The sequence below is a fragment of the Paenibacillus antarcticus genome, assembly GCF_001637225.1.
In the GTDB taxonomy this organism is placed as follows: Bacteria; Bacillota; Bacilli; order Paenibacillales; family Paenibacillaceae; genus Paenibacillus_AQ; species Paenibacillus_AQ antarcticus.
The window spans coordinates 1-57671 of record NZ_LVJI01000020.1; the positions used below are offsets into that span (position 1 = coordinate 1).

A 57671-nucleotide genomic window follows, 5' to 3' on the forward strand; every position below is an offset into this window, starting at 1 on the left:
GGTTGGAGGTGGAAGTGCAGCAATGCATGGAGCTGACCAATACTAATCGGTCGAGGGCTTATCCTAATATTTTGGAATTTAGGTTCCAGAAGCAAATGCAAGTTTTGAACTGCAAATTCATTCGTATCTAGTTTTCAGGGATTAAACCTTGAATTAAGCTGCATGTCCTTTATAAGGACTGATATTTTCTAGCAGCGATTTCGAGAAGCGTAAGCTTCGAAAAATCATGTTTGGTGGCGATAGCGGAGGGGTTCCACACGTACCCATCCCGAACACGACCGTTAAGCCCTCTAGCGCCGATGGTACTTGGACCGCAGGGTCCTGGGAGAGTAGGACGTCGCCAAGCATACAAGAAATATCGTTGATTTATATCAATGGTAATTCATTTTATGATTATTATCTATTGAAATAGGAAGCTATTTCGAAATATAGATTTGATTTAAACTTCAAGAAATAAATATTTAATGCAACATAAAGCTGTTACCGTTTGGTGGCGATAGCGGAGGGGTTCCACACGTACCCATCCCGAACACGACCGTTAAGCCCTCCAGCGCCGATGGTACTTGGACCGCAGGGTCCTGGGAGAGTAGGACGTCGCCAAGCACACACAAGAAATACCGTTGAGTTCGATTGACGGTATTTCTTTTTTTGGTTTTTTTAAATCTATTATTGCGAAAATTAAATATGATCTTGTAGAATCATCTGACAATACTAGGTTAGTATTATAGTATTGGTAGTTTAAAATTAATGAGCCTTTGTAGAAGTAATTTGATAAAGTTTGTGGAATGCTAAAGTAATTATATAGAAATAGGAGAGAAGTAGATACATGGGAAATACTTGGACAGTGGAGCATCTAATTTACTCAAATGAAATTGATCATAATGCAACTTGTCGATTATCTAATCTGTTAAGTCTGATGCAACGTGCTGCGGACGGCGATGTGGAGCATATGGGTGGGACGCGCGATCAAATGGTTGCCCACAACATGGGGTGGATGCTGACAACAATTGATTTAGTATGCGAACGGTTGCCCAGATTTAATGAAATGATAACCATAACGACATGGAATAAAGGAACGAAGGGTCCGTTGTGGTTAAGAGATTTCAGGATATTTGATGAGAATAATCAGGAAATTGCTAAAGCATGCACATTGTGGGCACTTGTTAATACGAATAAACGTAAAGTTCTGAGACCCTCAGCCTATCCTTTTGAAATAAATCCTTATTCTGAAGACTCGGTTGGACCTGTACCTGATAAAATGAATATTTCAGATGAAGTGGAGTTATATGATTCATACACGATGACGGCACGTTATAGTGGGATTGATAGTAATGGTCATTTAAATAATGCTCGTTATGCGGATTTGTGCATGGATGCTTTGACAGTAGAGGAGTTAGAGAAGGCATCTATTCATGGCTTTCATATTACGTATCATCATGAAGTCCAAAGGGGTGAAGTTATTCATATCCTACGTTCGAAAGTAAGGGATGGGGTAATCTATTTCAGAGGGCAGTCAGTAGAAGGAGCACGATATTACGATGCGTGTCTACGAATGAAGGAATAGAGAATAACTAGACCATTTCGTGTAAATGATATTGGAGAGGTGATATTATGCCAGATCAAAAACCGTTGAAATCCAATCTCCAACGCAATAAAGCAAGTATTAAAGAGAAATCAACCAGCCTTAGCCCGGATAAAGCAAAGGAATATCCAGCGAGTCTAAATGGAATTCCGAAGTCCGAGTCGTAATCGTGTAAATTTAGTTAACGCAGTCATTGAGTTAGTAAGTGAATATTCTTGGGAAAGGTCTAATACGAATTCGTATTAGACCTTTTGACTTTTTAGTCAGGGGTATCATCAATGTTATAATAATGAAGGATTGTCTAGCCAAGTACAAGAGGGCAGGACAACAAGACAGATGAAATAAGAAAGAGGCGGATTATGAAATCTTTAATATTAGCAGAAAAGCCTTCCGTTGCACGGGAAATCGCGCGAGTGATGGGGAGTAAAGAAAAACATAAAGGTTATTTCGAAGGACCTCAATATATTGTGACTTGGGCACTGGGACATCTTGTTGGATTGGCGGAGCCGGAGGATTATGATCGTAAATTTGCAGCTTGGAATTTGGAGGACCTTCCTATTCTGCCGGAATCGATGAATTTGAAAGTGCTGAGGGAGACAAGTCAACAATTTAAAGTCGTTCAGCAGCAAGCAAGACGACAGGATATTAGCAACTTAATTGTTGCAACGGATGCAGCGCGTGAAGGTGAATTGTTAGCACGTTGGATATTGAACATGATCAAGTGGAATAAGCCATTTCAGAGATTGTGGATTTCTTCACAGACGGACAAAGCGATCAAGGAAGGTTTCGCGACACTGAAGCCAGGAAGTCAGTTCGATCGATTGTATGAATCTGCCCGCTGTCGAGCTGAAGCTGACTGGATGATTGGATTGAATATTACAAGAGCATTAACTTGTAAATTCGGAGCTCAGTTATCAGCAGGGAGAGTCCAGACACCATCACTTGGAATGATTATGGATCGCGAGAAGGAAATAATTCATTTCCGTTCAGAGGAATATGACACATTGACTGCTGATCTAGGTAACTTCACAGCTACATGGAGAGCTACCAACGGAGACGCACGAATGTTTGATCGTAATCAAGCTGTAGTGTTACAGAAGAAGTTCCAAGGGAAGGCCGGCATTGTTGAAAAGGTTAATAAATCAGAAAAAGTAGAACCACATCCACTTGCGTACGATCTGACTGAACTTCAGCGTGATGCTAACAAACGTTATGGATTCTCAGCAAAACAAACCTCAAATGTGCTGCAACGTCTCTATGAACAATATAAATTAGTCACGTATCCACGAACAGATAGCCGTTATTTAACATCGGACATGATAGATACTTTCAAGGAACGCTTAGAAAGCGTAGCAGTGGGTCCTTATGCAACATTTGCCCGTCCTTTGTTACGCAGAAATCTAAACATCACTAAACGAATCGTAGATGATAGTAAAGTAAGTGATCACCACGCTATTATTCCTACTGAAGAGACAGTTCTTCTGAACCTACTTAATTCTGAGGAAAGAAAGCTTTATGATCTTATTGTTCGTCGATTTATAAGTCTCTTCTATCCACCTGCTCGTTATGATGATGTTGCTGTTACAGTGAAAATAGAGAATGAGAGCCTTCATACGAAAGGGACGACAGTAAAGGATATCGGTTGGCGTGAAGTGTACGGTGGCGATGTGGCCGATGATGCAGATGAGGATGAACCATCAGATCAACGAGATACAAGGTCTGTATTGCCAGAATTACATGTTGGAGAATCGGTGGAAGTACAACGTTGCACGGTTCGCCCTGGTCGTACGTTACCGCCGAAGCGATATACTGAAGCATTACTACTCTCACAAATGGAGAAGCATGGACTTGGAACACCAGCTACCCGCGCAGATATTATTGAGAAGTTAGTGTCATCAGACACGATTGAACGTAAGGGGAATATACTTCATCCGACAGGCAAAGGTAAGCAGTTGATAGAATTGGTGTCCCCACAGCTACGTACGCCAGAACTAACGGCTAAATGGGAATCGGAGTTAGAGAAGATTGCTCGTGGTGAAGGAAGTCCAGAATTATTTTTACAAGGAATCCGTAGTATGTCTAAGGAACTTGTGGCAGGTGTCAAAGGAAGTTCGGTTGAATACAAACCTCATAATGTGTCTAATAGTCATTGCCCAGAATGTAATACTCGGCTACTAGAGAAGAAGAATAAACGAGGTACATTGTTGACTTGTCCAAAAGAAGATTGTGGTTATCGTCGTTCGGATGATAAGAGAGTCTCAAACCGTCGTTGTCCGCAATGTCATAAGAAGATGGATATGAAGGAAGGTAAGGCTGGACTATACGTGCAGTGCCTGACATGTGGAATTACGGAGACGCTTAATCAAGACAAGAAACATATCAATAAACGCGAAGAACGAAAATTGGTAGAGAAGTATACACAGCAAGAAACCACGGGTTCGAATCTAGGGGACTTACTTAAAGCTGCACTGGAGAAAAAGAACAAAGGTTGATGTGTATAGCGATGAGATCCAGGAGATGGATTGTTTCCTGTACGTGGTAGTTCTATAATAGAAGAGTAAGTCTATCATTTTCGAATAAAAGGAGGACATGTAACAGATGATTACTGCACTATGGATTTGGTTTATTATAATTAACATGGTGGGTTATCTGGTCATGTCTGAAGACAAGAGACGAGCTCAGAAGAGGCGTGATCGAGTACCGGAAAAAACATTGTTTCTATTAGCTGCGATCGGTGGAGCATTAGGTGTTATTATTGCGATGTATCGCAAGCGACATAAGACAAGACATTTAAGCTTCCGGATAGGAATTCCTATGCTTCTCTTTATGAACGCCGTGTTGTACGGGTATTTTATCAGATAAGTCATTCAGAAAGAGGTGTAGCTCATGTTATATTCTAATATTTTAGTAGCATTTGATGGTTCCGAAGCTTCCAACAAAGCGTTAGATCACGCTATTTCTATGTTACAAGTAACACCCAATGCAAAGATTTCGGTTATTCATGTATTCGGTTTTCCACGAGTATATTTTGGAGAAGCGTATGCACCGATTTCGACTTCAGTCACCAAAGAATATTATGATCTGGCCGAACAAACGGTAGAGATAGCTAAGCAGCGCCTTGAGGTTGCTGGTGTAACAGGAACTGTGGAATTGATTCAGGGCGCTCCTGCTGAAATTATTCTTGATTATTCGAAAAAGAACAATTCAGATGTCATTATCATTGGTAGTCGTGGTCTTGGTGGCATTCGTGAATTTGTACTTGGCAGTGTTAGCCATAATGTTGTTCAACATGCTCGTATCCCAGTACTCGTTGTGAAATAAGACGATATTACTCAAAGCCAGTGCATCTGTAGTATTAGGATGTACTGGCTTTATTTAGTTGATTTTATGGCAAAAAGCGAACAATAAATTTACGTTGTTTATAAATGTTCGTGTTTGAGTTGACATAGGGTGATAGAGATTGTTAAACTAAGCAAGTGAAATAAGAAATAATAACAATAATATATAACTCATTTAATGATCTCGTATAAATCTGGGAATAGGGCCCGGAAGTCTCTACCTGAACACCGTAAATGTTCGGACTACGGGGGAATACTATCGAAACGCTATGAGATATTCTGAGGTTTCGATTACCATTGTCGGGAAATGCTCCCTTAAGGAGAAGGAAATGACAACGGGGTGGAGTGTTCCTTCCTATGTCCGGTGTCCCGAAAATAGCAGTATTTTCTTGGGGTTCCGGACTTTTTGGTCTTCATATATTCTTTGGTGCTGTTATTAATTTATATATTTATATATATCAATGAATCGCGAAGAAAGTGGGTTGAAGCATGTTGCCAGTAGTCGCTGTAATTATGGGTAGCAAGTCAGATTGGGAGACAATGCAGTATACTTGTCAGATGTTAGATGATCTACAAATTCCATACGAGAAGAAGGTAGTCTCGGCTCATCGTACACCTGATCTAATGTTCACTTTTGCAGAAGAAGCTGCAGGGCGAGGGATTCGGGTTATTATTGCTGGAGCAGGAGGAGCAGCGCATCTACCAGGTATGGTAGCGGCGAAGACAATCCTTCCAGTTATCGGTGTTCCGGTTCAATCGAAGGCATTAAATGGTCTGGATTCCTTACTCTCCATTGTGCAAATGCCAGGGGGGGTACCTGTGGCGACAGTAGCTATTGGCAAAGCAGGAGCAACCAATGCAGGATTGCTCGCAGCCCAAATGATCGGAGCCTTTGATCCGGAAGTTCAACAACGTGTTCAGAACCGTAGGGATGCCATTCGTGATGAAGTGTTAGAAAGTAGTGATGATCTATGAGTCATAAGTCTTCTGAAGGTGAGACTGATCAAGTAGCAAGGACGTTGCTACCAGGAAGTACGATTGGTATTCTAGGTGGAGGGCAATTAGGAAGAATGATCTCACTTGCAGGTACAGCAATGGGATATCAATTCGTAACGCTAGATCCAACAATACAATCACCTAGCAGTCCTGTTGCTCGACAAATTGTAGCAGAATATGACGATGTAGATGCAGCTCGTGAAATGGCAACAATCTCTGATGTCATCACTTACGAGTTCGAGAATATTGACGCTGGTGTGGCTGCGATACTTGTCAAGGAATCCTATGTTCCCCAAGGAAGCAAACTGCTATATACGACGCAACATCGTTTACGTGAGAAGGCAGCTATTGAAGCGGCAGGCGTTCCTGTTGCACCCTATCGTGTGATCGAAGGATTAGCTAGTCTAGAACAAGCCCTGGCAGAACTGGGTTATCCATCTGTATTGAAGACGGCTACAGGTGGATATGATGGGAAAGGTCAAGTTGTCATTCGGAGTGAGGATCAAATAGCGAATGCTTACACTGAACTAGAAGCATCTGGAAGAGAACTTGTGCTTGAGCAATTCATTCCGTTCGCTTGTGAAATATCAGTAATAGCTGCACGCAATCCGAATGGTGAAGTGAAGAGCTTCCCGATATCGGAAAATATTCACCAAAACAATATACTACATCTATCTATTGTACCTGCAAGGATAGAAGCCCATATCCAGAGAGAAGCGAGAAGGCTTGCAGAAACACTTGCAGCGAAGATGGAAGTTGTGGGACTACTGGCTGTAGAAATGTTCGTTACAGAGAATGGTCAGTTGTATGTGAATGAATTAGCTCCAAGACCACATAATTCAGGACACTATACGATGGAAGCTTGTACAACTTCACAGTTCGAGCAGCACGTACGCGCGATCTGTAACCTATCACTGGGAGATACAACATTATTGAGTCCTGTAGTTATGGTTAATGTACTCGGTCAACATCTGGATGCAGTTATACAGAGAACCGGGGAACAAGATGAGGAAGTAACAGAGTTAGGGATTATACCTAAACTTCATTTATATGGTAAGACTGATAGTAAGCATAATCGCAAAATGGGTCATATCAACTTACTTTGCAAAGATGTGGAAGATGGGCTGGATTGGGTAGAACATACGAATATTTGGAGGCAATAAAAAGATGATTGAACGTTATAGTAGACCAGAAATGCGTGCCATATGGACAGAAGAGAACAAATTTAATTCGTGGTTAGAAGTAGAACTTTGTGCTTGTGAAGCATGGGCAGAACTCGGTGTTATTCCGAAAGAAGATACCGTATTAATTCGTCAGAATGCAAAATTTGATATCGCTCGAATTAGTGAAATTGAACTAGAAACACGCCATGATGTCATCGCATTTACGCGTTCCGTGTCTGAAAGCCTTGGGGAAGAACGTAAGTGGGTGCACTACGGACTAACTTCTACTGATGTTGTTGATACAGCACTTGGATATGTATTGCTTCAAGCCAATGAGATTCTAGAGAAGGATATTCTTAATTTCATAGAGATTCTGAAAAATAAAGCTATAGCTTACAAAGATACTGCAATGATGGGCCGTACGCATGGTGTACATGCAGAGCCAACGACATTCGGACTCAAAATGGCATTATGGTATGAAGAAATGAAACGTAACTTAGAGCGTTTCCGTCATGCAGCAAATGGCGTTCAGTTCGGTAAAATGTCAGGAGCTGTCGGAACTTACGCGAACATTGATCCTTTTGTTGAAGAGTTTGTATGTAATAAGTTAGGTACGACAGCAGCACCCATCTCGACTCAAACATTGCAACGTGATCGTCATGCGGAGTATATGGCAACATTGGCTTTGGTTGCTACGTCATTGGATAAATTCGCTACGGAAATTCGTGCGTTACAAAAGAGTGAAGTACGTGAGGTAGAAGAAGCTTTCGCAAAAGGCCAAAAGGGTTCCTCTGCAATGCCTCATAAACGTAATCCAATTGGTTGTGAGAATATTTCAGGACTATCGCGTGTCATCCGTGGGCACATGGTGACTGCATATGAAGACGTAACCCTTTGGCATGAGCGTGATATTTCACATTCCTCAGTAGAACGCATCATTCTTCCAGATGCGACAATGTTACTTAACTACATGTTGAACCGTCTAGGAAATATTATTAAGAATTTGACGGTCTTCCCTGAGAATATGAAGCGTAACATGGCTTGTACCTTTGGCGTGCCATTCTCTGGCCGTGTCTTGACGAAGTTGATTGATAAAGGCTTGAGCCGTGAACAGGCGTATGATACTGTTCAACCTCGCGCGATGCAGGCTTGGGAAGAGAAACGTCAGTTCCGCGACATTATCGAGTCAACGCCTGAGATTACAGAAGTGCTAAGCGCTGATGAGATCGATGATGCCTTTAACCCGAGCTGGCATTTGAAGCATGTAGATACGATTTTCACTAAATTAGGTCTAGTCTAACAATATAGATAGAGTATCATACCGTGAGGGAGGACAAGGACATGACATCAACAGCTGTTTCTACTGCTGTGGAACTTGTTAACGCACCCCTGTTGTATAAGGGGAAAGTGCGAGAGCTTTATGATTTGGGGGAACATGTCCTCATTGTGGTGACAGATCGTATTTCTGCCTTCGATTATGTATTGGATCCTCCTGTACCTGACAAAGGGAATGTACTTAACCAGTTAAGCGCATTCTGGTTCGAACAGACAGCTGACCTGATGATGAATCATGTGGTTCATACGGATGTTGACCAGCTGGGGGAACTAATCAAGGATAAGGAATTGCTACGAAATCGGATTATGGTCGCTCGTAAGGCAGAGCGAATTGATATTGAATGCGTCGTACGTGGATATATTACGGGCGGTGGTTGGCGTCAATATCAGGAATCTGGTGAAGTGAATGGCATTAAGCTCTCCGAAGGTATGCGGAAGAACGAAGCGTTTGATACGCCTATCTTTACCCCCGCAGCGAAGAATGATGTTGGTCATGACGAAGATATTTCATTTGATACGATGAAACAAATGGTAGGCGAAGACATTGCACTTGAATTACAAGAACGAAGCTTGAAATTATATAGCTTTGCTCGTGATTATTGTGATAAGAGAGGCATCATTCTAGCAGATTGTAAGTTCGAATTCGGTATTTTGGATGGCCAAGTGATTCTCATTGATGAAATATTTACACCGGACTCTTCCCGTTTCTGGGCGAAAGAAAAGTATGAGCTAGATATTGAGATTGATAGTATGGACAAAGAGCCGGTTCGCTCTTACTTGGCTTCCTCGTCTTGGGATAAGAATAGTAAACCTGAGCCACTTCCACAAGAAGTCGTTGAGGAGACAACAAGAAGGTATCTGGACATTTATCGTCGATTAACGGAAGTGTAATTAATTATTAGCCATTCTGAGGAGGAACTTTGAATCATGATTAAAGCAACGGTTTATGTAACTGTCAAAAAAGGCGTATTGGATCCGCAAGGGGTCGCTGTTCAGGGAGCACTTCATTCGATTGGCTTCCAAGAAGTTGAGAGCCTACGAATCGGTAAATATATGGAACTCACGTTAGATACGAATGACCGCGCTGAGGCGGAAGAACGTTTGAAGGCCATGTGCGAGAAGCTACTAGCTAATACGGTAGTCGAGGATTACCGTTACGAATTGGAGGGCTAATGCCATGAAATTTGCTGTCTTAGTATTTCCAGGTTCCAATTGTGATATTGACTGTTATAAAGCGGTAGAAGAGATTGGTGAGTCTGTGGATTATGTATGGCACACAGCTACGGATCTTTCTGCTTATGATTGTATTCTAGTTCCAGGTGGCTTCTCTTATGGCGACTACTTACGTTGCGGTGCGATTTCACGGTTTGCACCCGTCATGGCTGAGGTTGCTAAGGCTGCTGAACAAGGGAAATTCATTTTAGGTATATGTAATGGTTTTCAGATTCTAACGGAAGCGGGCTTGTTACCTGGCGCACTTCGTCGTAACGAGTCGATGAAATTCCGTTGTCATGATACGGTTCTTAAGGTCGTTAATAATGAAACGCCGTTCACACGTGAATATGCTAAGAATGAAGAAGTCATCATTCCAATCGCTCATGGTGAGGGGAATTATTACTGTGATGAAGAGACGCTTGAAGCGTTGAGATTAAATAATCAGATTGTCTTCACATATGGCGATAACCCTAACGGTTCAATTGCTGATATTGCAGGTATTTGTAACGAACGTGGAAATGTCATCGGAATGATGCCCCATCCAGAGCGTGCAGTAAATACACTATTTGGTTCTGAAGATGGTAAACGCATGTTTACATCTATATTAAAGTCTTGGAGGGATTCACATGACACAGCAAGTATCAGCTAAAGAACCGACTGCGGAGCAAATTGCAGAGCAACATATATATCAGCAGATGGGTGTATCGGAGAGCGAATATGAGTTGATCTGTGAATTTATGGGTCGTAAACCTAACTATACGGAAATCGGTGTATTCAGCGTAATGTGGTCTGAGCACTGTGCATATAAGAATTCAAAGCCTTTGTTACGACGGTTCCCAACGACTGGTCCACGTGTTCTCATGGGTCCTGGTGAAGGCGCTGGTATCGTAGACATTGGTGACAACCAAGCTGTTGTATTCAAAATCGAAAGTCACAATCACCCTTCAGCTGTGGAACCTTTCCAAGGAGCAGCTACAGGTGTAGGTGGAATTATTCGCGATATCTTCTCGATGGGTGCAAGACCGATCGCTACATTGAACTCCCTTCGATTCGGAAAGCTTGAAAGTGATCGTGTGAAATATTTGTTCGAACATGTGGTATCTGGTATTGCTGGATACGGTAACTGTATTGGTATTCCAACCGTGGGTGGCGAAGTCGTATTTGATGAGAGCTACGAAGGTAATCCACTAGTCAATGCGATGTGTGTTGGATTGATCGATCATGACAAAATCCAACGTGGTGTAGCGAAGGGTGTAGGTAATCCAGTGTTTTATGTTGGACCACCAACGGGTCGCGATGGTATCCACGGAGCTACGTTTGCCTCCATCGAACTAAGTGAAGAATCAGAAGCGAATCGTACGGCTGTTCAAGTTGGTGACCCATTCATGGAGAAGCTAGTAATGGAGTCATGTCTGGAACTAATCGATAGCGGTATCGTGTTAGGTATTCAGGATATGGGTGCTGCAGGTTTGACATGTTCAAGTGCTGAGATGGCAAGTAAAGCGGGTAACGGACTAGAACTATACTTGGATCAAGTGCCACAACGTGAGGAAGGTATGACTCCTTACGAAATGATGTTATCTGAATCACAAGAACGTATGTTGTTCGTTGTTGAACCGAAAGATGAAGCACAGGCTCAAGAAATATTTGATCGTTGGGGGGTTATCTGCGCCAAAGTAGGTAAGGTAACTGACGATGGACGTTTGAAGCTGTTACATCGCGGGGAAGTTGTGGGAGATATGCCGGTAACTGCGCTAGTTGACGAATGCCCAGTATATGATAAACCATCTTCAGTTCCTGCTTATTATGTAAATAACGAAAGAATAGATACCCTTCGTTATGACGAAGTGACGGATCTTGGTGGCGCATTGAAACAGATTCTAGGTTCTCCAACTGTGGCGAGCAAAGCATGGGTATATGATCAATACGATTATATGGTTCGTACTAGTACGGCTGTTCGTCCAGGTTCTGATGCTGCAGTCGTAACCGTAAACGGAACGCGTAAGGGTCTAGCGATGACAACAGACTGTAACGGTCGATATGTTTATCTTGATCCCGAAGTGGGAGGTAAGATCGCAGTCAGTGAAGCGGCAAGAAACATTGTGTGTACTGGAGCAGAGCCACTCGCAATTACGGATAACCTGAACTTTGGTAACCCGGAGAAACCAGAAATTTTCTGGCAAATGGAGCAGGCTGTTGATGGTATGGCGGAGGCTTGTCGTGAATTAAATACACCGGTCATTGGTGGGAATGTTAGTCTGTATAACGAAAACGCAGGCGGGTCCATCTATCCAACACCAGTGGTTGGTATGGTAGGTCTAGTTCATGATATCGATCATATTACGACACAAGCTTTCAAGAATGAAGGAGATACGATCCTATTGCTTGGTGATACCAAGGCAGAACTTGGTGGTAGTGAATTCCAGACGATTCTACATGGTGTAGCTGAAGGTCGTCCGCCAGCACTTGATCTCCAAGTGGAGAAAAAACTACTGGCATCCGTACTTGGTGCGATTCAAAGTGGACTTGTTCAGTCAGCACATGATCTATCCGAAGGTGGTCTTTCTGTAGCTGTTGCTGAGTCATGTATAAGTGGTGGTGTTGGTGCTCAAGTTCACATCGAAACGGATCTTCGTTCGGATTTCGCATTGTTCAGTGAGAGTCAATCCCGTATCTTGTTATCTGCAACTCCTGAAAAGGCTGAACAGTTGAAGAATTACATCGAAGGACATGGTGTTCCTGTCGTAAATATCGGTACTGTTGGAGGAAGCAACCTTGTCCTTGATATCAATGGAAAGAATGCTCTGAATGAGTCCGTGGAAGCCTTGAAGCAGGTTTGGAAGGATGCGATTCCGTGTCTCATGAAATAACATCTGCAAAGTTTGCGTCCGATAAATCCTTGTCTCATCCACTTTGGAGCGGAGACTTTTATAATGAAGGTACGGGTAAGGACGATATATTTGATACGTTAAAAGAGGAATGTGGGGTATTCGGAGTGTATGGTCACTCCGATGCTGCATCACTCTCTTATTATGGACTACATTCTTTACAACATCGCGGAGAAGAAAGTTGCGGGATGTGTGTAGCGAATGGTAAGGAATTTAACTATCACCGCGGAATGGGACTAGTGAAAGAAGTATTCGATAAGGACACAATGGCATCATTGGTAGGTAACATGTCTATTGGACATGTACGTTATTCTACCAGTGGAGATAGCCGACTAGCGAATGCGCAGCCACTTATATTCAAATATCGTGATGGTGATTTAGCGATTGCGACCAATGGAAATATAGTTAATGCACCGCAAATTCGACATGAATTAGAACAGAGCGGTTCTATATTCCAGACGACTAGTGATACAGAAGTTGTTGCCCATTTGATTGCTCGTTCTTCTAAGGGTGTAGTGGAAGCAGCAAAAGATGCATTAGCACGTATCGTTGGAGGGTACGCTTTCCTGATTATGACGAATGATAAGTTACTTGTAGCTTCTGACCCTCATGGACTTCGTCCTATTACGATGGGGAAATTAGGCGACTCGTATATATTTTCTTCAGAATCATGTGCACTTGAGACGGTTGGAGCTGAACTATTACGCGATATTCAACCAGGTGAACTATTGATCCTAGATAAGGATGGGCTTAAGGAAGATCGCTACACTGAACCACAGCGTAAAGCTTTATGTGCGATGGAGTACATTTACTTTGCTCGTCCGGATAGTGACCTGAATGGTTCGAATTTGCACGCTTCGCGTAAAAGAATGGGTAGTCGGATGGCTTTGGAATCGTTCGTTGATGCAGATATCGTAACTGGCGTTCCGGATTCAAGTATCTCGGCTGCGATTGGTTATGCAGAACAGACAGGAATTCCTTATGAGCTTGGTCTGATTAAGAACAAATATACAGGCCGTACCTTCATCCAACCAAGTCAAGAATTGCGTGAAAAAGGTGTCAAAATGAAGCTCAGTGCTGTTCGTGGTGTTGTTGAAGGTCAACGTGTTGTGATGATAGACGATTCAATCGTTCGAGGTACAACGTGCCTACGTATCGTGAACTTGTTGCGTGAAGCGGGTGCCACTGAGGTGCACGTTCGGATTACTTCACCACCTTTCAAGAATCCATGTTACTACGGAATTGATACACCTGATCGTAAAGAGCTAATTGCTGCTAATAAAACAGTAGAAGAAATTTGTCGTGAGATCAATGCAGATTCACTGGCTTTTCTAAGTCCAGAGGGACTCATTAGCGCGGTAGGTGGAGACAATGCAAATGATCCGAGCGGTGGATTATGCCTCGCTTGTTTCAATAATGATTATCCGACAACGCTTGATTTCGATGGTGAAGAAAAAGCAGGATGTGGTTGTTAATATCGATCTGCTCAAGATAATTCATGTAAATGCTGTTATAAATAAGGCTCGCCAATTATGGAAGGAGTGTTCTTACAAGTGTCTGAAGCTTATAAAAGTGCTGGTGTAGATATCGCTGCAGGAAACGAAGCGGTAGAACGTATGAAAAAGCATGTGAAGCGGACGTTACGTCCAGAAGTAATGACGGATCTAGGGGGATTCGGTGCTTTGTTCGCAATGGACAAAAGTAAATACGATGAGCCCGTACTAGTATCTGGTACGGATGGTGTTGGGACAAAGCTGAAGCTTGCATTCGCAATGGATCGTCACGATACGATTGGGATTGATGCTGTAGCGATGTGTGTCAATGATATCATCGTACAAGGAGCAGAACCACTATTCTTCCTCGATTATCTTGCATGCGATAAAGTACGACCAGAGAAGATTGAAGCGATCGTAGCTGGAATTGCAGAAGGATGTCATCAAGCAGGTTGTGCGTTAACGGGTGGAGAGACTGCTGAAATGCCTGGTATGTATTCCGAAGGCGAATATGACATTGCTGGATTTACGGTAGGAATTGTCGATAAGAAGAACATCATTAATGGTTCAACTATCGCTCCTGGGGACACGGTGATTGGGCTTGCTTCCAGTGGTGTACACAGTAACGGATTCTCCTTAGTTCGTAAACTTCTTCTTGAACAATCAGGATATGATCTGCAGGATGAAATCGCTGAATTAGGTGGCAAATTGGGAGATACATTATTGATCCCAACGAAGATTTATGTGAAGTCCTTATTGGCTCTAATTGAGAAGGTGAAAGTCAAAGGGATGGCTCATATTACTGGCGGTGGATTTATTGAGAATATACCGCGGATGTTACCAGATCATGTTAATGTGGACATTGAATATGGTACATGGCCGATTCTACCTATATTTGAATTAATGCAGAATAAAGGTAATATCACAAATCGTGACATGTTCACAACCTTTAACATGGGGATCGGTATGGTACTGGTTGTTCGCGAAGAGGATGCAGTTGAAACACTTAGCATTCTACAGAGTAATGGAGAAGAAGCTTATATTATTGGCCGTGTAAACGAGGGTGAATCTATCGTTACCTTTACAGGGGCTGACGTGTAATGAGTCATTACCGTATTGCAATATTTGCTTCTGGTGAGGGTAGCAATTTCCAAACGCTAGTGGATGCGAGTCAAGAAGGCTTGCTCGGCGGTGCGAAGGTAGAATTGCTAGTGTGCGATAAGCCAGAGGCGCCTGTTGTCAAGCGTGCACGTGATGCTGGCGTACCTGTTCATTTGTTTACACCTAAATCTTATTCTTCTCGTGAGGCGTATGAATTAGAGATCGTGGAGCAATTAGATGCACTTAATATAGAGTTAGTCGTTCTAGCTGGTTATATGCGATTGTTAACATCTGTAATGGTGGACAAATATACTGGACGACTAATCAACATTCATCCATCGCTACTTCCATCTTTTCCAGGTACGAATGCGATTCCTCAAGCCCTTAACTATGGTGTCAAATTGACGGGAGCTACGGTGCATTTTGTGGATGGAGGAATGGATACGGGGGCTATTATAGCTCAACAAAGTATCGAAATTGAGTCTAATGCTACGGTAGAGTCACTTGCTAATGATATACATGCTATAGAGCAGGAGTTATATCCACGGGTTGTGTCATGGTTTGCGCAAGGATGTGTAGTACTAAACGACAGACAAGTAACAATATTGCCGTATAAATAACGAGAATTCGTCAGTGGGTAATTACGTGTGCAAGATTTTTCGATATTTCTCGGGAAATATTGTTCGTGGCATGGAAAGCTATCGTTTAACATGGCGGATTGTCGAGCAAAGCGTGAATGAGCTTGGTAATCTGTCACACATATAAGGAGGATCCAATTCGTGAGTATAAAGAGAGCGTTAGTCAGCGTGTCGGATAAACAGGGCATCGTGGATTTTTGCCGCGAACTGTCTGCATTGGGCGTGGAGATTATTTCGACTGGGGGAACAAGCAGTCTTCTTGCTAAAGAAGGTGTGCCAGTTATCGGAATTTCAGAAGTTACAGGGTTCCCGGAAATTATGGATGGGCGTGTTAAAACACTACATCCGGCTGTACACAGTGGACTATTAGCTGTGCGCGATAACGCGGAGCATCAACAACAGATGAAAGAATTGGAGCTTGGCTATATCGACCTTGTTGTCGTGAACCTGTATCCCTTCCAAGAAACCATTGCTAAACCAGACGTATCGTATGAAGAAGCTATTGAGAACATTGACATCGGCGGACCTACCATGCTCCGTTCAGGTGCTAAGAACCATGCATTCGTTAGTGTGGTTGTAGATTCTAGCGATTACAGTGCTGTGCTTGAAGAAATCCGTAAGGATGGAGACACAACACTAGAGACTCGCAAACGGCTCGCGGCAAAAGTGTTCCGCCACACAGCGGCTTATGATGCCCTAATCTCTGATTATATGTCGAATGTAACGGGTGATCCATTGCCAGAGCGTTTAACTGTGACATATGAGAAAATACAAGACTTACGGTACGGTGAGAATCCGCATCAGAAGGCAGCATTTTATCGTAAACCGCTAGCTCCTGCTGGGACGCTGACAACGGCTGAACAGCTTCATGGTAAAGAATTATCTTACAACAATATTAATGATGCGAATGCAGCGCTACAAATCGTGAAAGAATTTAATGAACCTGCGGTTGTAGCAGTTAAGCATATGAATCCATGTGGTGTTGGTATCGGAAGTAATGTATGTGAGGCTTATCAAAAAGCTTATCATGCGGATCCTACTTCTATCTTCGGTGGGATTGTAGCTGCGAATCGTACGATTGATGCAGCTACAGCAGACTTATTGAAAGATATTTTCTTAGAAATCATTCTTGCACCAGACTTCACGCCTGAAGCGCTTGAGATTCTAACAAAGAAGAAAAACCTACGTTTGTTGAAAATGGGTGAATTCGGTTCATCTGAAGATCGTAACAGCCAATTCCTATTAACCTCGATTGATGGTGGGATGGTCGTTCAAGAAAGTGATGTTCATTCTGTAAATGTTGCAGAGTTGAATGTTGTTACGGACCGTAAACCAACAGAAGATGAATTAAAGCAGTTATTGTTCGGATGGAAAGTAGTTAAGCATGTTAAATCTAATGCGATTGTTCTTGCAGCAGATAACATGACAGTCGGTGTAGGTGCAGGCCAGATGAATCGTGTTGGTTCAGCGAAGATTGCGATTGAGCAAGCGGGAGATAAGGCTAAAGGATCAGTCCTTGCTTCAGATGCATTCTTCCCAATGGGAGATACCGTTGAATTTGCAGCTAAAGCCGGCATTACTGCGATCATCCAACCGGGTGGTTCAATCAAGGACGAAGAGTCCATTAAAGCAGCAAATGAACATGGCATTGCAATGGTATTCACAGGTGTTCGTCACTTTAAACACTAAAGAATAGTCATTAGCCACTCGTTCTGATGTGGGATAAGAATGAGTGGCCGTACCATGAGATCGCGTCATATTTAGGAGAATGTGAACCTATCTAGCGAAAGATTTCGTGAAGCATGTAAAGAGTCTAATAGGCAATGAATAACGTGCGAAGAGGGAGAGGCGAACATGGACATATTGGTCGTAGGCGGTGGGGGTCGTGAACACGCCATCATATGGGCACTAGCGAAGAGCCCGCAGGCTGGACGCATATACTGTGCGCCGGGCAATGCTGGAATTGGAACCATTGCGAAATGCGTACCGATTGCTGTAAGTGAATTTGATCGACTGACGAAATTTGCGATTGAGAATAATATAGATTTTGTTGTGATCGGACCCGATGATCCATTAGTGGATGGAATCGTAGATGCTTTTGAAGCTAGAGATATTCCAGTGTTTGGACCACGTAAGAATGCAGCAGAAATAGAAGGTAGCAAGACTTTCATGAAAGATTTACTACACAAATATGATATTCCAACGGCAGCATATGAGAAGTTCGATAATTACGAAGATGCAAAAGCATATCTACTGAATCAGGAAGTTCCTATCGTTATCAAAGCAGATGGACTTGCAGCAGGAAAAGGGGTTACGGTTGCTTTTTCAATGGAGCAAGCAGAATCTGCATTACATGATATTATGGTGAACAAAGTGTTCGGTGATGCTGGAAGTCATGTCGTAATTGAAGAATTTCTTGCTGGGCAAGAAATGTCTATCCTTGCTTTTGTAGATGGTGAGACGGTTCGACCGATGGTTGCTGCTCAGGATCACAAGCAAGTATTCGACAACGATCAAGGACCTAATACCGGAGGGATGGGAACCTATTCTCCACTTCCACATATTGATTCAGCTATTATTGAAGAAGCTATTGAGAAGATTATCAAGCCGACGGCTAAGGCAATGGTTGCGGAAGGACGTCATTTCACAGGGATATTGTTCGCTGGATTGATGATTTCGCCTGATGGAACACCGAAGACGATTGAATTCAATGCACGTTTTGGAGATCCGGAGACGCAAGTTGTACTTCCAAGGTTGAAAAGTGACTTGCTTGCAATCATGTTGGCAGCCGTGAACGGAACACTGGCTGACATCGAGATTGAATGGAGTGAGGAGGCTGCTGTATGTGTCGTACTAGCCTCAGGTGGCTACCCTGCATCCTACCCTAAAGGCATCGTAATTGATGGTCTGGAAGACGTAAAGGACGCACTCGTATTCCATGCAGGAACGGCTAAGACTGAGACTGGCGAATGGATCACGAATGGTGGACGAATTCTGGGTGTTGTCGGACTCGGTGCAGACATCGCTGAGGCCCGTGCTAAAGCATACAGTGAAGCAGCTCATATTGACTTCGAGGGCAAACATCTTCGAACAGATATTGCTGCGAAGGCATTGCTTTAGTAAGTGTGGATAGCTAAAAGTAAGATATAGCATGAGCAAGATAAGAAGTAATAAGTAATCGAAGAAGTACGATACAGCTAGATGATGCTAGACATAGCAAGAAGCTATAGTAAGACATTTATCGTAAGAAGTAATAGCAAGATGTAATAGTAAGAGGTATGATACAGAAACAAGTAGATATAGTGGTCTAGCAAATTTAGCAAGAGTTAAAGTATTATTGTAATACAGGGGGAACAAGAGCGGATAAGAAATAGAGAGATCTAATAAATAGATCCTAAAGCAATAGAACTTAAAAAGAGGCCTTCCTGGCAAAAGGAAGGCCTCTTTACATACTATGAAGCAAATAGTATAGCTGAATAACAATTGATCCTTAAACTGCATCTAGCGAAGAGGACGGGATTGTTCTGTAGAAGCGGAGCGTTCGCATTTGTAATCAGATTTCCACCGCAAAAGCGGTATATAATCAAGAAATCTGATTACAAGAGCGATCGTAAGAACAATTCGTTATCGTAGCGATCTCTGCAAGTTAACAAAATGCTTTTTCAACATCTATTTCGAAATATCAACGAATCCTTCCCCAAACACATCACGTACATCATGAATGGTTACAAAAGCATCGATATCAATTGACTTAACGATTTTCTTGAGTGCAGACACTTCCTGTTTGCTGATGACGATGTAAAGGATTTCTTTGGACGTCTTCGTATAGTATCCATGACCCGAAAGAACAGTAACGCCTCGATCCATGTCGACAATCACTTTTTCAGCAATTTGGTCTTGGTCTTTTGAAATAATCATAACGGCTTTCTTAGGATTTAGGCCCTCAATAATGAAGTCCATCACTTTCGTACCCACATAGAGCATGATGATCGTGAACATAAGACTTTCTGCGCCAATAATAAAGTAAGAAGAGAATGCCACAATGAGGTCGAAAAATAACAGCGCGTAGCTTATATTCCAGTCTAGGTATTTGTTGGCCATTCTTGCAAGAATCACTGTACCAGCCGTTGTACCTCCGACACGTATAATAATTCCAATCCCTACACCCACAAAGACACCACCAAAAATAGCATTCAGAAGTAGTTCATCTGAAGGAATGCTCCAGTTGGCCGTTAAATGGAGGAAGAGGGAATTGAATAGTACAGCAATAATAGTGTATATTGTCGCTGTTCTGTCCAAAAACTTATACCCAGCTAGGAGTAAAAAGGCATTGATAATCAAGCTGACTAGTCCTGGGGACCATTGGAAAAGATAGTATAATATAATCGTTATCCCGGTAACGCCACCTTCACCGAACTCATTTGGAATAACGAATAAATTAACTGCTAATGCGAAGATAAACGCACCTAAAATAATTGTAACAATATCGATCATTTTCTTATTCATGAAATGCCCGCCTTTGTTGTGTTGGTTCAATACGTTAGCTTAAGTAATAGGCTCACAAAAGTTAAATGCTAACCCCCATTTTTACATATGTCAATGATAGATGCAAAGTGGTACGTTGGCTTGCGAAATAATGACATGAATCCACCATCATAATGTAGAATAAATAGGAAAATTAGGATTAATGATGACTTGCATAATGTCTCTAATCGAGATATTATTGATTTAATAATCTTAATATCAAAATAAATATCATGTGGTTAACCTAACTGCATCTGGAGGCGATATATTGTGAAGCATATATTTAAACAAGGAAGCGATGTTTCTGCACCAACACTCGTTCTATTTCATGGTACTGGAGGTACTGAAGAGGATCTAATGCCCATTGGGCAAATGATCTCACCTTCATCTTCTATACTTAGCGTTCGTGGTAATGTGTTAGAGAATGGCATGCCCAGATTCTTTCGTCGTTTAGCGGAGGGCGTGTTCGATGAAGTAGACTTGGTGAACCGTACGCAAGAAGTTTACGCATTCTTGGATGAAGCCTCAGAGAAATACGGGATAGATCGTCGTAACATGGTAGCTATAGGTTATTCTAACGGCGCTAATATTGCGGGAAGTCTTCTGTTCCATTATGAGGATGCATTTAAAGGTGCCATTTTGCATCATCCTATGGTTCCTTTGCGTAATAAGGAGTTACCTGATTTGTCATGTATACCTGTCTTTATCGGCGCTGGACGTAACGATATGATGTGCCCTGCACAAGAATCAGAAGATCTTAAGGCTTTGTTGGTAGGAGCGGGATCTGTAACAGATTTACACTGGGAGAACAATGGGCACCAATTAAGTCGTACCGAGATTGATGCTGCAGGAGAATGGTTTAGTAAACATTTCAGTTAAGTTAGAGGTAATAAGGTATGACTTGAAACAGAGGGTCCTTCATCTTGTCGAAGATGGAGGGCTTTTCTATATCCAACATCCTATGATACGGTTGAAAAAAGAGCGCAAAAGGAGTACGTTACTAAGATGAAATAAAAAATAAGAATTCAACTATACATAGATATTTAAAAGAGGAGAAGGATGGCATACATGGAAAATGATAAGAACACAGCCCACAATGAAGAAGCTCATACGCAATCGTCTACAGTAGAATCAATGAAATCAGTATCTAAACCACAAAAGCATGCGCCTGTTATGATGGAAGAAATCGTACGAGCACATCATGTGTTAAAAGAAGTCATTGTACGGACACCTTTACAATGGGATGCTGTACTTTCAGCAAAATATAATTGTAACGTGTATCTAAAACGCGAGGATTTACAAGTGGTACGATCTTTTAAAATTCGCGGTTCATATAATATGATTCGTAGTCTCTCCGAGGAAGAGTTAGCGAAGGGAATTGTCTGCGCAAGTGCAGGAAATCATGCTCAGGGTGTGGCTTTTTCCTGTAAGACACTAGGAATTCAAGGGAAAATATATATGCCGAGTACTACACCTAATCAAAAAGTAAAACAGGTTAGGCGTTTCGGTGGTGAGAACGTTAAGGTCGTATTGATCGGTGATACGTATGACGATGCATATGCTGAGGCTATGAAGACCTGTGATGAACAGGGGATGACGTTTATTCATCCGTTTGATGAGCCTCGTATTATTGCGGGCAATGGGACGATTGCCATGGAAGTAATGGAGAGTCTCAATACAGCTGCAGATTACATCTTTGTGACGATTGGTGGAGGCGGACTAGCCGCGGGGATAGGTACATATATCAAGACCGTTAGCCCTAATACCAAGTTGATTGGGGTAGAGCCATTGGGAGCTGCCTCTATGAGTGAAGCATTGCTACGTAAAGAAGTGGTGACTATGGATGTGATTGATAAATTCATAGATGGAGCTGCAGTGAAGCGAGTAGGGGATTTAACCTTTGATATCTGTTCACGTACGCTTGATGATGTTGTGAAGGTACCTGAAGGCAAAGCTTGTACAACGATTCTTGAACTATATAATGAGAATGCTATCGTTGTAGAACCCGCGGGAGCTTTGTCCGTATCAGCATTAGATTTATATCGTGAGCAGATTAAAGGAAAGACAGTGGTATGTATTATCAGTGGAGGAAATAACGATATCGCACGGATGCAAGAGATCAAGGAACGCTCTCTGATTTACGAAGGGCTTAAGCATTATTTCATGATCAATTTCCCACAACGTGCAGGTGCATTGCGTGAGTTCCTTCAAGATGTACTAGGTCCTGGTGATGACATTACGAATTTTGAATATACGAAAAAGCACAATAAAGAAAACGGACCTGCACTCGTAGGTATTGAATTAGATGAGAAGGATGACTATGCCGCATTGATTGAACGTTTGAATCGTAAAGGATTCGAGTATACGGAACTCAATAAGGACCGTAATTTATTTAATTTACTTTATTAAAAAATAATTCAATAGGAAACAGCAAAAAAGCGTGTATACGAAAAGAACGTATCACGCTTTTTTTTGCTGTGCTTATGATGTACTCTTACGTGTATCTTGTTAACTTCTGAACGGTGTGCAACATTGACTAACATTTCACCGTTAAATAGGCAATTAGAATTTCGCTGATATAACGTGTGTAGGGGGATGAGCATGAAATATTTATTAACGTGTATAGTCGTCATATTTATCCTGTCGGGTTGTTCTATAGGTGGTAGCTCAGAATCAGATTATAACGAAATACGATTAGGAGACGAAGCTATTGCTAAGGTGATACTTGAAACCAGTAGATTTGAGTTCCCAACAAAAGAGGGGAAGACTGAGGGAATCATTCTGGGGGGCGGTCCAGTACCAGGGTTACGTATTCCAGGTGAGTTCACTTCAGCAGCTATGAGAGAAGATAAAGATACATTCGTCATTACATTAACTGAGTATTGGAGTTCAGATGATTTTCAGGATGAGAATAGCCCTGAAGAGACAATCTTGAGTCACTATTGGAAATATAGAGTTACCGATTCTGAAGTAGAACTGCACGAAGAGGGTGGAGACTTCTCTCCAGAGCATGTGGAGTAAATTGAGCCGGACTAAGGTTCCTTAGAACGTAAATAATTCATCTAGATTTACGCGATGGTCTGCGAATATATGATGCCAGTCATTCGTAGCTGAATCATAATAGTAATCTTGCTTCCATGATTCAATATTTATCATAATGGAACGAACGGCCTCTGAGATAGCATACATCTCTTGATCGGTCATCGTGGGGTGAATGGATAATCGAATCCAACCCGGTTTATTGGTTAGATCACCCTGATCTAGTTGGTCTGTAATAGCTTTTGATGTATATTCATTAATTTGAAGTAAGTAATGGCCATAAGGGCCAGCGCAAGAACAACCACCACGTGCTTGAATGCCGAATCGATCATTAAGTAATCTTACAAATAAGTTGTAATGAATACGATGTGCAATGAAAGATATAATTCCCAGACGTCTTTGAGCATGATCCTCCAACACAAATATGCCCTGTGTATCGGTTAACTCGTCCATAAGTATGGAGGTTAATTCACGATCACGCTGAATAATCTGACTACTACCCATACGTTCTTTGAGCTGAATACAGAGTGCAGTTCTGATCGTCTGGAGAATGGGGGGCGTCCCTCCATCTTCGCGTGCCTCGATATCTGTGTAATACTGCCGACCTCCTACTGAATTTGTCCAAGAAACAGTCCCACCACCGGGACGATCAGGAATGTGATTGTTGTAGAGCTGCGAATTGAAGATCAAGACACCACTGCTCCCAGGCCCACCTAGAAATTTATGAGGTGAGAAGTATATGGCATCTAATTGTTCCAAAGGGGATGAAGGGTGCATATTGATATCGACGTAGGGAGCACTTGCCGAGAAATCAACGAAACACAACCCTCCATATTCATGCATCTTTCGAGCGAGGTGATGATAAGGTGTCTGGATTCCGGTGACATTGGAACAAGCAGTAAAGGAACCTATTTTACATGTGCGATGGTTATATTTCACTAAAGCTTGTTCTAATTTCTCTGGATCTACCTCTCCGTTTCCTCCTGGTTCAATACATACGACATCTCCAATGGTTTCCGACCACGATAACTGATTAGAATGGTGCTCCATATGACTAACAAATATAATCGGACGGCTCGCTTCAGATAAGGAACCATGTCGATCTATCCACTCGGGCACTCTAAGTCCTAAGATGCGCTGTAGCTTGTTAACAGCTGAGGTCATCCCAGCACCGGTGTTAATAAGAATATCTCGTTCGTCTGCATTCACATGCCGTTTAATCAAGTTACGTGCTTGTTTGTAGGCTTTAGTCATGGTTGTGCCTGTAATATTAGCTTCTGTATGTGTATTCGCCATATAGGGGCCGAACTGCTCTAGAATGTGTGATTCAATGGGGAGATAAAGACGTCCGCTGGCTGCCCAATCCGCATAAATGATTTGTTTCCTACCGTATGGTGATTCGAAATAGAAGTCTGTACCGATGATATGGTTCCTAAACGTTTTGAAATATTGTGTCAATGACAGATCCTCAGCTTGACTATTGCGTTGTACATTTGGCACGCATTATTCCTCCAACATATCCTGATTTGATCTCATTATATGTCTGAACGTTATTGTAGGTTAGTGCCTATGGATAAAATAAACTTGTAACACGGGTATGATATTTTAAATTTTAAATAAATAATTGCGAATATAGTTGGAATTGCAAACTAGGAGACAGGCTGTTATGAGATATTATTAAAGAATGTATTGAAATTTTGAGATGAATTACGTTACGCTATTAGCTTGAGATATTCACATTCACATTGATTTCAGTCTCAGAGAAAGAAGGAGTATAGTTGTCACGTCTTGTATATTTAGCACTTATTGCACTTAGTCTCATTTGGGGCGGATCGTTCTTTTTCATCAAAATGCTTCTTCATGATTTCGGTCCTTGGACCATCGCCTTCTTAAGATCAAGTACTGGTCTAGTCGTTATTGTAAGTATCATGTTAGCGTTGAAGAAGCCATTTGGAATACGGACTATTTCTTGGGTTCCGATGACCATTATGGCATTGATCAATACAGCAATTCCTTGGGCATTCATTGCTTTTAGTGAGACACGATTGCCTAGTAGTATGGCATCTGTCTTAAATGCTACAACACCAGTGTGGACAATTATTGTGGGTGTGTTGTTCTTTCGTTCTGTTTCGAGTAAAAGACAGTGGATCGGAATAGGGATTGCGACCGTGGGTCTAATCATATTGCTTGATGTTAATCCTGATACATTCATTTCGGTGGATGTGCTTGGATTCGGTTGTATGATTGCAGCGACATTCTGTTATGCCGTAGGATCTCAGTTATCGAAGAATCTTCTTACATTAGGATACTCCATGTATCAAGTTACCTTTGGAACGTTGCTATGTACGATGATTGGAAGTGGGATTATGGCTTTCTCTACGGAGGAAGTCTCATTATCACACCTTGCATCGTTATCAAATATACTAATGCTTGTTGGATTAGGTGTGTTCGGATCGGGTATTGCCTATATCTTGTTCTATTATATGATTCAAAAAGGAAGTGCAGAATTTGCAACGATGGTAACCTATCTCGTTCCATGTACTGCTGTTCTATGGGGATATACCTTATTAAATGAACATATTAAGTGGACATTGTTGGTTGGGTTGGTGATTATTCTTACCGGGGTATTCATAGCTAGTTGTAAAAGCAAACCGAAATATTCAAAACTAATATCAGAAGATCAATAACAGATAAGTTTGATACAAAAAAAGCCTTCACGTACACATCACTGTGAGAAATCACAGCATGTGTCGAGAAGGCTTTTTTAAATCGTTGCAAAGAAATATGAGTCTACCACAGCAGTCTATATAGGGAAGTAATGCGTTTATTCAACATTACTTACGCTTGAATATAAAAATCCATCCGATTAGTCCAATGACAGCAATGAAGAGGCTAACCCAAGGTTGAATCGTAAATACGGGTAGTAGATTACGGAAGGTATATCCGATCATCATAATGATCAACGTTACGACAACGTAGATTCCGATGGTTCTCAAATTTAGATTGGGCTTAGGCATAGGCTTAGTATTTCCTTGGCCTCTAACTTGATCTTCATGCTCTGTTGTACGATTAAGTAACTTCGTGACCGCTTCCACTAATAGGATAGAACCTATAGCGATAACAATGAGCGACAAGAGACTGATGCGATTGAAGGTATCCATCGAGCCGCCAAGCCACTGCGCTACGAAACCAACTAAGGACTCCATAAAAAAGAACATCGTTAGCGCGACCCAAGGAATCATTACATAATATTGACCGCCCGCTATCGTCTTTCTCTTAGGCAGAATTTGCACTTTATTGCGACTGTACTCTTCGGCCGTGGGTCCGAATATTTGTCGTGCTTGTATTCCCTGCTCTTGTGACTCCAAAAGTTGATGTGCCAACTTTAATAGTAATTGTTCACTTTCGGTCTGATCGACATCACAGGTACGGAAGTAAACGACGATGTCCTCGAAATAATCTTTATTGTCAGGGGTCATCTGTTCTCTTAATCGATTATTTTCTTTGATCATAGCTTTAATTGTCATATGATTAGCTCCCCCTATCTAGTTCAAGTATAGGAATACAGGTGGAGGTTGGCAAGGACATGCAGCTGTCAGTAATGGTAAATGGTTGTTTGTGTCATATTAGTGAAAGTGTATAAAACGTTGTGTTGATTCACAACATAATACAGATAAGTAGAACAAAGGAGGAGTTAATATGGTAAATAATCTAGACTCGAATGCTGCTTCACTATCGCATGAACAAGCTGGGATCAGAGCGACAGGTCAACAGCTTCCATCGGAAATGGGATTAGATGATGAGATGAATACTCCTTCGATGTGGGGTGGGTTATCCGAGACAGAACAAGGAAACGAGATGATGGCAAGCTGGGAGGGCCGAGAAGAGACGCACAATATGTTTATTCAAAGCTATGACTAGAATCCTCTGAATAGTCAAAAATCCATTGACAGACCCTTTTTGGCGATGTTACAATAAATCCGTTAATTCATATTAAACTTATCGGATTTATTAGTATATAGATGAATCGCATAACGCTAGGGGGAATCGAGTATGGAGCGTCACATTAATATCCGACATAATCAAGAGGAACTGACAGCCAGTATTCACTATCCGTCATCGAAAGTGAATATAGAGGGACGTAGTAAAGAACGAGTACCACTCGTCATCATCTGTCATGGATTTGTAGGCAATCGTATCGGAGTAGATCGCCTTTTCTTGAAGACGGCAAGAGAGCTTTCAGAAGACGGATATATGGTTGTAAGATTTGATTATATCGGTTGTGGCGAGAGTACGGGTGATTATGGTAAGGAAGGGCTAGCATCCATGATTGACCAGACTCGTAGCGTACTCGATTATACACTAGACTGTGCTGATGTTGACCCAACTCGGGTCACTCTGATTGGGCATAGTTTGGGTGGGGCAGTTGCTATCTTAACCGCAGGACGGGATCGTCGTGTAAAGAACCTTATCTTGTGGTCCTCCGTAGGGTATCCTTTTAATGATATTGTCAAAATCACGGGTCGAGATGTTTACGATACCGCGGTTAAGAAGGGTTCCTCCGATTATTTAGGATATACGTTTACACCTGCTTTCTTTGAATCCCTTGCGCCGTTCCAACCATTTCAACAGGCAGGTAAGTTTAATGGAAATGTCCTCTTAATCCACGGAACCTCAGATGATTCTATTCCAGTAGATTATGCTTTTCTCTATCAGAAAGTATTCTGGATGCGCTCTGAAGGAAGTTGTGATAAAGAAATCATATTTCAAGCGGATCACACCTACTCCTCAGGACCTCACCGTGAGCAGTTGCTTCACCGGACGAAAGAATGGTTGAACGAACAGGAAAGAACACAACACGAATGGCAGAACTGGATGATTTAGCTCTTAATAAAGGGTGGATTCAATAATATTGGTAAAACACCTCCATTAACTGTAAAATACAAGGTAGCAATGTATACTGGTGAGTGGAGGTTGATATCAATGACAATACCTTCTTTATTTGTAGCTCATGGTTCCCCTATGCTGGCTTTGGAGGAACATGATTATGCCCGCTTTTTACAAGGACTGGGTCAACATTTCAAAATTCCCAAAGCCATCGTAATTTTCTCAGCCCATTGGGATACGCCAATTCAGTCTATGACCATGGATGAGTCACATACTACGATGCATGATTTCTACGGATTTCCTGAGGAGATGTATAAGCTTACTTACCCAGCCCAAGGTGATTCAGAATTAAACAAGCGAATAGATGGACTCTTCAAGAAAAATAATTTAAACTATACGCCTGTTCGTGATCGTGGACTTGACCATGGGGTTTGGGTTATTCTTCAGAAGTTATATCCCGAAGCTAATATTCCTGTTATTGAGTTGTCTGTGGATTCAACACGGTCACCCAAGGAGCAGTATAATATAGGTGCTATGCTTGCGGAACTTCGTAAGGAAGATGTACTTATTATTGGTAGTGGTGGTTTAGTTCATAATTTACGTACGATCAGTGAGGGTGCACAAACGGATGAATGGGCTGCTGAGTTCGATCATTGGGTTGCTGTGGAACTTGAAGAATGGGATTTGAAATCGTTATTCGATTATCGCCATAAAGCACCATTTGCAGATCAAGCCGTTCCTCCATATGGATTGGAACATTTTGCGCCGTTGTTCTATGCAATGGGTGCTGCAGATGATGAGCGTAAGGCGAAGCGACTATTTCAGGAATATCAGTATGGTAACCTTAGTCTGAACTGTTGGATGTTCGGATCATAATATAAAAGGAGTCCTTTCTTCAGTGATGAAGAGAGGACTCCTTTTTATAATATTTATGCCATTATTGCGTGTTAGTTCATGTTAGGTTTAGGGAGTAGAGACTGTATTGTTTTTGTATAATTACGTGGGAACTGTCTGAAATAAGGAAGAACCCAACGATCCAGCCCAATTCGACCGCCATTAGTAGCAGCAACAACGATGAAACATTCCAGCAATAGCATTTGAACGTTAGTGCTAACAGTACCTGATAGTAGAAAAGCGGTATTCATGACCATGGCCATAAGTGCTGCAAATGTGGTGAACATTCCTAGAATAAGTCCTAATCCTACTAAAGTCTCGCCCAATGGAATAAGAACATTGAATAGGTCTACTCCTGGTAATGCGGCATGTTCTAAGAATGCTGCCCACCATCCTTGAACCGCGGGATGATCACCTGTGCTATTTGCAATTGCTCCTTGTAGGAAACCGCCAGAATCAAACCCACCAGTTAATTTATGAATACCTCCTGTAAACCATGTATATCCAAGATAGATTCGAACGAAGGTAAGGATGAATGCTGCTACTTTATTAGTTCTGAGCCAATTGTTAAACATAATATCACTCCTAAGTGTATGGTTGTAGATACCGTTGGTTAATGGTGTCTTTGAAAGATGATCATCTTTGATATCCTTATTATATGTGAAAGATTTCACTTATGTTGTGATTTATATCACAAATTTAAAATATATATAAAGATAATTGATTTTGTAGGGAAATAATAACAAGTGAATGACAAGGAGTTGCCTTTTCAGTAGCTGAGCTGCTGCTGAAAGGACAACTCCTGTCTTATTTATTGTAGTATAGCTTTTTTTAAACGGTGGTATTTAAATGAGGTACCTGTGAGGAGGTCTTCGCTTTCTTATTGAATAGACCAGAGATATAAGGGAGTACCCAACGATCCAGTCCAATGCGACCCGCATTTACCGCAGAAACGATTATGATGCATTCTAGCAGTAACATTTGAACATTGATGCTTAAAGACCCCGATAATAGGAATGCAGAATTCATAACAATCGCCATCAATGCAGCGAATGTAGTGAAGATACCAAGGATAAGACCTAATCCAACGAAAGTCTCCCCTAATGGAATGAGGATGTTGAAAATGTTTACACCTGGTAAAGCAACTTGTTCCAAGAATGCTGCCCACCATCCTGTACTCTTCGAAATTGCTCCTTGTAAGAAACCTCCAGCATCAAACCCGCCGCTTAATTTGTGAATACCACCTGAAATCCATGTATAGCCTAGGTAGAATCGAACGAAGACAAGGAATACCGCTGCCACTTTGTTAGTTCTAAGCCAATGATTAAACATACCTCACTAATTCACTCCTCATAATATGGTTGTTGTCCCTATAATAAATGGGAACTATTTAATATAATTACATTAAAAGGGTTTAATGACAATAATAAATAAATAAATATTTATCGAGATAATAAAATTTTATATGAATGATGTTTTCGACAACAAATGATGAAGCCTGACAAAAAGCTGCTTTTGTGATTAAATGGAAGAAACAAAGAAATCCTTAGCAAGGAGGAGCATTCATTCATGATTCGACCGAAGTTATTACAGGTACTGAGTATCCTATTCATGGCATTCATTCTTTCATCTTGTTCCAATGCTAAACTAGAGGCAGAACCACCGCCGGAACCAACACCATTAGTTGAAGAAGAAAAGCCTCCTGTCGACCCCGTTACTCCCATATCTCAATATGTAGCCCCACTTACCGGGTTACCTATAGAAGCCCCCTCAAACGTACGTCCATTAGCCGTTATGGTCAACAATGCTCCAGCTGCAAGGCCTCAATCTGGATTAAGCAAAGCCGATATGGTGTATGAAGTATTGGCAGAGGGTGGGATTACACGACTTGTGGCTATCTTCCAAAGTCATAGTGAAGCAGTTACTATCGGGCCTATTCGAAGTATTAGGCCATATCTCATTGAACTTGGTGGGCTATATCAGGGTCTGCTCGTACATGCGGGTGGAAGTCCGGAGGCGTATTCAATCATACAGAAGCAGAAGAAGGAAGATCTTGATGAGATCGGTAAGGCAGGTGCTTATTTCTGGAGGGATAAGAGTCGAAAAGCCCCACACAATCTGTATTCTGATACGGACAAACTTCATGAGGGAGCAAATAAACTAAAGTATGAACAGGAAGTAGCTATACCGACGTATCCATTCCATACAGAGAATGAAATCATTGCAGGAGAGCATGCTAGTAAAGTGGATATTACTTTTCTACTCAAAAATTATGTCGTTTCGTATGATTATGATGATTCGAAGCAAGTATATAAACGTTCTATAAATAACATGCCACACGTAGACCTCACAAACAATATGCAGTTAGAAGCTGCTAACGTGATTGTAATGGGGGCGGATCACAAGGTACTTGATGATGTAGGACGTCTGTCGGTGGATATTAACCTAGGCGGAGAAGCACTTATATTTCAGCAAGGGAAGCTTGTTAAAGGGAACTGGATTCATTCCAAAGATGATGTGATTCGTTTTGTGAAGGATGACAAGGAAATTCCGTTAGTTCCGGGTACCACATACATAAATATCGTACCCAATGATCCAAATTTCGAAAGTCATGTGAAGGTGTCGAATGAGAAACAAAATTAGGATTTTAAAGGAAATGTTGGTTGAATATACTGGGGAAATATGAAAAAAAATAGAAAATATAAGAAAAAACAAGAACAGATAGCTAACGTTGTAAGAAAAGATAGATAGCGCCTTTACAAAGGGGTTATGGGTTATGGTAAGATAACTAAGGTTATCTTGTATATGGATGAACTGAAGGCAATATTTGAGTAGAGGAGTAATCAAATGGTATTCAAGAAGAAAAAGGACATCTTTTTCGAAACGATGGAGAATATGGCAGACACAATCGTACAAGCTGCTGATTATTTTGCACAGAATGTGTCCAAGTATGAAGATGTGAGCATATTTGCAGGTGAAATGAAGAAGTATGAGTCTCAGTGTGATGAATTCACGCACACCATTATTAAGGAACTCAACAAAACGTTTATTACTCCCATTGATCGTGATGACATCTTGGCGTTAACGTCCAGTCTAGATGATGTTATTGATGGTTTGGAGGCTACGGCTTCTCGGTTCTATATGTACGATCTGCATGAGCCTGACGAATATATCGTTCAGTTTGCAGAGATTTTGCGTCAATCTGCTTATGTAATTCAGAAGGCAATTCATTTACTATCGCAAAAGAAACTTCTAGCTATTCGTGAATATACGATTCGTTTGAATGATCTTGAGAACCAAGGTGACGATTTGCTTCGTATTTGTGTGAAGAATTTATTCGCAACCATTAGCGATCCTATCGAACTGATTAAGAAAAAGGAAATTTATGAACGTCTAGAACAAACTACGGACACGTGTGAAGATGTGGCCAATATGCTGGAATCGATTATTATGAGCAATTCATAAGGGGTTTACAAACATGGAAACGTCATTATTTGTTTTAGGCATCGTCGTCTTTCTTGCATTAGCATTTGACTTTATTAATGGATTCCATGATACGGCCAATGCTATTGCGACTTCAGTATCCACCCGTGCTTTGAAGCCGAGAGTAGCTATAATAATGGCAGCTGCTATGAACTTCCTTGGTGCAATCACATTTACAGGGGTAGCTAAGACCATTGGGGGTAGTGTGGCTGATCCAGCGACGCTTGATAATGGGATTGAGGTCGTTATTGCAGCATTACTAGCTGCTATCATTTGGAACCTAGTGACTTGGTGGTTCGGTATTCCATCTTCCTCATCACATGCCTTAATTGGTGCGTTAACAGGGGCGGTAGTGGTAGGAGCTGGAGCGGGTTATGTGAAGTGGGAAGGATTTATTAGTATTCTTAAAGTACTAATCTTCTCTCCATTAATTGCATTCGCTATTGGTTATATTATCATGACTCTTTTGAAATGGATTTTTGCAAAAAGAAGTCCTCATAATGTCAATAAAGGTTTCCGCACGATGCAGATTCTCACAGCGGCAATTCAAGCCTTCACACATGGTACGAATGATGCACAGAAAGCAATGGGGATTATTACATTTGCTCTCGTTACATCTGGGTTTCAGGATCATTTAGAGGTTCCACTTTGGGTTAAATTATCTGCTGCTACAGCTATGGCACTTGGTACTTCAGTTGGTGGATATAAAATTATCAAAACAATGGGAACTAAAATTTTCAAAATTGAACCTATTAATGGATTCGCAGCAGATATGGCTGGAGCTTCCGTTATATTTACAGCAACGATGCTTCATATGCCTGTAAGTACAACACATGCGATTACATCAGCGCTCCTAGGTGTAGGTAGTGCCAAACGAGTATCTGAAGTGAAATGGTCACTTGCGGGACGGATCATCATTACATGGTTTATTACAATTCCAATTGCTGGTTTGCTAGCGGGATTGATATTTAAAATCTTATTCTAGAACACACTGCGCATAGATTGAATATATAGACATACTGGGATAGAAGTGGCCAATCACCGAAGGTTGGCTTTTTTTTGTATCAGAGTATCGGATTAGAGAGGAAGTATTACTATTTATGATTAGGACACTTGCTATTACTCATACGCATGAGGTGAAAGTGGGACTTCCATTGGAACAGATTCATATGGATGATTATGCGTGGATTTGGACGGACTTCAGTTCACCTACAGTAGAAGAGGCAGATTTACTAAATACATATTTTCATTTTCATCCGCTAGCTGTTGAAGATTGTATGTTTGTATTACAACGTCCGAAATTAGACTATTACGATGATACACAATTTCTAGTTCTCCACGCCCTTAACCCGGATACACTACATGCAGAAGAAGTGGATTTATTCTTAAATCATAATATGATTGTATCCTTTCACCATCGACAACTTCCTGAGATTGATGAAGCTTGGTCACAAATTATTCAACATGCTCACGACCGTAAAGTATGGGCTCGTGGCCCAATTGCTTGTGCATATACGCTAATTGATATGATGGTAGATCGCTATTTCCCTACGCTATACAGCATTGAAGATGAGTTAGCAGAGATTGAGAATCAAGGTGGCAATGAATCTGTGGAGGATTTGATGAACCAAGTGTTTGATCTAAGAGGACGCTTGTTGAAGCTACGTCGGACGATTGTTCCCATGCGAGACCTCATGTATCGAATTGTCAATTCGCAACATATTCAGAATAGTGGAGAGCATAAGGTATATTTCTCAGATATCTATGACCATTTATTGAAACTAGCAGATATGATTGAGGCTGACCGAGAAATGACTTCGGATTTGCGTGATAGCTATATATCTCTCAACTCCAACCGAATGAATAACATTATGAAGACACTCACCGTCATTACGGTTATCTTTATGCCATTGACTTTAATTGCAGGAATCTATGGAATGAATTTTGCTCATATGCCGGAACTTAACTGGAAATATGGGTATGCTATCGTGATGGCAGTCATGTTCATGCTTGGTGGTGGCATGGTGGTGTGGTTCATTCGTCGAGGCTGGTTCAAGTAATGAGAGTGCTCACATCAAAGTAAGCACTCTTATTTCGTTCGAGCGAAAGAGTTTATTTGCTGAATGTGAACTATTATTTGGGGGATTTCTTGCCGGACGAACGCCGCTTAGTAGAGTTGGTGGATTTGGTAGACTTACGTGGCGGAGCCGTTTTACGTTTAGTAGATGACGTTTTCTTGCGCCGGCGTTTAGGGGGAGTATAGTAAATGGGATCATCATCTTCGGGAGTACCCTTCGTCTTACCTTTACCAAAGGTACCCATCATTAGCTTAATCATCGGTGCCATTTGTTGAACACTACTCATAACCTTTTGGAATTTCCCCATCGAACTTACAATCCCATCAATACCTCCCATTCTGTCGATTACACCTTTGAGCTCACCTATGTTTGCTAGAGAGAATCCTGTCTTGGCAGTAGTAGCCACAGCGGGTAATACTGCCGTTGCAGCAGATGTAGACTCAATTAAATCGCTTGCGCCGAATCCAGTCAAGCCACCACCTTGAAATGGAGACATAGCAGATGATTCAAGCTGAGGAATAGCTCCCAAGGAATCAATTCCAGGGTATGGGTTATTATATGAAGACGAAGAGAAAGGACCGAGTGAACGCTGGTTGCTCGGAGAACTACGATGGTAATGCTCAGCCATGATTATCACTATCCTTTTCAGATTGGTATACGATACTGTATGTTATAGGCGAACATAAAGTATGGACGAATGCCCTGATGAGCAGGGATAGGAGCGGAAAAGGGCTGATGCCTAAGCGTGTTGAATATGCTAGAATAGTATTGGTATGACGGTGTAGATGAAGTCTGATCCTATCGAAAAAGTCTGATTGATTGCTTTCATGATTTGCTTCATTACTGCGTGAAACCGTTAATGCTTGAAATGATTGTATCGACTACAGTACAATGGGGATACATAGTAATAGTAGAGGATGATTAGCGGTGCAATTAAAGAAACTAAATGATAAGAGTGTAGATCAACTATTTGAGGCAGTATTGACGCTTAAGAATATAGAAGAATGTTATGTATTCTTCGATGATCTGTGCACAGTAAATGAAATTCAATCACTCTCTCAGCGTCTGGAAGTAGCACGTATGTTAGGGAAAGGTTCTACATATAACCAGATCGAGGCAGAGACAGGTGCGAGTACTGCAACCATCTCGCGAGTGAAGCGTTGCTTGAATTATGGTAATGATGGGTATAAAATGTCGTTGGAACGTCTAGGACGCTAAGATGTCTAGACCAGGTGTATTAATCATCAGCCATGGCTCTAGGGAACCTATCTGGGTAGCGTTGGTGGATGAGGCTGTGAATCAATTGCCGCTGCAGGATACTATTCCTGTGGCGGTTTCGTTCTTGGAAATCGTAGAGGGAAGATTGATTCAAGATGGCATTCACCTCCTTGAAGAACAAGGAGTAACCGATATTATCGTCATTCCGTTATTTGTATCTTCGGGTAGTACGCATGTGGATGAAATTGCTTATGCCTTAGGTGTGAAAGAGAAGGCAGATTGTGATACTGATCTTGAACCTTTTCACATCCAAGCTAATATACATTATGGAAAGCCTATGGATGATGACGATGATGTTGCTCAGATGGTATGGGATAAAGTACGCAGTTTATGTGTAGATGTTGATCAAAAAGTGATTTTACTTGTAGGGCATGGAAGTATATACGAGGGATTTCGAGAGCGTTGGGAGAAGGGGATATCTTCTCTTGCGCTCAAAGTTCAGGCGATTAGTGGTGTGATTGCTGTCGATTTTGCACTTCTGAATCCGAACTCAGTCCAAGAACGAACAGAGTATTGGCAAAGAGAATACGGTTATCAAGTCATCGTGGCTCCTCTTTTTCTGAGTGAGGGATATTTCACTCGAAAGATTATTCCAGAACGACTTAAGGGACTATCGTATCACTATTCAGGTCAAGCACTGTTACCTCATCCTCTGATATCTCAGTGGATTGGTAGGCAGGTCAATGTTATGTTGCAAAGGTTCACATTATGATAACGGGTGGCGGTTCTCGTATGAAGAGAGCAAGATTAATATATAATCCTACCTCAGGTCGTGAGGAAATGAAAAGAAGGCTTGCGGATATCTTGCAACGCCTCGACAACGGTGGTATTGAAACTTCGGTACATGCCACTACAGGAGAAGGTGATGCTACTCGTGAAGCTGCGGAAGCAGTAGAACGTGGGTATGATCTTATCATTGCCGCGGGCGGTGATGGTACGTTATATGAAGTGGTTAATGGGATGGCGGGTAAAGAGAATCTTCCACCGCTTGGTTTATTTCCACTTGGAACAACGAATGATTTCGCTCGCGGGCTTGGAATCCCAAAGAATTGGGAAGAATATTGTGATCTGATCATTAGACAAGAGACACGGCCTATTGATGTAGGGAAAGCGAATGATCGGTATTTCATCAATATTGCAGGTGGTGGAACACTAACGGAATTAACGTATGATGTTCCAAGTAAGTTAAAGACATTAATTGGACAACTTGCTTATTACCTCAAGGGTATCGAGAAGATGGTTAGCTTATCTCCACAGGAACTCTTTATTAAGGCTAATGGACAACCTGATATTCACGGTGAATTCATGTTGTTCCTGATTGCGAATACGAATTCTGTAGGTGGCTTCGAGAAGCTCGCACCAGATGCTCGTATTGATGACGGTCTATTTGATGTTATTGCTCTTAAGAACTGTAATCTGCCAGAGTTCGTTCGTGTGGTTAGAATGGCACTTCGTGGAGAACATCTGAAGGATAAGAAGGTAATCCATTTCCAAACGGATTACATGGAAGTTACTTCACCTGGTAAAGTGCTGTTGAACCTCGATGGTGAGTTAGGTGGTACTCTGCCAGGAACATTCCAAATGTTGAAACAGCATATGCGGATTTTTGCGTGATCATAAGGATAGTATGAATATGTAATAGAAGTGCGACTTATGATGAATTGAATGTAGGTTACATCCAAGAGATTAACTTATCCATAGGATGAGATAACACATATAAATGATGAGAAGATAAGGAAAGAAGTGAATATAGCATCATGAAAAAACACCGTAGCGGTCGACAATCCGATCGCCGCAGCAATCCGGCTCCGTTGATCGGGTTGCCGGTATCCAAGAACGATGAAGTTGTGATCGACATCATCGGTATGAACCATGATGGAGAAGGGGTAGGTCGTACAGAAGGCTATACCCTTTTTGTTGCGGGCGCACTCCCAGGGGAGAAAGTCCGTGTGAAAGTGCTCAAGACGAAGAAGCAGTATGGCTATGCCAAACTTCTGGATATCATTCTACAGAGCCAAGATCGTATTGCTGCCCCTTGTCCAATCAACGACCAATGTGGCGGCTGCCAGTTACAGCATATGGACTATAACGCTCAACTAGCGTGGAAACGTCAGTTAGTGGTGGATAACCTAGTTCGGATTGGTAAGTTAGACGTGGCAGATGGAAGTTTGAATCGTGAGATTGAAGGCAAAGAACAAGGGATTACTGTTCTTCCTACACTAGGAATGAGTGATCCTTGGCGTTATCGCAATAAAGCTCAAGTTCCTTTTGGTACAACTGAGGGTGGGCTTGTCGGTGGGTTCTACGCAAAAGGGAGCCATCGGATTATTGATATGGAGGCTTGCCTCATTCAGCATGAGAATAATGACGAGATTGTGGCGCACATCAAATCCATTGGTCAGGAGCTTGGTATCACGGCGTATGATGAAGAAACAGGTCAAGGCTTGCTTCGTCACGTAGTTGTCAAAGTTGCTTTCCGCACGGGTGAATTAATGGTTGTCTTAGTAACGAATGGAGCTAAGATTCCAAACGTAGACACTTGGATTGCTGAGATCACGAAGGCGATGCCAGCCGTGACAAGCATCTGTCATAATATTAATACTCAAACGACAAATGTCATCTTCGGGGACAAGACAAGCGTCTTGTGGGGAAATGAAGTGATATATGATTATATCGGTGATGTGAAATTTGCGATTTCCGCTCGTTCTTTCTATCAAGTGAATCCGGTACAGACCGAAGTACTATATGGTAAAACGTTGGATTATGCTGGACTTACTGGAGCGGAGACCGTGATAGATGCTTATTGTGGCATCGGTACAATCTCGTTATTCTTGGCGCAGCATGCGAAGCAAGTCTATGGGGTAGAGATTGTGCCTGAAGCCATTGAAGATGCTAAGGCAAATGCAGAGCTAAATGGCATGAACAATGTCGAATTCGCAGTCGGAGCATCCGAAGATGTGATTCCACGTTGGAAAGAGCAAGGTATTACACCTGACGTGATCGTCGTCGATCCACCACGGAAGGGTTGTGACCCTCGCTTATTGGAGACGATCCTGGCGATGCAGCCGGAGCGGGTTGTGTATGTGAGCTGTAACCCTTCCACGCTTGCGCGTGATCTGAGAGTGCTTGAAGATGGTGGTTATCGTACGGTGGAAGTTCAACCAGTGGATATGTTCCCGCATACGACACATGTGGAGTGTACAGTAAGACTTGAAAGAAAAGATACAGCCGAGTAGACTATATCTTAGTTCTGTGAAAGAGGGTTGGATAAGTTGTAGTGAATCTTAATTTTTCCGCCCTCGAACACTTCGATTTTTTGTATTAACCTTTTTAGAACGTGTTTCATGACCTGTACATCACCAATGTCGAGGGTCGAGAACCGTTCTATTTCTTTTTTGAAAACTTGCAATTGTTCGGATAGGTCTTGTCGTGCTTCAAGGACTAAGATTAGTTCAGCTTTTCTATTCGCAAGTTCTTGCTGTTGCTGTGCTATTCTTTCGTTCTGTTTCTTAAGTTGCTCTGACGTAATCGCACCATCAACTTTTAGACTTAACAATGTGTCAAAGCGTTTATCCATTGCGGCTAATTCTTTGTCAATTTGCACCAATTCCTTTTTGGTACTAGTGTGTACTGAAATGGCTTTTTCTTCGGCAATACCGTAAAGCCTTTCCATATTGACGTTATCCTTAACCAACGCCGCTAGGTCATCCTTAACTGCCAGTAGTAATTCTTTTTCTGCGATGATATGCGACGAGCAGTAGCTAGACGTATATTTAACGTACCCGCCGCATACGTATGCCCCTTTACGTCTATCTGGCTTGAAGTGCATTCCGCTACCACAATCAGGACAAACAACGATATAGGAAAACAGGCTCTCTTTTCCGTTGCTTTTATGCGTACCCTTCTTACGCATGAGTACTTGAATCGCTTCGAAATCTTCGTCAGACACTAATGCAGGATGAGCGTTTTCGGTAATGATTTGCTTATCCATATCGACTTTGCGACGAATTTTATAAAGTTCCGATTCTGCAAGCGTTCCTGTCGTTTCCTCACGCCGATACACAAGATTACCTAGATATACAGGATTGGATAAAATGCCCTTAATCGTGCTCTGTTGCCATTTGGTACCTGCATTTGAAACACCCGCGCTAGCCCGTGGCGTCGGAATACTCCTACGCATTAGGACATTGCTTATCGTGAACATTCCCCGACCTTTGTGTAAGTATAACTCGAATATTTCTCGCACGATTGGGGCAGTTTTCTCGTCAATTTCAAGGGCGCTTGTCGTCTCGTTGAACGTGTATCCATATGGCGGAATTGAAACTCGACGTTTACCCAGTCTAGCACTAGACTGTAGTCCCAACTTTATACGTTCGGATAACTTAGCGTTATCTTCTTCCGCTAAAATCGCTTTAAGGTTAAACATAAAGCGACTAGAACTTGTTTCCGTATCGTAGTTGTCTTCGGGTAAAATAAGGCGTACAGGTATACGCTCCAATTGATCAGCCATCTGCAGACTATTAAGTGTGTTCCTTCCGAAGCGTGAAACTGACTTTGTGATTATTACGTCAAATTTCTTCTTTTTAGCGTCTTCAATTAGACGCTGAATTTCTGCGCGGTTTTTAATTCCTGCTCCGCTTATTCCGTTGTCAATATATCGTTCTACGACCTCGAAGCCCTGTTCCCTAGCGATGTTCTCGGCTAAAGCAATTTGGTTCCTTAAGCTGTTTTTTTGTTCTTCTCTCTTTGTGCTGACTCTCGCATAGATAGCGCATCTCATTGTTCTGCCGCCCCTTCTGAAGTAGAAGGAATGGCATTTACCCTATTTTCATCGTACATAGCTGAAACCATGCTGTCAATTTGACTTCTTAACAATGCTATCAATATATCCTCAAGATGAGCAGTTCCTATAAACGCTCTTTCGATTTTCATCTTACGCAACCCCTTGTTGTTTTGGTTGCGTTCCTATGTCGTGGCAACTGTGCAATATGTGACACTACTCTTTTATTAATGTAAAGAATCATTGACAATATAATATGTTAAAGCGTCACAACGCCCCCGAGAAGTACGACATAAAGGAATTGAACGACAACCATAGGGGGCGAAACGCATGAAGAATGAAAACGAAGATAAAAAGGTGATTGTACTTGATTCAATTATGGGGTCTGGTAAGACATCCTATGCTATTCAACTAATGAAGGAAGCACCCAACACGCAAAGGTTTATATACGTGACGCCATTTCTTGACGAAGTTAAACGCATAAAGTCCGAAGTCAGTAACCGTAATTTCCGTGAACCGAACGCCAAGCATGGACATGGAACGAAACTTGCTTCACTAAAGAAGTTAATCGCCACAGGGGAAGACATTGCGACCACTCATGCACTATTCGCATTGGCGGACGATGAATTAATGGAGCTTTTGAAATGGGAACGATATACGCTGATTGTTGATGAAGTAATGGATGTCATTGAACAAGTACCGTTGAAGCGGGACGACCTTCCCGTATTATTGAAATCGGGCTATGTTGAAATATCCGAAGATACACAAGCTGTAACATGGACAGGCGACCATACAATGATTACGAGGTTTAACGACGTAATGCATTACGCACTATCAGGGAACCTTTACGCCGTAAATAATGTCGCTTTTGTTTGGAACTTCCCTGCGAAGGTCTTCAACTATTTCGACGAAGTATATATTCTAACCTATCTATTCGCGGGGCAAGTTCAGCGCCATTATTATGACTTTCATGGCGTCCAGTACGCTTATTACGACGTTGTAAGGGACGACGGTCGTTATGAACTGGTACCGAAGTCTAGCGTCAAGGAAGACCGTTCCCGCTTCCGTGAACTGATTACGATCTATGACGGTAAGCTTAACGACATTGGGGTACGTGATACAGCATTATCAAAGAGTTGGTTCGAACATAAACACAATACGCCGAATGTGAAGAAGCTAAAGGACGCCATATATAATTACTTCCGTCATGTAACGAAATCGAAGTCAGAAAACTTTCTTTGGACAACGTTCAAGGATAGTAAGAAGCGGCTTCAAGGTTGCGGATTTGCGAAGGAAGAATCAAAGATAGCCGACACTACTACCGACAAAGGTAAAGCATGTTTTACACCGTTTAATATCCGTGCTACGAACAAGTACCGTCATAAGACCGTCTTGGCGTTCGCATTAAATCGCTATATGAATCCTATCGAGAAACACTTCTTCGCACAAAGGAATGTAACGGTTAACGAAGAAATGCTTGCATTATCGGACTTACTGCAATGGTTATTTCGTTCAGCAATACGTGACGGTCAACCCGTTAAGGTATACGTTCCAAGTCGAAGAATGCGTGTTCTACTTCAACGTTGGTTAGATAACGAAATATAATCTGCTTTTCAAAACAAGGCAAAAATTCGAATAAACCCAGTAACGGCGCGGGTTTCAGGCGCTTTCCCTTAGAAGAGAAAAGGTATGTAATAATACCGCCCCTAACGGTTTCGGCTACGCCTGTACCGACGGGAGCGGGGCAACGGCTTCGCCTAGCCATCGTATAGCCTACTACCATATTCAGAACGTTAAATATCTAACGATAAAAGGATTGTATATAGACAGCGGCGGGAGCGATAGCGAACGGCAACGGCACGAAGCGAAGCGTAGGGACGTTTATGTATAAGTGTTTTTAAGGATCGTAATTATAGCGGTTATTGTGTCACATTGGATGTATACGTTCCCGCTTCGTATGGATACTCTGAAACCCGCTAGCGCCATTAAACTCGAAGCTGTCGCCATTGTATCGAACCTAAACATAGGTAAATTCGTTACGTTAAAAATGCCTACCGTTAATCACGTTAAGCTCACGGGAGGATAGTTCAATGAAACGTTTGAATTTTGGTACATACTTCCCCTGAAAAATGGTGACAGTATCCAAAGGTGATGATAATTGAAGAAAATGAAATTAACTGTGTTCCTTTTGCTTGTTGGATTAATTTTCCCAACGCATTTATTAGCAGAAGCTAACGACGGAACAAATTTAATAAGACTAAGTTATAGTGAAGTTTCATCAATGCAAGTAGTTCGTTTAAAAGGAACAGATGATTCAAGGATTTTCAGCATGACAGATGGATATGACGAAAGGATTATCCGAAAGGTTATTAATTGGATTAATACCTCAAGTCCTAGCGAACAGGCAACGAAGTTAGAGGGTGAAAAAGCTCCATTACTTTTTAGAATAAACATGCTTAACGGTGATCTAATAACTTTAGAACCAGCGTATAAATGTATTGGTCGTCTTATCAAGACATGTACTGCCGTCGATGGTGAAATTGTACTTACAAAGAACAAGAAAAAAATCCGATTAACTTCGCAAGAGCTTTATGATTGGATCATTGTAGGCTGGAAGTATGAACCTGTTGGAGCACCTAAAGATGAACTTCTGGAGGAAACATTGTACACAAGATACTTTTCTGTAATCGAGAAGAATTTTCCAGATTTTATAATGTGTCCAAGGATAGATAGCATTAAGCGAATTAAAGGCGATACACGAAGACATTTAGTTATTGCAAGTGCATTAAACTATGCAGGACATCACGCTCCTTCATATGATAGAATCATTTTCACATTAATCGATACACCCGAGAATGGAATAAAAATCATTGAAGTTAGAAAAAAAAGCAATGTATCAGAAAGGGAAAGTCAAAAACAATGTAGATGGTAATCATGCATAGTGAAAACAAGATCGAATTATTGCATTAACCTAACGGGAAAACGATAGTTCAGAATTGACCGCCTTTAATTATAGGGCGGTTTTTCATTTGGTCAGATATAAACATTATGGGGAATCGAAAGTTTTAGTGAAAACATGTTGTGAAACATACGCTAGACATGGCGAATATGTCCTGTTTTGAAAATATCGTTTTTCGCAAAAAGCCAATGAAAACCCGCGCCGTTATTAGGTTTCCGACATGTCCATTCAATCCGAATATATGCAAAATTGGACATTACTGCGTTATTGCGATAAAGTGATCTTCGAAAGAAAAAGCCGCCGAACCGTTAGGCTTGACGACTTTCTTCCCGACTTATTCCCAATTCAGCAATACGACGATACAGCGACGAACGACCGATTTTCGTTACCTTGCATATCTTAGCGACCGTTTCACCCTTAACGTACATTTCAATCGCGTGATTCATTCCCTCGTGCTTATCGTGATAACGCTTGACACTACCTGTATACTTCCCTTCCCGCTTCGCTAGGTCGATTCCTTCCAATTGCTTAGAGCGGTTTACACCGTATTCAAATTCAGCCACAGCACCTAACATCGTCACCATGAATTTCCCCATAGCTGTCTTCGTGTCTACTGTATTGCCGCCCATATCAACAATAATCAACCCCGCGCCTTTCGCTTCGATTGTTTCAATGATATTCAGTAAGTCGCGAACGTTACGCGCTATACGGTCAATACGAAGAATTACGATAATGTCGCCTTCTGTGAGACGCGTTAGGATGGATTGTAACCCTTCGCGCTTTGCGTTGATACCCGTCTTCTTATCCGTTACCAGTTCGTCTATACCGAACGCTTCCAAGCGCTCTATCTGATAGTCCAAGTTTTGTTCCGTCGTTGATACACGCGCATATCCGTATTTCTTAGGTGTATTCATTTTCATTGTCCCCAATCGTATGTATGTTAGACTAATTATAACACTAGCTTTGGGACATATCAATGGGACACTACAAACCCGCATTCTACCGTTATTGTTGTGTTGTCCCGCAGGGGTGTACCCTAATGAAACATCGTTTGAAGAAAACTAGCCGAAGCTCCCCACTTGGGGAACCGGGGGGATGTCGGTTCCGCGTATACCGAGAACAATTTGCGTGCAATTTAGTAAAATTTCAAAGTTAACTTATCCTGAATTTCGAATGCCCTTAAAGGTGAGATGTAGGAGTAATGGCAGAACGCTCTAGATGAAAATATTCTACTGTGGTAGAATCTAATTACATGGTTCTACTACAGTAGAATAATAAGGAAATGAGGTGCTTTCATATGGTTGTGAAGCTTTTTGACAGTGAACTTAATATTATGGAAATCTTGTGGAGAGATGGCGATACAGCTGCAAAGAGGATTGCAGAAATTACAAAGGAAAAAATAGGTTGGAGTAAGACTACAACTTATACCATTATCAAAAGATGCCTTGATAAAGGGGCGATTGAACGACGGGAACCTAATTTCGTTTGCCATGCCCTTGTTACACGAGAGCAAGCGCAAGAACACGAAACAACAGAGTTGATTAATAAAATGTATGATGGCGTCCCCGACAGACTGATTGCTTCATTGTTGGGACAAAAACGACTGTCGACAGAAGAAATTAGCCGCTTGAAACGTCTTATCGATAGCATGGAATGAGGTGAGGTAATGTCATTACTTCAAATAAGTATCTCGGCTTCTGTCTTTATTCTTGCAGTTATCTTCTTACGTTCCTTGCTTATTCACAAGCTGCCCAAAATAACCTTTATGTTTCTTTGGGGTGTTGCATTAATTCAATTGCTTGTACCTGTTTCAATTCAATCGCAATTTAGCATTTTTACGGCAGCGGAACATTTAAGAGGAATGTTTCCAGTGCCAAAATTGATTCCCACGCCAGAAAGTTCAACATTTGTTAATGGAACTACGGTAATCATGCCACCAATTACAGAACATTTGACCGCGCGGATTGTGCCATTAAAGACGGCTTTACAAATATCGCCTATTGTATGGGTGTGGTTAGTTGGTTTTACGTTATGTGCTTTATTTTTTATCATTCCGCATTTAAGGTATCGCAAAATCTACAAAATGGCTGTGCCTATTAGAAACGATTTTATAAGAAAATGGCAGCATTCAAATTTGTTATGGCGAGATGTTCAAATCAGGCAACTAGATAATATTTCAACTCCGCTTACCTACGGCATTTTTCAGCCTGTTGTACTCTTGCCCAAAAATTTAGATTATGACGATGAGAAACAACTTGCGCTTATCCTGACCCACGAATTTACGCACATCAAGCGATTCGACACACTAAAAAAATGGATTCTTGCCACTAGCGTATGCGTCCATTGGTTCAACCCTTTTGTATGGGTCATGTATATTCTTGCCAACCGTGATATCGAGCTATTCTGTGATGAAACAGTCATACGAAAATTTGGGGAAAACACGAAACCTACTTATGCTAGGGCACTTGTCCGTTTGGAAGAGAAGAAAATCGGCTTGTCGCCGATGATTAGTAGTTTTTCCAAAAACTCAACCGAAGAAAGGATTATATCGATCATGAAAACCAAGAAAATCACTATCACCACGATGTTGCTCGCTATTGGGCTTGTAGCCAGTGTCGTTATCATCTTTGCGACTTCTGCATCGGACAAAACGGAAGTTGCTAAGGGTGTCAACAATCCAATAGCCGAACCTAATGCCGAAAGAGTACCCGCATTATATCAAGGTGCCATCACTACAGATATTGTGCCCGCATTATCTCAAGGTGCCACCATTACAGATTTAATGCCGCACGACTTAACATTCAACAAGAAATATGATGTACCGAAGTTGATAGACAGTCTTATGGCTTCAAAGTATCGTGCAGTTTATATGGACAATGAAATATATCTACGTGTCATGATGGATAACACAATACAGATAAGCAAAGATAATGGCGCGGTTTGGAAAAAATATGGTACAGATCAAATCGATGCAAAAGATTTTGCAAAATGGCTGCTGATAAATGATCGGAATCCGGGCTATTCAATGGAAGAAGTTCAGAATCGCTTGGCAAACGGGGCAGAAGTAAAACATTTAGTGTTTGAAAATGCGAAGGAGATGTATTTCATAATCGACAGGAACGGCGTACAGATTGAACTTATACAGCCTGAAGAAATATCTTCTGTTCTGATCGACGGTCAAAGAATGATGATTACTTCCGCTTTATCAGCCCAGATGCTGAAATCATTTTATGACTTGTTAGTGTCGAACAATATACTTTCGGAAACTCATGCAAAACAAGATTATTCGGAAAGAATTAAGTATCTTGAAGAAAATCTCCCTAACTTTATCGTGACGAAATAAAGGTGGGTTGCCGTCCTACCAATCGGCGTCGGTCTAAATGATCGGCGTCTATTCATTTTTGAAACTTGAAATTCAAACGTAATCTCGAAGGGGTACACCGGGGGAATAGGTGTATGTCGGCGCCACAAAAGGCGTACTTAATTTACGCGCAATTTTTCGAACTGTCATGTTCCATATTGTTACATGCCTAGCTATACTTAACTTATCGTTTTTTCGATCGGAAGCGAAAGGACGACGTTCCCCGCCGAACCGTCTTCTTCTTTCGTTGTCAGTAGCCCACATTCGCCGCATATGACGGTGTACGTCACCGGGAATACTATTACCGAATAAAGAAAAAACGCCCGATAGGGGCGTCTATAAAGACAAGGGTAAATGCCATTCCAGTTCTATGTTAATGTCTGTACTCCCTGTCTACTCGTCACATGTGGAATCGGTGGCGTTGTTGATCTATAGAGATAGAACGTATACGATTGTAGAGTAAAATAACAGAAAAATGACGTTGGAATAAATGTTATCCCAACGTCTCTTTTTCATTTATTTTTTTGTCTAATGAAAATGGATATTCTACTGTATTATGGATGGGTATTAACAAAAAGCATTGAATTACTGAATTTGATCCATTATGGTGAGCCACAATGGATAGTAAAAGGTCATCTTTGTATATAGACAAAATAAGTAATATTGTAATCCGAAAGAACGGTCATAGTAAAGCCCCAAGGGAAATACAAACGGAATGGGCGGACGTTGAACGAGGTAGAGCTGCATAGGACATCTGAGAAAATAATGATTTTTATACATATGTCTTACTAGGCGTTAAGCTAACGGGCAGGATTGTTTCAATGCGTTGTATAATTGAGATCATATAATAAATCGAGAAATGTTCACTTATAAAGAAGGGTATGAAATAATTTCAAATAACGTACTTGAGAGGGCATTTCGCCTTGAGGAAAATAACAAATGGTGAATTTGGTTGAGGAGTTTAGCAATGAATTAAGACATGGTAGCTATCTTGTGGTTATGCCTTTATCTAGGGTTTTCATTCCAATTCATCGCTACCTCGATAACATATAACAGTAAAACTCGCCGTCAACTACATCTTCGATTCCTTCAGATGCAGTTGACAGTGAGTATCATTACTTCAATTGTTGTATTTAATCCGCTGTTAGATCAAGCCAGTCCATTTCTGCCTTCGTCAATTTAATTATTGCTCCTTCGTTGCAAGATGATAGCTCCGCTTCACTGCGTGCTCCAATCAATGCACAAGTTGGAAATGGCTGATTTATCACATAGGCAAGAGCGATTTGTATAGCAGTCAGACCCTTTTCTGTCCCAAGTTGCTTGGCTCTTCTTAGACGCTCCCAATTAGCATCACTATAAAACACACGGACCAAATCGGCGTTTTCTCGATTTTCTGGTGTGAACAGACCTGTAAAAAAGCCTCTAGCTTGTGAAGACCATGAAAGTAAAGGCATTTGAACTTCTTCATGCCATTTACAGGTTTCTTCATCTGAGGAAACACAATCTTTCCAGAACGGCTCATTTACTTTGGCAAGACTCAAATTAGGACTGTTGAAGGTAAAGCCTGTTAAGCCCTCACGTTGTGCATAGTCATTGGCTTCTTGTATGCGCTGCCAAGTCCAATTTGAAGTACCAATAGCCTGCACTGTGCCAGCCTCTATATATTCATTTAATGCATCAATAATATGTTCTACAGGTGTATTTGGATCATCACGGTGCAAGGCATAGAGATCAATATAGTTTGTTCGTAATCTCTCTAAGCTAAGCGAAAGATCATATGCAATATCCTTTTTAGATAATCGAGGGCCATTTTGATCATGATGCGCACCTTTTGTCAAAATTACTAATTGCTCCCGATTCCCTCTATCCTCTAAGTATCTACCAATCACTTCTTCACTTTGACCACCGCAATATATATTTGCAGTATCCAAAGAATTTCCACCGATTGTAATAAAAGCATCCATATTTTTTTGGACAAGCTCATAGCTGTCATGGGAAAAATAATCAGTACCCTTCATCAATCTTGAAACTGGCTTGCGGCATCCTGCAATTTGTATATATTCCATGTATACACCTCTATTCGCTCAGTTTTACTTTCGTTTTTTCTCTTGCCGATGCTATACACGCATCAATGATCTTCATATTGTGTACCGCATCTGTTGCATTAAAAGGTAGTGGCTTCCCATGAAGAACTGCCTGAGCAAAGGCATCTGCTTGCAATGAATATGCATTTAGAAACGGTACAGATACTTTATTTTTTTCATCGGATTTAATGATATAGAAATGACCACTTTCTTCGGTTGGCGTTACGAAGGCGGAAGGAACCTCGATGATTCCCTCAGAACCTAGCACCTCAAGCGGGTTACGAAAAGCAGACCACATTGAGCAGTCGAATTGAAGCGAAACATCACCCTCAAATTCAATTAAGCCCGCAGCCATCATATCTACATCACCATGAACACTGGAAAATTGTGCTTGGACTGTAACTGCTGCTGGTTCTTTTCCTAGTAGCAATCTCGCAGCAGTGATTGGATAGCAGCCAACATCGTAAATAGCTCCACCCCCCCATTCCTTTTGATAACGTACGTTATTCAAATCATTGGCATTATTGAAAGTAAATGCACTGCGAATTCCTCTTACTTCACCGATTTCTCCACGATCAATAATTTCCTTGATTTGGGTGTATCTTGGATGATAACGATACATAAAAGCTTCTGCTAATATAACTCCTGCTTCATTGGCAGACCGTACCATTCGCTCTGCTTCTTCTGCATTTAATGCTAACGGCTTTTCGCATAAGACATGCTTTCCTGCTTGGATTGCCTTGATCGTCCATTCATAGTGTAAATGATTCGGCAGTGGTATATAAACAGCATCGATGTCTGGGTCCTGTAGTAATTGTTCATATGAACCGTATGTTTTTGGAATTTGAAATTTAACTGCAGTTTTTTGTGCTTTCTCTAAATTTCTGCTTGCAATACCTACTACTTCATTTAAATCTGATTGAAGAATACCTGGAATAACTGAATTAACTGCAATTCGAGCACTCCCTAAAACTCCCCATTTGAGCTTGCGATCAGACAATTGATTCACCCCTTAATTAGTAGTATATTGTGATTATACTTTTACTGTATTGAAATTAAAATGATAGTATTTTGTTTATAAATGAAACAAAATTGTCATCGAGGTGAATCTATGTGAGGCGTCAAATCCATATGGTTACACTATCTGGAAATGTTTATTTCATCTATCCTGAGTCCGTTGGTCATTACATTTCAGACCCTGATCACAATGTACAGCGCAAGCCCAATCAAATGATTAGTTATAATATTCATTTTGTCGAATCGGGCTATGGCTTTGTTAAGTTAAATGGTGTTGAGCATATTCTCGGTCCGGGAGACGCTGTTTTTTACTATCCTCAACAAGAGCAAAATTATTATTCTAGTAAGGAAGAGCCTTGGAATATCCGTTGGATTCACTTTTATGGAGATAAGCTGAAAGAATATTTACTAAGCAATAACATTAAACCAGGTCAACTGTGGACATTTAGGCAAACCGAACTTTGGATCAAACTACACGACGAATTGATGCTAGAGGCAGAGACCAATCGAATGCTTAATCCGACACAATTATCTGCTAGGACGTACGCATTAGTTGTTAATTTTATTGAGCAAGCCATTCCTTTAACAGAGCGGAAGCAAGGGGGGACGAATAAAAAGATATTGGATTTGCTTCCTGATATGCAATCTTCTGCTACGGAACCTTTTCTGCTCGAATATTGGTCAAGTAAAGCGGATGTCAGTCCTCACTATTTCTGCAAGTTATTCAAACAGACCATGTCGATTACACCAATGGAGTTTATTACAAGATGTAGACTGCAAATCGCCAAGCAATGGCTACTCGAGCGACGTGATTGCTCAATCGGTCAAATTGCCAATGAAGCGGGCTACCCAAGTGTCAGCTATTTCAATAAAAGGTTTATGGAATATGAGAAAATAACCCCTACAACCTATAGAGAACTTTACGAGTAAGCACGGATATTGTAGTTGTTGTAACAATGCGGAATATGAGGAGAATTAGGATGACAAATGAAAATAAAACGTTGTTAGCAGAACAACAAGAAGAATTACTCAAAACAGTGCAAGCCCGTTTTGAGAAAAATATGAATCGCCATGAAGGAATGGAATGGGCTCACGTACAAGTAAAACTAGAAGCGAATGCCAGAAAATTGTGGTCGCTTCATGCAATGGAACAAACCGGTGGTGAGCCAGATGTTGTCGGTCATGACACTGAGAAGGACGAATACATTATTTATGATTGTTCAGCGGAAAGTCCTAAGGGGCGTAGAAGTATTTGTTACGACCGAGAAGCACTGGAATCTAGGAAGGAACACAAACCCAAAAACAACGCTATAGATATGGCTAATGAAATGGGAATTATGATTTTAACAGAAGAACAATATCGAGAGCTACAGAACCTTGGCCGTTTCGATACTAAAACATCGAGCTGGGTGCAAACGCCTGAACACATTAGAAGGCTTGGCGGGGCTATATTCTGTGATCGTCGATACGATACGGTATTTATGTACCACAATGGAGCAGAATCTTATTATGCTGCCAGAAGTTTCCGTGGATGGTTAAGGTTTTGAGGAAATAGATGTAGATACGATGAATCCAGCATTCGCTCTTGGGCGAAAACCGATGTTGCTGTTATTCCTCTAAGACGCAACTCTAGAAGTTAATGACAGTTTGGTTTAGGATAAGTAGTAAATTTATTGGAGGATTGAATATATGACAATATATGAAAAAATGCATTCTGGTGAGATTTACAACTGTACGGATGAGGAGCTTATGATGGAACAGGGCGAGTGCCTTGAGAAACTATATGATTTCAACGCAACTCGTCCATCTGAGGTTGAAAAGCGTAATCAACTATTGAAAGAAATGTTTGCGCAAATCGGTGATAATTGTTATATTGAGCCACCATTCCATGCGAACTGGGGCGGCAAACATGTGCATTTTGGAAATGATATTTATGCCAACTTTAATCTGACTATGGTTGATGACACCCACATATATGTGGGTGACCATACGATGTTCGGCCCAAATGTAACGGTTGCGACCGCAGGTCATCCAATTGTTCCCGAGCTTCGCGTAAATGTAACACAATTCAATATACCGGTTCATATCGGTAGAAACGTTTGGATTGGTGCAGGCGTTATTATTCTTCCAGGCGTTATTATTCTTCCAGGCGTTACAATTGGTGATAATACCGTTATCGGCGCAGGTAGTGTTGTAACTAAAGATATTCCTGCCAATGTGGTTGCTATTGGTAATCCCTGCCATGTACTACGTGAAATCAACGACCATGATAAGGAATACTATTATAAAGACAGAAAAATTGGTTTTAAGTAAAAGTGCAGGCACTCCACACATGTGGTTTCGTCTGTCGCCAAGAGTTAAAGAGAAAGATCAACAGGAGATGACATAAGTAATGTACAAAACGATTATTACAATAGTTGGTGCTACAATAATAATGACAGCATGTAGTAGTAATGGAACGGATATCAATAATAACGCCATTACAGAAAAAACCAGAATTCCGTGGGTACAGAAGTCGTACAAGAAAATTCAAAACAAAATGACCAGCCTGAAAAAGATGCTCAAAACCAATCTAAAGAAAGTATCAATCAGGAGGAATGGTCTTCATTACCTGAATATGACACCATTATTCAGCAAATCGATAAGGAAGATTATAATTTCAAAACGGTAACAGATAACGAAGGTAAACGTATTCTTCTTCTTATTGACCAAGGGGGAGTAGAACAATACAAGACCATATATATCAAAAACACGAGTCGCCTTAAAATAATCAAAATAGATGGTGAAGGACAGATTTTCAACGAAGTCTTGACCAGCAAATAGATACCTCCTTCGGGAGGTTTTTTCATGCGAACATGTCTTGCTGCCTGACGGATGTTGTATTTCGCACAATATTTTTCATATTCTTTGTTTCAGATTACTAAAGATAGGGTAATGATGAGCTGAGCTATTTTAATATCAAGCTTTTCTATCATAGATTCTTCGTGAAAACTACTTGTTGCTAAGCAACAGGTAGTTTCATTTTGATTTGTTTTGCTTATCACGGAATACTAAAAATCTGCTAGTAGTACACATTTAATTTCACACAAACCTTGGAAGTTGAGAGTGTGTTTCCAGTTTTTGGAGAGCTAATTTGAAATAATAGAAAGTTATAATGATAGAATGAAGATTTTTAATAGAGGAGTATTTTTGTGAAAAGCATTCAAAAACGCTTATTAATGTTGCTTCTTGTTTTTATAATTCTTCCGTATTTTCTATCCGTACTTTTGATCTATCGGCAAACGAAAGCGGATGTGGAACGGCATGAACTTGAGAACAGTAGCGAGCAAATGGAACAGGCGTCGAAAGATCTGGAGCAGTATTTTGATGACATCGTTAATCTTCCATATATTTTATATAGAAATCCAGACTTATTCAGGGTGTTTGAACAAGGCTTTGAAAGGTCTCTATATTTCAACCAACTTGAAATCTATAAAGGAATGACAACTTTTTATCTGATGAGGAGCGAGATTCGGCAGATTCGCTTCTATATCGAAGAAGGGAAGAGTTCGTTTACGGTTTATAATACCATGTTAAGCTCACATAAGCGGAAGCCTGATTTATTGAATCAGGCTTCTATTCAGAAGCTATTAAACTCAAAAATGAACTATATAATCGAACCGCCTCATCAGATAAAGAACTATAACAATACTTCATTTATGCCTGAGTCGGATAAATCGACGGTAGTGACGGTTCATCACAAAATCTCGGATGTTCTAACTAAAGAATTTCTCGGTATCATCACAATAGACATTGATTTGGATGAAATCGCTCAGATAGCTAATCATTTTATTCGAAAAAGTAAAGAAACCGTACTGCTGTCTGATTCGGATGGCCATATCATATATGCAAGCGATGAAACCCTGATTGGTAAGGCTGTTCCGGCAGAATTACAAAAGAAAATTAATCCGGAGGCCACAGGTGCACAATCTACAGATGGTGATATTGTCTTCTCGACAACGTTGCAGGAACCGCTAAATGAGTGGAGCTTTACTAAGATAACGCCAAGCGATTTTTTATTTAAAAATGTAAGGGAAACCGCCTACACGAACATCATCGTTGGTGTAATTGTGGGGGTGCTTGGCTTGATCATGATCGCTGTTATTTCATATAAGGTTACACGTCCGATAAAGTTGCTGAGTCATAAAGTTCTGAGCATAAATGGGGGGAATATGAATGCCCCGTTTGACGATCAGAGGGAGGATGAAATCGGTAGTCTAGAAAGGCATATCAAGGAAATGATGAACCGGATCAACCGTCATATCGATCGAGAATACAAGCTAGAGATAGAGAACAGGAAGAACCAGCATAGGGCGCTAAAGTCGCAGATCAATCCGCACTTTTTATTCAACGCTCTACAATCCATTGCTACGGTTGCCCTGCTCTCAGAGTCGCGAAGAGTATACGAACTGGTAACCTCTTTATCCAAAATGATGCGGTATTCCATTCGTGTGGATCAAAAGGCGACGGTTCGGAGTGAGGTGGATTACGTAAGAGCATATTTGAACCTTCAAGAGGAGCGTTTCCAAACCGATTTCAGCTATGCCATTGATTTACCCAAGATCATTCTTGATATTCCTGTTCCGAGTATGATTGTGCAACCGCTCGTTGAAAACTTTTTCAAACACTGTTATGACGAGGGGTATGAACAAGCCCATTTACATATTTACGGCGAAATACGAGGTGAATATTTGAATCTAGTCGTGGAAAATACCGGAAACAGTATGACGGATGATGAGCTGATGGTTTTAAAAAACAAAATCTACACACCCATTAATGAAGGGAACTATTCGCTTGAGCATATCGGCTTGAAAAACATTCATGATCGCTTGGTTCTTCATTTCGATCAGACAGCGGGAATTGAACTAGATTCGATGCAGGGACAAGGGTTCTCTGTGCGGCTGGTGATTCCACTCTACCTAAAGGAGGAGTAACGTTATGAAAGCTCTTATCGTAGATGATGAGTCCAATGTTAGAAAGATTATTCGTTATTTGGGACGGTGGGAAGCACACGGGATTACCGATGTCTTTGAAGCCAGAAATGGTGTGGAGGCTAAAGTAGTGATTGATCTGGAATGTCCAGAAATCATCTTGACAGACGTGAAAATGCCCAGAAATAACGGGATTGATTTGATCGAATGGTTGGATGCCAACTCATATCCAGGAAAAGTAATAATGATCTCAGGGTTTGACGACTATTCGTTCATGCGTAAAGCGTTCAAGCATGGGTGCTTTGATTATTTGATGAAGCCAATCGAAGATGACATGCTGAATGAAGCCTTGGCAGGCGCGGTGAGATCTTGGGAAACAGAAGAAGAAGAACGCCGCGATAAGGAGTCAGGTTTGTATGAAGAGGTTAAGATGTTCCGCTTAAACAGGGAGATGACCTCTGCTTGTAACGGTGAGTTCTTTGATTCCGACGAAATTGCTTTATCTCTCCCGCAAGGGGATACATACGATCTAACGTTGATGTACTTTTACCAAACCCAACACTCGGAAGCCTATCTTCAGCTTTTAACGGATGAACTGGTTCTACGGGAGTGGGGGAATGCCTTTGCCCTTCAGAATGATCCAAATGTCTGTGTAATCCTTTCTGTTCAAGGCCAGTTCTTTAAGGTAGAGGAATGGATTACCCAGCACTTTGATATTCCTGTTCGTCTGGTTAGTGGTCCTCCAATCGAATCTTTGGAAGAGCTCTCACAGTCTTTTCAATCTGCACAAAGGTCTATGACCGAACAGAATTTCAGAGCCATACATCGTTTGGCAGATATGGATGATGCAAGGCGCATGCATGATATTGTCGCTTTCGTAGATGAGCATTACATGGATGAGTTAAGTTTGGACAAACTGTCAAACCGGTTTTTTCTTAGCCGAGAACACATTTCGCGGCGATTCAAACAAGATGTAGGGATGACGCTGTCCAGCTACGTCATTCAGTTACGAATTAATCAAGCTAAACAGTGGTTAATCGAAACGGATGAGAAGATGTACTCGATTGCACTAAAGCTCGGGTACCAAGATGAGATTTACTTCTCGAAGTTGTTCAAAAAAAATGTTGGATTGACGCCTATTGAATATCGGAATGCAGAGGGGAAAAGGGAAATAAATGACGAAGCCAAGATGGCTAATTTATAAGTTAATTTGTTGAAAATTAATGGGGGAATCATGAAAATAAAGGTTATTCAATTTATTGTAGCAGGGTTGATTACCCTGTCTCTTTCTTCATGTGGGGTGGATAATCGTCCGCTGAAGGAATTGGACCCTAATGTAGCTGAGAAGACAATCACTTTGGAGGTGCTTAATCCCAAAGTTGAAATTTCTATAGCGTTCGAGCAAATGGTAAAGGCATACGAAAAGGAAAATCCGAATATCAACATGGATATTTTAACCTTTGGCGGAGGGGCTAACTACCTTGATGAATTGAAGGCGAGATTTGCGGCCAACAAAGGTCCGGATATCTTTCCGAATGGTGGTTACGAAGACGCGAAGGCATGGATAAGGTATCTCGAGGATCTGTCCGATCAGCCGTGGGTGAAACATGCATATAAAGATGCGCTAGTGCCTATGACAATGGATGGCAAAATATACGGGATGCCTATCAATTATGAAGGTTACGGATTTATCTATAATAAGGACTTATTCGCAAAGGCTAAGATACATACGCTACCAACAACACTGACCGAATTAACGGTGGCGGCGGAAAAGCTGCATGACATAGGTATTACCCCTTTTGCGGTCGGGTATTCGGATAGTTGGTTTTTCGTTCTCATGTTGAATATTGCTTTTGCCCAACAAGACGACCCAGATGCTTTTATTCAAGCATTAAAGGACGGTACACAAACTATCGAAGGGAACAAAAAATTCGAAGATGTCATTCGAATGCTAGATTTGACCGTTCAATACGGCAACAAGGATTTTCTGACGACAGACTATAATACGGAAGTTGAGTTGTTTGCAATAGGTAAAACGGCGATTCTGAAACAAGGGAATTGGGTTCAATCGAAGATAGATCAAATAACCCCGAATATGAACATCGGTTTTTTACCCATGTCGATTAATGATGATGTCGGAAACGATGTGTTGCCGATTGGTGTATCCAATAACTGGGCTGTAAATAAAGAATCTTCCCCAGAGAAAAAGAAAGAAGCAAAGAAATTCTTGAACTGGATGGTTTCTTCGGAACAAGGTAAAAAATTTATGAAGGAACAATTCCATTTTATTTCAGCGTTTGAAAATATAGAAACGGACCGATCGGGAGCGCTTGCGGATGATCTTATGCGTTACTCCGATGAGAATAAAACGTTGTCCTGGCATTGGTTTAAGTTTCCTCAGAGGGTGAGAGAGGAGTTTGGCTATATCATGCAAGCTTATGTAGGGAACCAATTGAGCCGTGATCAATTGCTTCATAAGCTCCAAAAGTCATGGGACAAGAATGAATAGTCATAGGTGAATCAATATAAGCCCGTAAATACATCAATGTACGACATACCCATAACGTT

At 41.3% G+C, this 57671-nt stretch carries 55 protein-coding genes, 2 rRNA genes, 1 pseudogene and 1 riboswitch; of the genes and pseudogenes, 47 read left to right on the forward strand and 11 right to left on the reverse strand.

Going from position 1 to position 57671, the window contains the following annotated elements; translation table 11 throughout:
• The first annotated feature begins 229 nt into the window (after nucleotides 1-229).
• From rrf (PBAT_RS15185) to purD, 19 genes are all read left to right on the forward strand, one after another.
• Nucleotides 230-346, forward strand: a 5S ribosomal RNA gene (gene rrf, locus PBAT_RS15185).
• 140 nt (nucleotides 347-486) lie between these two features.
• Nucleotides 487-603: ribosomal RNA gene (gene rrf / locus PBAT_RS15190) — 5S ribosomal RNA — on the forward strand.
• Between the two features lie 223 nt (nucleotides 604-826).
• Nucleotides 827-1564 carry an acyl-[acyl-carrier-protein] thioesterase gene (locus PBAT_RS15195; RefSeq protein WP_068650818.1) on the forward strand — a complete coding sequence of 246 codons (738 nt, stop codon included), beginning with the start codon at nucleotides 827-829 and terminating at the stop codon, nucleotides 1562-1564.
• Nucleotides 1565-1611: 47 nt separating this feature from the next.
• Nucleotides 1612-1749: a hypothetical protein gene (locus tag PBAT_RS25625; RefSeq protein ID WP_169810126.1), complete on the forward strand. Its 138-nt coding sequence runs from the start codon at nucleotides 1612-1614 to the stop codon at nucleotides 1747-1749.
• A 192-nt stretch (nucleotides 1750-1941) separates the two neighbouring features.
• Nucleotides 1942-4074 carry a DNA topoisomerase III gene (locus tag PBAT_RS15200; protein ID WP_068650819.1) on the forward strand — a complete coding sequence of 711 codons (2133 nt, stop codon included), beginning with the start codon at nucleotides 1942-1944 and terminating at the stop codon, nucleotides 4072-4074.
• Nucleotides 4075-4180: 106 nt separating this feature from the next.
• The gene (locus PBAT_RS15205) at nucleotides 4181-4444 is read left to right on the forward strand and encodes a DUF1294 domain-containing protein (protein ID WP_068650820.1); all 264 of its coding nucleotides are present in this window, start codon (nucleotides 4181-4183) and stop codon (nucleotides 4442-4444) included.
• Between the two features lie 24 nt (nucleotides 4445-4468).
• Nucleotides 4469-4903 carry a universal stress protein gene (locus PBAT_RS15210; protein ID WP_068650821.1) on the forward strand — a complete coding sequence of 145 codons (435 nt, stop codon included), beginning with the start codon at nucleotides 4469-4471 and terminating at the stop codon, nucleotides 4901-4903.
• Between the two features lie 181 nt (nucleotides 4904-5084).
• Nucleotides 5085-5186, forward strand: a riboswitch (purine riboswitch).
• Between the two features lie 223 nt (nucleotides 5187-5409).
• The gene (gene purE, locus PBAT_RS15215; RefSeq protein WP_068650822.1) at nucleotides 5410-5895 is read left to right on the forward strand and encodes a 5-(carboxyamino)imidazole ribonucleotide mutase; all 486 of its coding nucleotides are present in this window, start codon (nucleotides 5410-5412) and stop codon (nucleotides 5893-5895) included.
• The gene (gene purK, locus PBAT_RS15220) at nucleotides 5892-7079 is read left to right on the forward strand and encodes a 5-(carboxyamino)imidazole ribonucleotide synthase (protein ID WP_068650823.1); all 1188 of its coding nucleotides are present in this window, start codon (nucleotides 5892-5894) and stop codon (nucleotides 7077-7079) included. Before purE ends, purK begins: the two co-directional genes overlap by 4 nt.
• A gap of 4 nt (nucleotides 7080-7083) precedes the next feature.
• Nucleotides 7084-8379: an adenylosuccinate lyase gene (purB, locus tag PBAT_RS15225; protein WP_068650824.1), complete on the forward strand. Its 1296-nt coding sequence runs from the start codon at nucleotides 7084-7086 to the stop codon at nucleotides 8377-8379.
• Nucleotides 8380-8420: 41 nt separating this feature from the next.
• On the forward strand, nucleotides 8421-9305 hold the full coding sequence (locus tag PBAT_RS15230; RefSeq protein WP_068650825.1) for a phosphoribosylaminoimidazolesuccinocarboxamide synthase: 885 nt from the start codon (nucleotides 8421-8423) through the stop codon (nucleotides 9303-9305).
• A 36-nt stretch (nucleotides 9306-9341) separates the two neighbouring features.
• Nucleotides 9342-9587: a phosphoribosylformylglycinamidine synthase subunit PurS gene (gene purS, locus PBAT_RS15235; protein ID WP_068591829.1), complete on the forward strand. Its 246-nt coding sequence runs from the start codon at nucleotides 9342-9344 to the stop codon at nucleotides 9585-9587.
• A 4-nt stretch (nucleotides 9588-9591) separates the two neighbouring features.
• Complete coding sequence (gene purQ, locus PBAT_RS15240) at nucleotides 9592-10278, forward strand: phosphoribosylformylglycinamidine synthase subunit PurQ (protein ID WP_068650826.1); 687 nt, start codon at nucleotides 9592-9594, stop codon at nucleotides 10276-10278.
• Nucleotides 10256-12499: a phosphoribosylformylglycinamidine synthase subunit PurL gene (gene purL / locus PBAT_RS15245; RefSeq protein ID WP_068650827.1), complete on the forward strand. Its 2244-nt coding sequence runs from the start codon at nucleotides 10256-10258 to the stop codon at nucleotides 12497-12499. The genes purQ and purL overlap by 23 nt, the downstream gene beginning before the upstream one ends.
• Nucleotides 12484-13992 (forward strand): amidophosphoribosyltransferase, encoded by a 1509-nt coding sequence (gene purF, locus PBAT_RS15250; protein ID WP_246168430.1) that lies wholly within the window; start codon nucleotides 12484-12486, stop codon nucleotides 13990-13992. The genes purL and purF overlap by 16 nt, the downstream gene beginning before the upstream one ends.
• A gap of 78 nt (nucleotides 13993-14070) precedes the next feature.
• Complete coding sequence (gene purM, locus PBAT_RS15255; protein WP_068650828.1) at nucleotides 14071-15111, forward strand: phosphoribosylformylglycinamidine cyclo-ligase; 1041 nt, start codon at nucleotides 14071-14073, stop codon at nucleotides 15109-15111.
• The gene (gene purN, locus PBAT_RS15260; RefSeq protein WP_068650829.1) at nucleotides 15111-15731 is read left to right on the forward strand and encodes a phosphoribosylglycinamide formyltransferase; all 621 of its coding nucleotides are present in this window, start codon (nucleotides 15111-15113) and stop codon (nucleotides 15729-15731) included. Before purM ends, purN begins: the two co-directional genes overlap by 1 nt.
• 159 nt (nucleotides 15732-15890) lie before the next feature.
• Nucleotides 15891-17438 carry a bifunctional phosphoribosylaminoimidazolecarboxamide formyltransferase/IMP cyclohydrolase gene (gene purH, locus PBAT_RS15265; RefSeq protein WP_068650830.1) on the forward strand — a complete coding sequence of 516 codons (1548 nt, stop codon included), beginning with the start codon at nucleotides 15891-15893 and terminating at the stop codon, nucleotides 17436-17438.
• A gap of 165 nt (nucleotides 17439-17603) precedes the next feature.
• Nucleotides 17604-18869 (forward strand): phosphoribosylamine--glycine ligase, encoded by a 1266-nt coding sequence (gene purD / locus PBAT_RS15270; protein ID WP_068650831.1) that lies wholly within the window; start codon nucleotides 17604-17606, stop codon nucleotides 18867-18869.
• Between the two features lie 549 nt (nucleotides 18870-19418).
• Here the strand turns inward: purD and PBAT_RS15275 are convergent.
• A complete protein-coding gene (locus PBAT_RS15275; protein ID WP_068650832.1) occupies nucleotides 19419-20255 on the reverse strand; it encodes a YitT family protein in 837 nt (278 codons plus the stop codon).
• Between the two features lie 288 nt (nucleotides 20256-20543).
• Between PBAT_RS15275 and PBAT_RS15280 the strand changes: the two genes are divergently transcribed.
• The 3 genes from PBAT_RS15280 (at nucleotide 20544) to PBAT_RS15290 (ending at nucleotide 23294) form a co-directional block, all read left to right on the forward strand.
• The gene (locus tag PBAT_RS15280) at nucleotides 20544-21152 is read left to right on the forward strand and encodes an alpha/beta hydrolase (protein WP_068650833.1); all 609 of its coding nucleotides are present in this window, start codon (nucleotides 20544-20546) and stop codon (nucleotides 21150-21152) included.
• A 255-nt stretch (nucleotides 21153-21407) separates the two neighbouring features.
• Nucleotides 21408-22682 carry a threonine ammonia-lyase IlvA gene (gene ilvA / locus PBAT_RS15285; RefSeq protein ID WP_068650889.1) on the forward strand — a complete coding sequence of 425 codons (1275 nt, stop codon included), beginning with the start codon at nucleotides 21408-21410 and terminating at the stop codon, nucleotides 22680-22682.
• Nucleotides 22683-22874: 192 nt separating this feature from the next.
• A complete protein-coding gene (locus tag PBAT_RS15290; RefSeq protein WP_068650834.1) occupies nucleotides 22875-23294 on the forward strand; it encodes a hypothetical protein in 420 nt (139 codons plus the stop codon).
• Between the two features lie 21 nt (nucleotides 23295-23315).
• Here PBAT_RS15290 and PBAT_RS15295 read toward each other — a convergent pair whose 3' ends face one another.
• Entirely contained in the window at nucleotides 23316-24812 is a 1497-nt protein-coding gene (locus tag PBAT_RS15295) for an aminotransferase class V-fold PLP-dependent enzyme (RefSeq protein ID WP_068650835.1), read from the reverse strand.
• Nucleotides 24813-25090: 278 nt separating this feature from the next.
• Here PBAT_RS15295 and PBAT_RS15300 point away from each other — a divergent pair, with 278 nt between their 5' ends.
• Nucleotides 25091-25999, forward strand: coding sequence for a DMT family transporter (locus PBAT_RS15300; protein ID WP_068650836.1), 909 nt, complete (start codon nucleotides 25091-25093; stop codon nucleotides 25997-25999).
• A gap of 147 nt (nucleotides 26000-26146) precedes the next feature.
• Here the strand turns inward: PBAT_RS15300 and PBAT_RS15305 are convergent, their stop codons facing one another.
• The gene (locus PBAT_RS15305; protein ID WP_068650837.1) at nucleotides 26147-26839 is read right to left on the reverse strand and encodes a DUF1129 family protein; all 693 of its coding nucleotides are present in this window, start codon (nucleotides 26837-26839) and stop codon (nucleotides 26147-26149) included.
• 172 nt (nucleotides 26840-27011) lie between these two features.
• Between PBAT_RS15305 and PBAT_RS15310 the strand changes: the two genes are divergently transcribed.
• The 3 genes from PBAT_RS15310 to PBAT_RS15320 all read left to right on the forward strand — a co-directional run bounded on the left by PBAT_RS15310 (nucleotide 27012) and on the right by PBAT_RS15320 (nucleotide 29075).
• Complete coding sequence (locus PBAT_RS15310) at nucleotides 27012-27233, forward strand: hypothetical protein (RefSeq protein WP_068650838.1); 222 nt, start codon at nucleotides 27012-27014, stop codon at nucleotides 27231-27233.
• A gap of 132 nt (nucleotides 27234-27365) precedes the next feature.
• Nucleotides 27366-28196, forward strand: a complete 831-nt coding sequence (locus PBAT_RS15315; protein ID WP_068650839.1) for an alpha/beta hydrolase — start codon at nucleotides 27366-27368, stop codon at nucleotides 28194-28196.
• Between the two features lie 99 nt (nucleotides 28197-28295).
• A complete protein-coding gene (locus tag PBAT_RS15320; protein WP_068650840.1) occupies nucleotides 28296-29075 on the forward strand; it encodes a DODA-type extradiol aromatic ring-opening family dioxygenase in 780 nt (259 codons plus the stop codon).
• 71 nt (nucleotides 29076-29146) lie between these two features.
• Here the strand turns inward: PBAT_RS15320 and PBAT_RS15325 are convergent, their stop codons facing one another.
• Together PBAT_RS15325 and PBAT_RS15330 are read right to left on the reverse strand one after the other, a co-directional pair.
• On the reverse strand, nucleotides 29147-29668 hold the full coding sequence (locus PBAT_RS15325; protein ID WP_068650841.1) for a DoxX family protein: 522 nt from the start codon (nucleotides 29666-29668) through the stop codon (nucleotides 29147-29149).
• Nucleotides 29669-29924: 256 nt separating this feature from the next.
• A complete protein-coding gene (locus PBAT_RS15330) occupies nucleotides 29925-30425 on the reverse strand; it encodes a DoxX family protein (RefSeq protein ID WP_068650842.1) in 501 nt (166 codons plus the stop codon).
• Between the two features lie 237 nt (nucleotides 30426-30662).
• Between PBAT_RS15330 and PBAT_RS15335 the strand changes: the two genes are divergently transcribed.
• The 4 genes from PBAT_RS15335 to corA all read left to right on the forward strand — a co-directional run bounded on the left by PBAT_RS15335 (nucleotide 30663) and on the right by corA (nucleotide 34636).
• The gene (locus PBAT_RS15335; protein ID WP_068650843.1) at nucleotides 30663-31736 is read left to right on the forward strand and encodes a DUF3048 domain-containing protein; all 1074 of its coding nucleotides are present in this window, start codon (nucleotides 30663-30665) and stop codon (nucleotides 31734-31736) included.
• 204 nt (nucleotides 31737-31940) lie between these two features.
• Nucleotides 31941-32558 (forward strand): DUF47 domain-containing protein, encoded by a 618-nt coding sequence (locus PBAT_RS15340; RefSeq protein ID WP_068650844.1) that lies wholly within the window; start codon nucleotides 31941-31943, stop codon nucleotides 32556-32558.
• Between the two features lie 13 nt (nucleotides 32559-32571).
• Nucleotides 32572-33561, forward strand: coding sequence for an inorganic phosphate transporter (locus PBAT_RS15345; protein ID WP_068650845.1), 990 nt, complete (start codon nucleotides 32572-32574; stop codon nucleotides 33559-33561).
• Nucleotides 33562-33676: 115 nt separating this feature from the next.
• Nucleotides 33677-34636 carry a magnesium/cobalt transporter CorA gene (gene corA, locus PBAT_RS15350; protein ID WP_068650846.1) on the forward strand — a complete coding sequence of 320 codons (960 nt, stop codon included), beginning with the start codon at nucleotides 33677-33679 and terminating at the stop codon, nucleotides 34634-34636.
• Between the two features lie 73 nt (nucleotides 34637-34709).
• Here corA and PBAT_RS15355 read toward each other — a convergent pair whose 3' ends face one another.
• A complete protein-coding gene (locus PBAT_RS15355) occupies nucleotides 34710-35282 on the reverse strand; it encodes a hypothetical protein (RefSeq protein WP_068650847.1) in 573 nt (190 codons plus the stop codon).
• A 299-nt stretch (nucleotides 35283-35581) separates the two neighbouring features.
• Here PBAT_RS15355 and PBAT_RS15360 point away from each other — a divergent pair, with 299 nt between their 5' ends.
• From PBAT_RS15360 to rlmD, 4 genes are all read left to right on the forward strand, one after another.
• Nucleotides 35582-35872: a YerC/YecD family TrpR-related protein gene (locus PBAT_RS15360; protein WP_068592204.1), complete on the forward strand. Its 291-nt coding sequence runs from the start codon at nucleotides 35582-35584 to the stop codon at nucleotides 35870-35872.
• 1 nt (nucleotide 35873) lies between these two features.
• A complete protein-coding gene (locus tag PBAT_RS15365; protein ID WP_068650848.1) occupies nucleotides 35874-36644 on the forward strand; it encodes a sirohydrochlorin chelatase in 771 nt (256 codons plus the stop codon).
• Between the two features lie 20 nt (nucleotides 36645-36664).
• Nucleotides 36665-37546, forward strand: coding sequence for a diacylglycerol kinase (locus PBAT_RS15370; RefSeq protein WP_068650890.1), 882 nt, complete (start codon nucleotides 36665-36667; stop codon nucleotides 37544-37546).
• A 143-nt stretch (nucleotides 37547-37689) separates the two neighbouring features.
• The gene (gene rlmD, locus PBAT_RS15375) at nucleotides 37690-39168 is read left to right on the forward strand and encodes a 23S rRNA (uracil(1939)-C(5))-methyltransferase RlmD (protein WP_068650849.1); all 1479 of its coding nucleotides are present in this window, start codon (nucleotides 37690-37692) and stop codon (nucleotides 39166-39168) included.
• Nucleotides 39169-39176: 8 nt separating this feature from the next.
• On the opposite strand, the gene PBAT_RS15380 is transcribed toward rlmD, so the two are convergent.
• Both PBAT_RS15380 and PBAT_RS25300 read right to left on the reverse strand, forming a co-directional pair.
• Complete coding sequence (locus PBAT_RS15380) at nucleotides 39177-40712, reverse strand: recombinase family protein (RefSeq protein ID WP_068650850.1); 1536 nt, start codon at nucleotides 40710-40712, stop codon at nucleotides 39177-39179.
• Nucleotides 40709-40864, reverse strand: a complete 156-nt coding sequence (locus PBAT_RS25300; RefSeq protein WP_157091321.1) for a hypothetical protein — start codon at nucleotides 40862-40864, stop codon at nucleotides 40709-40711. Before PBAT_RS25300 ends, PBAT_RS15380 begins: the two co-directional genes overlap by 4 nt.
• A 178-nt stretch (nucleotides 40865-41042) precedes the next feature.
• Between PBAT_RS25300 and PBAT_RS15385 the strand changes: the two genes are divergently transcribed.
• The 3 genes from PBAT_RS15385 (at nucleotide 41043) to PBAT_RS15390 (ending at nucleotide 43644) form a co-directional block, all read left to right on the forward strand.
• Complete coding sequence (locus PBAT_RS15385; RefSeq protein WP_068650851.1) at nucleotides 41043-42317, forward strand: DEAD/DEAH box helicase family protein; 1275 nt, start codon at nucleotides 41043-41045, stop codon at nucleotides 42315-42317.
• A gap of 286 nt (nucleotides 42318-42603) precedes the next feature.
• Complete coding sequence (locus tag PBAT_RS25305; RefSeq protein WP_169810127.1) at nucleotides 42604-42798, forward strand: hypothetical protein; 195 nt, start codon at nucleotides 42604-42606, stop codon at nucleotides 42796-42798.
• A gap of 72 nt (nucleotides 42799-42870) precedes the next feature.
• Nucleotides 42871-43644, forward strand: a complete 774-nt coding sequence (locus PBAT_RS15390; RefSeq protein ID WP_068650852.1) for a hypothetical protein — start codon at nucleotides 42871-42873, stop codon at nucleotides 43642-43644.
• Nucleotides 43645-43979: 335 nt separating this feature from the next.
• On the opposite strand, the gene PBAT_RS15395 is transcribed toward PBAT_RS15390, so the two are convergent.
• Nucleotides 43980-44585, reverse strand: coding sequence for a recombinase family protein (locus tag PBAT_RS15395; RefSeq protein WP_068650853.1), 606 nt, complete (start codon nucleotides 44583-44585; stop codon nucleotides 43980-43982).
• Nucleotides 44586-44968: 383 nt separating this feature from the next.
• On the opposite strand from PBAT_RS15395, the gene PBAT_RS15400 reads away from it, so the two are divergent.
• Nucleotides 44969-45328 carry a BlaI/MecI/CopY family transcriptional regulator gene (locus PBAT_RS15400; RefSeq protein WP_068650854.1) on the forward strand — a complete coding sequence of 120 codons (360 nt, stop codon included), beginning with the start codon at nucleotides 44969-44971 and terminating at the stop codon, nucleotides 45326-45328.
• 9 nt (nucleotides 45329-45337) lie between these two features.
• The gene (locus PBAT_RS15405; RefSeq protein WP_068650855.1) at nucleotides 45338-47014 is read left to right on the forward strand and encodes a M56 family metallopeptidase; all 1677 of its coding nucleotides are present in this window, start codon (nucleotides 45338-45340) and stop codon (nucleotides 47012-47014) included.
• A gap of 1151 nt (nucleotides 47015-48165) precedes the next feature.
• On the opposite strand, the gene PBAT_RS15410 is transcribed toward PBAT_RS15405, so the two are convergent.
• The gene (locus PBAT_RS15410; RefSeq protein WP_068650856.1) at nucleotides 48166-49098 is read right to left on the reverse strand and encodes an aldo/keto reductase; all 933 of its coding nucleotides are present in this window, start codon (nucleotides 49096-49098) and stop codon (nucleotides 48166-48168) included.
• 10 nt (nucleotides 49099-49108) lie between these two features.
• Complete coding sequence (locus tag PBAT_RS15415; protein WP_068650857.1) at nucleotides 49109-50116, reverse strand: Gfo/Idh/MocA family protein; 1008 nt, start codon at nucleotides 50114-50116, stop codon at nucleotides 49109-49111.
• 113 nt (nucleotides 50117-50229) lie between these two features.
• On the opposite strand from PBAT_RS15415, the gene PBAT_RS15420 reads away from it, so the two are divergent.
• From PBAT_RS15420 to PBAT_RS15450, 8 genes and pseudogenes are all read left to right on the forward strand, one after another.
• Nucleotides 50230-51063 carry an AraC family transcriptional regulator gene (locus PBAT_RS15420; protein ID WP_068650858.1) on the forward strand — a complete coding sequence of 278 codons (834 nt, stop codon included), beginning with the start codon at nucleotides 50230-50232 and terminating at the stop codon, nucleotides 51061-51063.
• A gap of 50 nt (nucleotides 51064-51113) precedes the next feature.
• On the forward strand, nucleotides 51114-51680 hold the full coding sequence (locus tag PBAT_RS15425; protein ID WP_084403126.1) for a DUF4256 domain-containing protein: 567 nt from the start codon (nucleotides 51114-51116) through the stop codon (nucleotides 51678-51680).
• Between the two features lie 160 nt (nucleotides 51681-51840).
• A pseudogene (locus tag PBAT_RS26485) lies at nucleotides 51841-51981 on the forward strand (maltose acetyltransferase domain-containing protein); the annotation flags it as partial.
• Nucleotides 51982-52125: 144 nt separating this feature from the next.
• Nucleotides 52126-52446, forward strand: coding sequence for a DapH/DapD/GlmU-related protein (locus tag PBAT_RS26490; RefSeq protein WP_476739352.1), 321 nt, complete (start codon nucleotides 52126-52128; stop codon nucleotides 52444-52446).
• Between the two features lie 189 nt (nucleotides 52447-52635).
• A complete protein-coding gene (locus tag PBAT_RS15435) occupies nucleotides 52636-52956 on the forward strand; it encodes a hypothetical protein (RefSeq protein ID WP_068650860.1) in 321 nt (106 codons plus the stop codon).
• 368 nt (nucleotides 52957-53324) lie between these two features.
• Nucleotides 53325-55106: a sensor histidine kinase gene (locus PBAT_RS15440; RefSeq protein WP_068650861.1), complete on the forward strand. Its 1782-nt coding sequence runs from the start codon at nucleotides 53325-53327 to the stop codon at nucleotides 55104-55106.
• 4 nt (nucleotides 55107-55110) lie between these two features.
• Nucleotides 55111-56307: a helix-turn-helix domain-containing protein gene (locus PBAT_RS15445; protein WP_068650862.1), complete on the forward strand. Its 1197-nt coding sequence runs from the start codon at nucleotides 55111-55113 to the stop codon at nucleotides 56305-56307.
• 30 nt (nucleotides 56308-56337) lie between these two features.
• On the forward strand, nucleotides 56338-57612 hold the full coding sequence (locus PBAT_RS15450) for an ABC transporter substrate-binding protein (protein ID WP_068650863.1): 1275 nt from the start codon (nucleotides 56338-56340) through the stop codon (nucleotides 57610-57612).
• Nucleotides 57613-57671: the final 59 nt, after the last annotated feature.

Bases quoted from the DNA above. Each gene is read 5' to 3' on its own strand.
- PBAT_RS15195 (WP_068650818.1), top strand. From the start codon at position 827: ATGGGAAATACTTGGACAGTGGAGCATCTAATTTACTCAAATGAAATT.
- PBAT_RS25625 (WP_169810126.1), top strand. From the start codon at position 1,612: ATGCCAGATCAAAAACCGTTGAAATCCAATCTCCAACGCAATAAAGCA.
- PBAT_RS15200 (WP_068650819.1), top strand. From the start codon at position 1,942: ATGAAATCTTTAATATTAGCAGAAAAGCCTTCCGTTGCACGGGAAATC.
- PBAT_RS15205 (WP_068650820.1), top strand. From the start codon at position 4,181: ATGATTACTGCACTATGGATTTGGTTTATTATAATTAACATGGTGGGT.
- PBAT_RS15210 (WP_068650821.1), top strand. From the start codon at position 4,469: ATGTTATATTCTAATATTTTAGTAGCATTTGATGGTTCCGAAGCTTCC.
- purE (WP_068650822.1), top strand. From the start codon at position 5,410: ATGTTGCCAGTAGTCGCTGTAATTATGGGTAGCAAGTCAGATTGGGAG.
- purK (WP_068650823.1), top strand. From the start codon at position 5,892: ATGAGTCATAAGTCTTCTGAAGGTGAGACTGATCAAGTAGCAAGGACG.
- purB (WP_068650824.1), top strand. From the start codon at position 7,084: ATGATTGAACGTTATAGTAGACCAGAAATGCGTGCCATATGGACAGAA.
- PBAT_RS15230 (WP_068650825.1), top strand. From the start codon at position 8,421: ATGACATCAACAGCTGTTTCTACTGCTGTGGAACTTGTTAACGCACCC.
- purS (WP_068591829.1), top strand. From the start codon at position 9,342: ATGATTAAAGCAACGGTTTATGTAACTGTCAAAAAAGGCGTATTGGAT.
- purQ (WP_068650826.1), top strand. From the start codon at position 9,592: ATGAAATTTGCTGTCTTAGTATTTCCAGGTTCCAATTGTGATATTGAC.
- purL (WP_068650827.1), top strand. From the start codon at position 10,256: ATGACACAGCAAGTATCAGCTAAAGAACCGACTGCGGAGCAAATTGCA.
- purN (WP_068650829.1), top strand. From the start codon at position 15,111: ATGAGTCATTACCGTATTGCAATATTTGCTTCTGGTGAGGGTAGCAAT.
- purD (WP_068650831.1), top strand. From the start codon at position 17,604: ATGGACATATTGGTCGTAGGCGGTGGGGGTCGTGAACACGCCATCATA.
- PBAT_RS15275 (WP_068650832.1), bottom strand. From the start codon at position 20,255: ATGAATAAGAAAATGATCGATATTGTTACAATTATTTTAGGTGCGTTT.
- ilvA (WP_068650889.1), top strand. From the start codon at position 21,408: ATGAAATCAGTATCTAAACCACAAAAGCATGCGCCTGTTATGATGGAA.
- PBAT_RS15290 (WP_068650834.1), top strand. From the start codon at position 22,875: ATGAAATATTTATTAACGTGTATAGTCGTCATATTTATCCTGTCGGGT.
- PBAT_RS15305 (WP_068650837.1), bottom strand. From the start codon at position 26,839: ATGACAATTAAAGCTATGATCAAAGAAAATAATCGATTAAGAGAACAG.
- PBAT_RS15310 (WP_068650838.1), top strand. From the start codon at position 27,012: ATGGTAAATAATCTAGACTCGAATGCTGCTTCACTATCGCATGAACAA.
- PBAT_RS15315 (WP_068650839.1), top strand. From the start codon at position 27,366: ATGGAGCGTCACATTAATATCCGACATAATCAAGAGGAACTGACAGCC.
- PBAT_RS15320 (WP_068650840.1), top strand. From the start codon at position 28,296: ATGACAATACCTTCTTTATTTGTAGCTCATGGTTCCCCTATGCTGGCT.
- PBAT_RS15325 (WP_068650841.1), bottom strand. From the start codon at position 29,668: ATGTTTAACAATTGGCTCAGAACTAATAAAGTAGCAGCATTCATCCTT.
- PBAT_RS15330 (WP_068650842.1), bottom strand. From the start codon at position 30,425: ATGTTTAATCATTGGCTTAGAACTAACAAAGTGGCAGCGGTATTCCTT.
- PBAT_RS15335 (WP_068650843.1), top strand. From the start codon at position 30,663: ATGATTCGACCGAAGTTATTACAGGTACTGAGTATCCTATTCATGGCA.
- PBAT_RS15340 (WP_068650844.1), top strand. From the start codon at position 31,941: ATGGTATTCAAGAAGAAAAAGGACATCTTTTTCGAAACGATGGAGAAT.
- PBAT_RS15345 (WP_068650845.1), top strand. From the start codon at position 32,572: ATGGAAACGTCATTATTTGTTTTAGGCATCGTCGTCTTTCTTGCATTA.
- corA (WP_068650846.1), top strand. From the start codon at position 33,677: ATGATTAGGACACTTGCTATTACTCATACGCATGAGGTGAAAGTGGGA.
- PBAT_RS15355 (WP_068650847.1), bottom strand. From the start codon at position 35,282: ATGGCTGAGCATTACCATCGTAGTTCTCCGAGCAACCAGCGTTCACTC.
- PBAT_RS15365 (WP_068650848.1), top strand. From the start codon at position 35,874: ATGTCTAGACCAGGTGTATTAATCATCAGCCATGGCTCTAGGGAACCT.
- PBAT_RS15370 (WP_068650890.1), top strand. From the start codon at position 36,665: ATGAAGAGAGCAAGATTAATATATAATCCTACCTCAGGTCGTGAGGAA.
- rlmD (WP_068650849.1), top strand. From the start codon at position 37,690: ATGAAAAAACACCGTAGCGGTCGACAATCCGATCGCCGCAGCAATCCG.
- PBAT_RS15380 (WP_068650850.1), bottom strand. From the start codon at position 40,712: ATGAGATGCGCTATCTATGCGAGAGTCAGCACAAAGAGAGAAGAACAA.
- PBAT_RS25300 (WP_157091321.1), bottom strand. From the start codon at position 40,864: ATGAAAATCGAAAGAGCGTTTATAGGAACTGCTCATCTTGAGGATATA.
- PBAT_RS15385 (WP_068650851.1), top strand. From the start codon at position 41,043: ATGAAGAATGAAAACGAAGATAAAAAGGTGATTGTACTTGATTCAATT.
- PBAT_RS15395 (WP_068650853.1), bottom strand. From the start codon at position 44,585: ATGAATACACCTAAGAAATACGGATATGCGCGTGTATCAACGACGGAA.
- PBAT_RS15400 (WP_068650854.1), top strand. From the start codon at position 44,969: ATGGTTGTGAAGCTTTTTGACAGTGAACTTAATATTATGGAAATCTTG.
- PBAT_RS15405 (WP_068650855.1), top strand. From the start codon at position 45,338: ATGTCATTACTTCAAATAAGTATCTCGGCTTCTGTCTTTATTCTTGCA.
- PBAT_RS15410 (WP_068650856.1), bottom strand. From the start codon at position 49,098: ATGGAATATATACAAATTGCAGGATGCCGCAAGCCAGTTTCAAGATTG.
- PBAT_RS15425 (WP_084403126.1), top strand. From the start codon at position 51,114: ATGACAAATGAAAATAAAACGTTGTTAGCAGAACAACAAGAAGAATTA.
- PBAT_RS26490 (WP_476739352.1), top strand. From the start codon at position 52,126: ATGTTCGGCCCAAATGTAACGGTTGCGACCGCAGGTCATCCAATTGTT.
- PBAT_RS15445 (WP_068650862.1), top strand. From the start codon at position 55,111: ATGAAAGCTCTTATCGTAGATGATGAGTCCAATGTTAGAAAGATTATT.
- PBAT_RS15450 (WP_068650863.1), top strand. From the start codon at position 56,338: ATGAAAATAAAGGTTATTCAATTTATTGTAGCAGGGTTGATTACCCTG.